The organism is Nonomuraea polychroma (genome assembly GCF_004011505.1).
Taxonomy (GTDB): Bacteria; Actinomycetota; Actinomycetes; order Streptosporangiales; family Streptosporangiaceae; genus Nonomuraea; species Nonomuraea polychroma.
The window spans coordinates 1,944,977-1,999,395 of the sequence record NZ_SAUN01000001.1 but is presented as its reverse complement, the minus strand read 5'-3'; the positions used below and the strand labels follow the sequence as shown (position 1 = coordinate 1,999,395).

The 54,419-nt window shown below is 71.6% G+C and carries 57 protein-coding genes, 1 pseudogene and 1 riboswitch (2 of these 59 running past the window's edge); of the genes and pseudogenes, 26 read left to right on the top strand and 32 right to left on the bottom strand.

Going from position 1 to position 54,419, the window contains the following annotated elements:
- Nucleotides 1-144 carry the 3' portion of a hypothetical protein gene (locus EDD27_RS54035; protein WP_164903542.1) on the top strand. It extends 132 nt beyond the left edge of the window, so only the last 144 of its 276 coding nucleotides appear in the window; the start codon falls outside the window, past its left edge; it ends in the stop codon at nt 142-144.
- On the opposite strand, the gene EDD27_RS08855 is transcribed toward EDD27_RS54035, so the two are convergent.
- Complete coding sequence (locus tag EDD27_RS08855; RefSeq protein WP_127931957.1) at nt 122-991, bottom strand: Rossmann-fold NAD(P)-binding domain-containing protein; 870 nt, start codon at nt 989-991, stop codon at nt 122-124. The two genes, EDD27_RS54035 and EDD27_RS08855, sit on opposite strands and share 23 nt — an antisense overlap.
- A gap of 71 nt (nt 992-1,062) precedes the next feature.
- Between EDD27_RS08855 and EDD27_RS08850 the strand changes: the two genes are divergently transcribed.
- On the top strand, nt 1,063-1,464 hold the full coding sequence (locus EDD27_RS08850) for a winged helix-turn-helix transcriptional regulator (protein ID WP_127940569.1): 402 nt from the start codon (nt 1,063-1,065) through the stop codon (nt 1,462-1,464).
- 1,782 nt (nt 1,465-3,246) lie between these two features.
- Here the strand turns inward: EDD27_RS08850 and EDD27_RS08845 are convergent.
- Nucleotides 3,247-4,050: a L,D-transpeptidase family protein gene (locus EDD27_RS08845; RefSeq protein ID WP_127931956.1), complete on the bottom strand. Its 804-nt coding sequence runs from the start codon at nt 4,048-4,050 to the stop codon at nt 3,247-3,249.
- A 122-nt stretch (nt 4,051-4,172) separates the two neighbouring features.
- Here EDD27_RS08845 and EDD27_RS08840 point away from each other — a divergent pair, with 122 nt between their 5' ends.
- Complete coding sequence (locus EDD27_RS08840) at nt 4,173-4,649, top strand: YbaK/EbsC family protein (RefSeq protein ID WP_127931955.1); 477 nt, start codon at nt 4,173-4,175, stop codon at nt 4,647-4,649.
- 10 nt (nt 4,650-4,659) lie between these two features.
- Complete coding sequence (locus EDD27_RS08835) at nt 4,660-5,232, top strand: GNAT family N-acetyltransferase (RefSeq protein WP_127931954.1); 573 nt, start codon at nt 4,660-4,662, stop codon at nt 5,230-5,232.
- A 288-nt stretch (nt 5,233-5,520) separates the two neighbouring features.
- On the opposite strand, the gene metF is transcribed toward EDD27_RS08835, so the two are convergent.
- Nucleotides 5,521-6,387, bottom strand: a complete 867-nt coding sequence (gene metF / locus EDD27_RS08830) for a methylenetetrahydrofolate reductase [NAD(P)H] (protein WP_241563926.1) — start codon at nt 6,385-6,387, stop codon at nt 5,521-5,523.
- A 157-nt stretch (nt 6,388-6,544) separates the two neighbouring features.
- On the opposite strand from metF, the gene EDD27_RS08825 reads away from it, so the two are divergent.
- Nucleotides 6,545-7,612: a polyprenyl synthetase family protein gene (locus tag EDD27_RS08825; protein ID WP_127931952.1), complete on the top strand. Its 1,068-nt coding sequence runs from the start codon at nt 6,545-6,547 to the stop codon at nt 7,610-7,612.
- Nucleotides 7,613-7,967: 355 nt separating this feature from the next.
- Here the strand turns inward: EDD27_RS08825 and thiE are convergent, their stop codons facing one another.
- Genes thiE through EDD27_RS08810 form a run of 3 tightly spaced genes read right to left on the bottom strand, consistent with a single transcriptional unit; the run spans nt 7,968 to nt 10,161 of the window.
- On the bottom strand, nt 7,968-8,615 hold the full coding sequence (gene thiE, locus EDD27_RS08820) for a thiamine phosphate synthase (protein ID WP_127931951.1): 648 nt from the start codon (nt 8,613-8,615) through the stop codon (nt 7,968-7,970).
- Nucleotides 8,593-8,967 carry an Rv2175c family DNA-binding protein gene (locus EDD27_RS08815; protein ID WP_127931950.1) on the bottom strand — a complete coding sequence of 125 codons (375 nt, stop codon included), beginning with the start codon at nt 8,965-8,967 and terminating at the stop codon, nt 8,593-8,595. The genes thiE and EDD27_RS08815 overlap by 23 nt, the downstream gene beginning before the upstream one ends.
- 30 nt (nt 8,968-8,997) lie before the next feature.
- Entirely contained in the window at nt 8,998-10,161 is a 1,164-nt protein-coding gene (locus EDD27_RS08810) for an NAD(P)/FAD-dependent oxidoreductase (protein ID WP_421914961.1), read from the bottom strand.
- Between the two features lie 59 nt (nt 10,162-10,220).
- A riboswitch (TPP riboswitch) is annotated at nt 10,221-10,337 on the top strand.
- On the opposite strand from EDD27_RS08810, the gene EDD27_RS55410 reads away from it, so the two are divergent.
- The 4 genes from EDD27_RS55410 (at nt 10,327) to pknB (ending at nt 14,794) form a co-directional block, all read left to right on the top strand.
- The gene (locus EDD27_RS55410; RefSeq protein ID WP_127931948.1) at nt 10,327-11,715 is read left to right on the top strand and encodes an FAD-dependent oxidoreductase; all 1,389 of its coding nucleotides are present in this window, start codon (nt 10,327-10,329) and stop codon (nt 11,713-11,715) included. Its footprint overlaps the riboswitch before it by 11 nt.
- Nucleotides 11,712-11,912 carry a sulfur carrier protein ThiS gene (gene thiS, locus EDD27_RS08800; RefSeq protein ID WP_127931947.1) on the top strand — a complete coding sequence of 67 codons (201 nt, stop codon included), beginning with the start codon at nt 11,712-11,714 and terminating at the stop codon, nt 11,910-11,912. Before EDD27_RS55410 ends, thiS begins: the two co-directional genes overlap by 4 nt.
- Nucleotides 11,905-12,660 (top strand): thiazole synthase, encoded by a 756-nt coding sequence (locus EDD27_RS08795; RefSeq protein WP_127931946.1) that lies wholly within the window; start codon nt 11,905-11,907, stop codon nt 12,658-12,660. Before thiS ends, EDD27_RS08795 begins: the two co-directional genes overlap by 8 nt.
- A 199-nt stretch (nt 12,661-12,859) precedes the next feature.
- A complete protein-coding gene (gene pknB / locus EDD27_RS08790; protein ID WP_127931945.1) occupies nt 12,860-14,794 on the top strand; it encodes a Stk1 family PASTA domain-containing Ser/Thr kinase in 1,935 nt (644 codons plus the stop codon).
- A gap of 66 nt (nt 14,795-14,860) precedes the next feature.
- Here pknB and alc read toward each other — a convergent pair whose 3' ends face one another.
- The 4 genes from alc to EDD27_RS08770 form a co-directional block, all read right to left on the bottom strand.
- Nucleotides 14,861-15,817, bottom strand: a complete 957-nt coding sequence (gene alc / locus EDD27_RS08785; RefSeq protein WP_127931944.1) for an allantoicase — start codon at nt 15,815-15,817, stop codon at nt 14,861-14,863.
- Nucleotides 15,818-17,197 carry an allantoinase AllB gene (gene allB / locus EDD27_RS08780; RefSeq protein ID WP_127931943.1) on the bottom strand — a complete coding sequence of 460 codons (1,380 nt, stop codon included), beginning with the start codon at nt 17,195-17,197 and terminating at the stop codon, nt 15,818-15,820.
- A complete protein-coding gene (locus EDD27_RS08775) occupies nt 17,198-18,352 on the bottom strand; it encodes a glycerate kinase (protein ID WP_127931942.1) in 1,155 nt (384 codons plus the stop codon).
- A gap of 88 nt (nt 18,353-18,440) precedes the next feature.
- On the bottom strand, nt 18,441-19,751 hold the full coding sequence (locus EDD27_RS08770; RefSeq protein ID WP_127931941.1) for a nucleobase:cation symporter-2 family protein: 1,311 nt from the start codon (nt 19,749-19,751) through the stop codon (nt 18,441-18,443).
- A 149-nt stretch (nt 19,752-19,900) separates the two neighbouring features.
- On the opposite strand from EDD27_RS08770, the gene EDD27_RS08765 reads away from it, so the two are divergent.
- Nucleotides 19,901-21,052 carry a winged helix DNA-binding domain-containing protein gene (locus EDD27_RS08765; RefSeq protein WP_241563925.1) on the top strand — a complete coding sequence of 384 codons (1,152 nt, stop codon included), beginning with the start codon at nt 19,901-19,903 and terminating at the stop codon, nt 21,050-21,052.
- 46 nt (nt 21,053-21,098) lie between these two features.
- On the opposite strand, the gene EDD27_RS08760 is transcribed toward EDD27_RS08765, so the two are convergent.
- The 7 genes from EDD27_RS08760 to uraD are packed head-to-tail and all read right to left on the bottom strand — an operon-like array spanning nt 21,099 to nt 25,775.
- On the bottom strand, nt 21,099-21,308 hold the full coding sequence (locus tag EDD27_RS08760; protein WP_127931939.1) for an EF-hand domain-containing protein: 210 nt from the start codon (nt 21,306-21,308) through the stop codon (nt 21,099-21,101).
- Nucleotides 21,309-21,347: 39 nt separating this feature from the next.
- Entirely contained in the window at nt 21,348-22,757 is a 1,410-nt protein-coding gene (locus EDD27_RS08755; protein WP_206641317.1) for an 8-oxoguanine deaminase, read from the bottom strand.
- Nucleotides 22,754-23,239: a (2Fe-2S)-binding protein gene (locus EDD27_RS08750; protein WP_127931938.1), complete on the bottom strand. Its 486-nt coding sequence runs from the start codon at nt 23,237-23,239 to the stop codon at nt 22,754-22,756. The genes EDD27_RS08755 and EDD27_RS08750 overlap by 4 nt, the downstream gene beginning before the upstream one ends.
- The gene (locus EDD27_RS08745; protein ID WP_127931937.1) at nt 23,239-24,102 is read right to left on the bottom strand and encodes an FAD binding domain-containing protein; all 864 of its coding nucleotides are present in this window, start codon (nt 24,100-24,102) and stop codon (nt 23,239-23,241) included. The genes EDD27_RS08750 and EDD27_RS08745 overlap by 1 nt, the downstream gene beginning before the upstream one ends.
- A 6-nt stretch (nt 24,103-24,108) precedes the next feature.
- A complete protein-coding gene (gene pucL / locus EDD27_RS08740) occupies nt 24,109-24,969 on the bottom strand; it encodes a factor-independent urate hydroxylase (protein WP_127931936.1) in 861 nt (286 codons plus the stop codon).
- Complete coding sequence (gene uraH, locus EDD27_RS08735) at nt 24,970-25,269, bottom strand: hydroxyisourate hydrolase (protein WP_127931935.1); 300 nt, start codon at nt 25,267-25,269, stop codon at nt 24,970-24,972. It lies immediately after the preceding gene.
- Entirely contained in the window at nt 25,266-25,775 is a 510-nt protein-coding gene (gene uraD / locus EDD27_RS08730) for a 2-oxo-4-hydroxy-4-carboxy-5-ureidoimidazoline decarboxylase (protein WP_127931934.1), read from the bottom strand. Before uraD ends, uraH begins: the two co-directional genes overlap by 4 nt.
- Nucleotides 25,776-25,928: 153 nt before the next feature.
- Here uraD and EDD27_RS08725 point away from each other — a divergent pair, with 153 nt between their 5' ends.
- Entirely contained in the window at nt 25,929-26,768 is an 840-nt protein-coding gene (locus EDD27_RS08725; protein WP_127931933.1) for a deoxyribonuclease IV, read from the top strand.
- Between the two features lie 788 nt (nt 26,769-27,556).
- Here the strand turns inward: EDD27_RS08725 and EDD27_RS08720 are convergent.
- The 3 genes from EDD27_RS08720 to EDD27_RS08710 all read right to left on the bottom strand — a co-directional run bounded on the left by EDD27_RS08720 (nt 27,557) and on the right by EDD27_RS08710 (nt 30,184).
- Complete coding sequence (locus EDD27_RS08720; RefSeq protein WP_127931932.1) at nt 27,557-28,297, bottom strand: LytR/AlgR family response regulator transcription factor; 741 nt, start codon at nt 28,295-28,297, stop codon at nt 27,557-27,559.
- Between the two features lie 66 nt (nt 28,298-28,363).
- The gene (locus tag EDD27_RS08715) at nt 28,364-29,509 is read right to left on the bottom strand and encodes a sensor histidine kinase (protein ID WP_127931931.1); all 1,146 of its coding nucleotides are present in this window, start codon (nt 29,507-29,509) and stop codon (nt 28,364-28,366) included.
- A 54-nt stretch (nt 29,510-29,563) separates the two neighbouring features.
- A complete protein-coding gene (locus EDD27_RS08710) occupies nt 29,564-30,184 on the bottom strand; it encodes a sulfite oxidase-like oxidoreductase (RefSeq protein ID WP_127931930.1) in 621 nt (206 codons plus the stop codon).
- A 209-nt stretch (nt 30,185-30,393) separates the two neighbouring features.
- Between EDD27_RS08710 and aroF the strand changes: the two genes are divergently transcribed.
- On the top strand, nt 30,394-31,425 hold the full coding sequence (aroF, locus tag EDD27_RS08705; RefSeq protein ID WP_127931929.1) for a 3-deoxy-7-phosphoheptulonate synthase: 1,032 nt from the start codon (nt 30,394-30,396) through the stop codon (nt 31,423-31,425).
- Nucleotides 31,426-31,520: 95 nt separating this feature from the next.
- On the top strand, nt 31,521-31,808 hold the full coding sequence (locus EDD27_RS08700; RefSeq protein ID WP_127931928.1) for a YiaA/YiaB family inner membrane protein: 288 nt from the start codon (nt 31,521-31,523) through the stop codon (nt 31,806-31,808).
- Nucleotides 31,809-31,820: 12 nt separating this feature from the next.
- Here EDD27_RS08700 and EDD27_RS08695 read toward each other — a convergent pair whose 3' ends face one another.
- Nucleotides 31,821-32,669 carry a bifunctional helix-turn-helix transcriptional regulator/GNAT family N-acetyltransferase gene (locus EDD27_RS08695; protein ID WP_241563924.1) on the bottom strand — a complete coding sequence of 283 codons (849 nt, stop codon included), beginning with the start codon at nt 32,667-32,669 and terminating at the stop codon, nt 31,821-31,823.
- A gap of 94 nt (nt 32,670-32,763) precedes the next feature.
- Here EDD27_RS08695 and EDD27_RS08690 point away from each other — a divergent pair, with 94 nt between their 5' ends.
- Complete coding sequence (locus tag EDD27_RS08690) at nt 32,764-33,669, top strand: lactonase family protein (RefSeq protein ID WP_164903540.1); 906 nt, start codon at nt 32,764-32,766, stop codon at nt 33,667-33,669.
- Nucleotides 33,670-33,693: 24 nt separating this feature from the next.
- Here EDD27_RS08690 and glpK read toward each other — a convergent pair whose 3' ends face one another.
- The gene (glpK, locus tag EDD27_RS08685; protein ID WP_127931925.1) at nt 33,694-35,151 is read right to left on the bottom strand and encodes a glycerol kinase GlpK; all 1,458 of its coding nucleotides are present in this window, start codon (nt 35,149-35,151) and stop codon (nt 33,694-33,696) included.
- 130 nt (nt 35,152-35,281) lie between these two features.
- Here glpK and EDD27_RS08680 point away from each other — a divergent pair, with 130 nt between their 5' ends.
- Nucleotides 35,282-36,307 (top strand): 6-phosphofructokinase, encoded by a 1,026-nt coding sequence (locus EDD27_RS08680; protein WP_127931924.1) that lies wholly within the window; start codon nt 35,282-35,284, stop codon nt 36,305-36,307.
- A gap of 137 nt (nt 36,308-36,444) precedes the next feature.
- Here the strand turns inward: EDD27_RS08680 and EDD27_RS08675 are convergent, their stop codons facing one another.
- Entirely contained in the window at nt 36,445-37,218 is a 774-nt protein-coding gene (locus EDD27_RS08675) for an MHYT domain-containing protein (RefSeq protein WP_241563923.1), read from the bottom strand.
- A 105-nt stretch (nt 37,219-37,323) separates the two neighbouring features.
- The gene (locus EDD27_RS08670; protein WP_127931922.1) at nt 37,324-38,205 is read right to left on the bottom strand and encodes an MHYT domain-containing protein; all 882 of its coding nucleotides are present in this window, start codon (nt 38,203-38,205) and stop codon (nt 37,324-37,326) included.
- Between the two features lie 113 nt (nt 38,206-38,318).
- Between EDD27_RS08670 and macS the strand changes: the two genes are divergently transcribed.
- The 3 genes from macS to thiI all read left to right on the top strand — a co-directional run bounded on the left by macS (nt 38,319) and on the right by thiI (nt 41,419).
- Nucleotides 38,319-39,416, top strand: coding sequence for a MacS family sensor histidine kinase (macS, locus tag EDD27_RS08665; protein ID WP_127931921.1), 1,098 nt, complete (start codon nt 38,319-38,321; stop codon nt 39,414-39,416).
- A gap of 88 nt (nt 39,417-39,504) precedes the next feature.
- The gene (locus tag EDD27_RS08660; protein ID WP_127931920.1) at nt 39,505-40,158 is read left to right on the top strand and encodes a response regulator; all 654 of its coding nucleotides are present in this window, start codon (nt 39,505-39,507) and stop codon (nt 40,156-40,158) included.
- Nucleotides 40,159-40,222: 64 nt separating this feature from the next.
- Entirely contained in the window at nt 40,223-41,419 is a 1,197-nt protein-coding gene (gene thiI, locus EDD27_RS08655) for a tRNA uracil 4-sulfurtransferase ThiI (RefSeq protein WP_127931919.1), read from the top strand.
- Here the strand turns inward: thiI and EDD27_RS08650 are convergent.
- Nucleotides 41,416-41,826: pseudogene (locus EDD27_RS08650) on the bottom strand (MMPL family transporter); the annotation flags it as partial. The gene thiI and the pseudogene EDD27_RS08650 overlap by 4 nt on opposite strands.
- A gap of 136 nt (nt 41,827-41,962) precedes the next feature.
- On the opposite strand from EDD27_RS08650, the gene EDD27_RS08645 reads away from it, so the two are divergent.
- The gene (locus EDD27_RS08645) at nt 41,963-42,556 is read left to right on the top strand and encodes a TetR/AcrR family transcriptional regulator (RefSeq protein ID WP_241563922.1); all 594 of its coding nucleotides are present in this window, start codon (nt 41,963-41,965) and stop codon (nt 42,554-42,556) included.
- A gap of 66 nt (nt 42,557-42,622) precedes the next feature.
- Here the strand turns inward: EDD27_RS08645 and EDD27_RS08640 are convergent, their stop codons facing one another.
- The 4 genes from EDD27_RS08640 to EDD27_RS08625 all read right to left on the bottom strand — a co-directional run bounded on the left by EDD27_RS08640 (nt 42,623) and on the right by EDD27_RS08625 (nt 45,619).
- Entirely contained in the window at nt 42,623-43,645 is a 1,023-nt protein-coding gene (locus tag EDD27_RS08640) for an alkaline phosphatase PhoX (protein ID WP_127931917.1), read from the bottom strand.
- Between the two features lie 134 nt (nt 43,646-43,779).
- A complete protein-coding gene (locus EDD27_RS08635; RefSeq protein WP_127931916.1) occupies nt 43,780-44,391 on the bottom strand; it encodes a class I SAM-dependent methyltransferase in 612 nt (203 codons plus the stop codon).
- Nucleotides 44,388-45,029, bottom strand: coding sequence for a TIGR04282 family arsenosugar biosynthesis glycosyltransferase (locus EDD27_RS08630; RefSeq protein WP_127931915.1), 642 nt, complete (start codon nt 45,027-45,029; stop codon nt 44,388-44,390). Before EDD27_RS08630 ends, EDD27_RS08635 begins: the two co-directional genes overlap by 4 nt.
- Nucleotides 45,030-45,151: 122 nt before the next feature.
- The gene (locus EDD27_RS08625; protein WP_127931914.1) at nt 45,152-45,619 is read right to left on the bottom strand and encodes a Dps family protein; all 468 of its coding nucleotides are present in this window, start codon (nt 45,617-45,619) and stop codon (nt 45,152-45,154) included.
- Between the two features lie 120 nt (nt 45,620-45,739).
- Here EDD27_RS08625 and EDD27_RS08620 point away from each other — a divergent pair, with 120 nt between their 5' ends.
- The 4 genes from EDD27_RS08620 to mmuM all read left to right on the top strand — a co-directional run bounded on the left by EDD27_RS08620 (nt 45,740) and on the right by mmuM (nt 50,946).
- Nucleotides 45,740-46,582 carry a helix-turn-helix domain-containing protein gene (locus tag EDD27_RS08620; RefSeq protein WP_127931913.1) on the top strand — a complete coding sequence of 281 codons (843 nt, stop codon included), beginning with the start codon at nt 45,740-45,742 and terminating at the stop codon, nt 46,580-46,582.
- Nucleotides 46,579-49,089 carry a VIT domain-containing protein gene (locus tag EDD27_RS08615; RefSeq protein ID WP_127931912.1) on the top strand — a complete coding sequence of 837 codons (2,511 nt, stop codon included), beginning with the start codon at nt 46,579-46,581 and terminating at the stop codon, nt 49,087-49,089. The genes EDD27_RS08620 and EDD27_RS08615 overlap by 4 nt, the downstream gene beginning before the upstream one ends.
- A gap of 160 nt (nt 49,090-49,249) precedes the next feature.
- Entirely contained in the window at nt 49,250-50,083 is an 834-nt protein-coding gene (otsB, locus tag EDD27_RS08610; protein ID WP_206641316.1) for a trehalose-phosphatase, read from the top strand.
- Nucleotides 50,080-50,946: a homocysteine S-methyltransferase gene (mmuM, locus tag EDD27_RS08605; RefSeq protein ID WP_127931911.1), complete on the top strand. Its 867-nt coding sequence runs from the start codon at nt 50,080-50,082 to the stop codon at nt 50,944-50,946. The genes otsB and mmuM overlap by 4 nt, the downstream gene beginning before the upstream one ends.
- 127 nt (nt 50,947-51,073) lie before the next feature.
- Here mmuM and EDD27_RS08600 read toward each other — a convergent pair whose 3' ends face one another.
- On the bottom strand, nt 51,074-51,502 hold the full coding sequence (locus tag EDD27_RS08600; RefSeq protein WP_127931910.1) for a DoxX family protein: 429 nt from the start codon (nt 51,500-51,502) through the stop codon (nt 51,074-51,076).
- Between the two features lie 89 nt (nt 51,503-51,591).
- On the opposite strand from EDD27_RS08600, the gene EDD27_RS08595 reads away from it, so the two are divergent.
- Nucleotides 51,592-52,059 carry a MarR family winged helix-turn-helix transcriptional regulator gene (locus EDD27_RS08595; RefSeq protein ID WP_127931909.1) on the top strand — a complete coding sequence of 156 codons (468 nt, stop codon included), beginning with the start codon at nt 51,592-51,594 and terminating at the stop codon, nt 52,057-52,059.
- 5 nt (nt 52,060-52,064) lie between these two features.
- Here the strand turns inward: EDD27_RS08595 and EDD27_RS08590 are convergent, their stop codons facing one another.
- Nucleotides 52,065-52,769, bottom strand: coding sequence for a lysophospholipid acyltransferase family protein (locus EDD27_RS08590; protein ID WP_127931908.1), 705 nt, complete (start codon nt 52,767-52,769; stop codon nt 52,065-52,067).
- A 176-nt stretch (nt 52,770-52,945) separates the two neighbouring features.
- Here EDD27_RS08590 and EDD27_RS08585 point away from each other — a divergent pair, with 176 nt between their 5' ends.
- Together EDD27_RS08585 and EDD27_RS54020 are read left to right on the top strand one after the other, a co-directional pair.
- Nucleotides 52,946-53,704: an alpha/beta hydrolase gene (locus EDD27_RS08585; protein ID WP_127931907.1), complete on the top strand. Its 759-nt coding sequence runs from the start codon at nt 52,946-52,948 to the stop codon at nt 53,702-53,704.
- 46 nt (nt 53,705-53,750) lie between these two features.
- Entirely contained in the window at nt 53,751-54,206 is a 456-nt protein-coding gene (locus EDD27_RS54020; RefSeq protein ID WP_164903539.1) for a hypothetical protein, read from the top strand.
- Between the two features lie 50 nt (nt 54,207-54,256).
- Here EDD27_RS54020 and EDD27_RS08570 read toward each other — a convergent pair whose 3' ends face one another.
- Nucleotides 54,257-54,419, bottom strand: the 3' end of a protein-coding gene (locus EDD27_RS08570) for a hypothetical protein (RefSeq protein WP_241563921.1). It continues 989 nt past the right edge of the window; the window shows 163 of its 1,152 coding nt (coding positions 990-1,152); the start codon falls outside the window, past its right edge; the stop codon is at nt 54,257-54,259.

Genomic DNA, 54,419 nt, shown 5'->3' with positions numbered 1-54,419 from the left:
GCGTTCCTGCTCCTCGCCGCCGGGCTGGCGCAGGCGGCCGGGCTGGTGCTGGCGGCCGCCGAGGCAGGCGGGCGGCCGCGGGCGCGGCTGGGAAGGAAGACGCGCCCACCGCGCCGTGATGTCAGGCCTCGAGGCCGGCTTTGACCGCCGCCGCGATCACGTCCCGCACCGGGCGCGGCGCCAGGAACGCGGTCAGGTCGCTGTGCCGGGCCTCCAGCAGCCCGGCGTTGATGTTGGAGAACGTCGAGACCGTGTGCCCCGCCCGATACTCCTCCAGCCCGGCCAGCACCGGCCGCACCTCGCCCAGGGGCATGGTCCGGTACTCGACGGGCCGGCCGAGCACCTCGGTCAGCACGTCGGCGAGGTCGTGCCCGCCGACCGCGCTCACCCCTTCCAGCTCGTACGTCCTGCCCGCGTGCCGCCGCTGCGCGCCCGCCGCCAGGTCGGACCAGGCCTCGGCGGCCACGCGCACGGCCACGGCGGCCAGGTCGCCGCGGGCCACCACCGACAGCCGCCCGTCGCCGAGCGGAAGTGCGAAGACCCCGCTCCCGGCCGCCGACGCGGCCCCGGCAAGCGCCATCCCGGCCGCCAGCTCGGCGTACAGGCCGTTGCGCAGGATCGTGACGTCGAACGGGGCCTCGGCCAGCCGCGCCTCCGTCCACCGGTGCGCGAGCGCGATGGTGAGCAGGTCGCCGGAGCCGGCGAGGCTGGTGTAGATCACGTGTTCGACGCCCGCGGCGGCGGCCGCGCGCACCACGGCGCCGTGGCGGGCCAGGACGACGTCGTCCTCGGCGTACCCGGCCGACACGAACACCAGCACGTTCACGTCCGCGAACGCGGTCTCCAGCGTCTCGGGCCGGTCGAAGTCCGCGTGCCGCACCGCGTCGCCGTCGCCGGAGCTGCTCGCGCCGGCGACCTCCAGCCCGCGGGCCACCAGCCCGTCGAGAATCGCACCGCCCAAAGCCCCGGACACGCCCGTAACCAGAATCATCGAACCCCCTAGTGTGTTTCTGCTGCACCAGCATGGGCGGGCGCGGGTGCCCGCGGTAAGGAGGCACTTTCATGTCAGTCGCGCACACGGACGTAACCCCCCAGGTCAGCGGACCGTGCGGGGACGACGACTGCGGGATTCGCGACGTGCTCGACCGGATCGGTGACAAGTGGACGGTGCTGGTGATGGTGGAGCTGGCCAAGGGGGTGCGGCGGTTCAGGGAGCTGCATCGGGCGATTCCCGGCATCTCCCAGCGGATGCTGACGTTGACGACGCGGCGGCTGTGCCGGGACGGGCTGGCCGAGCGCACGGCGTACCCGACGATCCCGCCGCAGGTCGAATACCGGCTGACGCCGATGGGCCGGAGCCTGGCCGAGGCGGTCGAGCGCCTGGCCGGGTGGTCCAGGGAGCACAAGGAGGCCATCGCCGGGGCCCGCGAACGCTGGGACGCCGACCACCCCGGCGACGCGTGATGCGCCGCCGCGGGTGCTGAGCCGCGTGCACCGCGGGTTCGACCAGCTCGTCCAGCCCCGCCGCGGGCCGCCCGCGCCGGTCGCGGTCCAGCCGGCCGGTGGCGGGCCGGCGTCGGGCGGGACGATCGCGGTGCACGCGCCCGCCGGCGGCGTGCGGTCGTAGAACTCCAGCCGGCCCCACCACACCCGGTACGACAGCGGCACCCACACGTTCCACCGCACCCGCCGATCGACGGCCACCCGGCCAGGAGGCGGTGCGGGCAGCCAGTCCCGGCCGTGAGCGGGCGGGGCCGCGGGCGTCAGGTGCACGGTGAACGCGAGGTCGGCCGCCGCCAGCACGCCCACGACCAGCAGGCGCCCCCGGCGGGCCAGGAGCAGGGCCGGGGCGGCCAGACAGCCGAGCAGGACCAGGGCGGAGACCGAGGCGGCCGTCATGTCGAGCGAGTCGCGTACCCCGCTCAGGAACATCACCTCGGGAAAGTCGAACGCGATGAAGGCGTAGCGGTGCAGGCGATCGCCCGCGTACCAGGCGGCCGTGCCGCCCGTCACGGCCAGCAGCCCCGCGGCGGCCAGCGCGTGCCGCGCCACCACGAGCCGCCCGCCGCGGGCCAGCACGATCAGCCCGGCCAGCGTCCAGGCCACCGCGACACAGGCCAGGTATCGCCCGTATGCGTAGTTGCCGACGCGATGTTCGTCCGGCAGCGCGGCCGACGAGGCGTACGCGATGCCGAGCGTGGTGGCCAGCAGCGCGCCCGCCAGCACGCGGTGTGGCAGCGGTGCGGCGCGGCGTACCAGCATGGCCGCCGCGCCGGCGAGGCCGACGCCCGCCAGACCCCACGTGGCGGCGATCAGGTACCACAGTTGCCCGGCCGCCCCCGACAGCGCCCACGCCTGCCCGTCGAGGCTCGTGAGCCTGGCGACCAGCAAGCCGGACAGGTCCCGAGGCCCGCCCGGATAGAGCGCGGCCGCGAGCGCCCCGTTGAGCGCCTGCCCCGCCACCGTCGTCAGGCCCGCACTCCCCAGCGCCGCGACGGCGGCCCCGCGCGGCACCCGCCGCAGCAATGCCACCACGACCAGCGCGCACACCGCCAGCATGACCATCCCGCGCAGGTGCACCGTCGCGGCATAGCCGGCCAACGCTCCGGCCGCCGCCCCGGCCCTGGCCGAGCCGCGGGCGGCCAGGTCGTGCACCGCGACGAGCCAGGCCAGCACGACGACCGGCAGGATCGCGTCGGCCAGCGCCAGCCCGGCGAACACCAGCAACGCCGGCGACAACCCCGCCGTGAACGCCATGACCAGCGCCGCCCGCCGGCCCACGGCCATGCGCCGCAGCAGCAGGTACGCCAGCGGGTACGCGCACGCGGCCGCCATCGACCCGGCCACGACGACCATCCGGTACGCCACCACCGGATCGGCCGTCAGCCAGAAGATCGGGACGAGCAGCACGGCGTACCCGCCCTGGTAGAACGTCGAGCCGCTCAGGTCCGCGCCGGCCCCGCCGGCCAGCCACCGGGCGGCGAGGAGGTACCCGCTCTCGTCGGGATTGGCCACCGGCCCCGCGTGGTAGCGATACAGCCACAGCCGCAGCGCCACGTGCGCCGCCCATCCCGCGGCCAGCGGCAGCCACCACGGCCACGACCGGCCGTTCCAGCGCGCCGCCGGCACGATGTCCGGCATCCGGGCTAAGGACGTCATTGTCATGGATCCCCCTGAAAGTCAGGAGGAGTCCAGCAAGTGATCCATAACCGGCCCGTCACCGATTCCGGTTATGCGGGGGTTATGTCACGGGCGCTTGAATGAGCCCCGCACGTGGACGGGCACGCCCTTGCCGAGCATCCCCGGTAGCACCTGGGCCACGTTCATGGGCAGGCGCACGCACCCGTGCGAGGCCGGGTAGAGCGGCACCGACAGCGCGCCGTGGAAGGCGATCCCGCCGTTGAAGAAGATCGGGTTGTACAGCTGACCCAGGTACGACCTGTGCCAGCCGCTCTTGCGCCACGTCGTGCGGTAGTCGCCGGTCGGGGTGGTCGCGGAGCCGCAGAAACGTTGCTCCTTGCCCTGCCACACGGCGGTCTCGCAGTACGGGACGCCGCTGCCCGACGAGATGTGGGTGATCAGCGTGGCCTCGCCGTCGACGTACAGGACCATGATCTGCTTGGTCAGGTTGACCTCGGCGCGGGTCGGCTTGCCGTTCTTGACCAGCACCTTGGGGGCCTTCGGAGCCTCCAGCGCCTCCCACGTCCGCTTGGCGATCGTGCTGGCCGGCTTGATGCCGTTGACCTTCTGGAACGCCCAGACGGCCGCCAGCGTCGTGCCGCCGTACCGGCCGTCGGCCTTGCCCGGCCGGTAGCCCAGCTCGGTCAGCCGCTTCTGCAGCCAGGTGACGGCCTTGCCCTTGGCGCCCAGCTTGAGCGTCTTGCGGGGCGCGCTGTCGGGGGCCGTGGCGGGAGCGGCGGCGGGCACCGACTGTGCGCCCGCCCCGAGGGGAACGGTATGCGTGACGGCGGGCGAGGTGTGCGTACGTTGCGGCGTCTGGGTCCCGCAGCCCGAGAGCACGACGGCGCCGGCCGTCAGCAGCGCAGCCATCCCGGGCAACCGTCGAGCCCTCACCCGTACCACCTCTCACACCATTTCAGAGCGGATCAAAGGACCTTATACCAATCACCACGAATGGGTAATCAAGCGGTCAACCTGTTTAGAGTGTCTCCATGTCTGAAAAGTTGCCGGCCAACGCCGTCGTCGTGGAGGCCGCGCTGCGTGAGCGGGGGGCGAGCGGCGAGATCGTCGTCCTGCCCGAGAAGGCGCCCACGGCGGCCGCCGCCGCCGCCCAGCTGGGGTGCGAGGTGGGAGCGATCGCCAACAGCCTGATCTTCGACGCCGACGGGGCGCCGCTGCTCGTGCTGACCAGCGGGGCGCACCGCGTGGACGTGGAGCTCATCGCCCGCACGGCGGGCGTCCAGAAGGTACGCCGCGCGACGCCCGAGTTCGTCCGCGCCGCCACCGGCCAGCCCATCGGCGGCGTCGCCCCGGTGGGGCACCCGGCGCCGGTGCGGACCCTGGTGGACAACTGGCTGAGCAAGCACGAGGTGGTGTGGGCGGCCGGCGGGCATCCGTCAACGGTGTTCCCGACCACCTTTGACGAGCTTGTACGCATCACCGGGGGCACTGCGGTGGACGTCGAGTAGTGTGCGACGGGTGATCGAGTTTCGCGGGGCGGGGCCGGCCGCGTTCACCGAGCGGCTGGAGACGGTGATCGGCATTTACACGGCAGCGATGAACCCGCCCCGGGACCAGATCACCGGCCGCAAGTCCATCATGCGAAATCATGCGACATATCCGCATTTTCAATGTTATTTCGCGGAATTGCGCGATTCGTCCCCGTCTGGGGAGGTGCCGGAAACCCGAGTCGTCGGCTTCGCGTACGGCTTCCGCGGCGCGCCCGGGCAGTGGTGGCATGACGTGGTGTTCAGGGCGCTCTCGGAGCAGTCGGGCCGGGAGGTGGCCAACGCCTGGCTCGGGTACGCGTTCGAGCTGGCCGAGATCCATGTGCACCCCGATTACCAGGGCAAAGGCATCGGCCGGGCCATGATCAGGACGCTGTGCGCGGGCCGCCGCGAGCGCACGGCCGTCCTGTCCACCCACGACCAGCCCACTGCCGCCCGCCACCTCTACGCCAGCCTCGGCTTCACGGACCTGCTGACGAGATTCGTCTTCCCGGGCGGCTACGAGGAGTACGCGATCGCCGGCCGTCCTCTGCCCTTCACCTGAGGGTGCCGCTGATGAAGGCGTGACTCATGGGTTTATCGCCGCATACCCAAGGGCATCGTAGTTAACGGAAAGTGACGGATCCTTTACATGCCGTCTACCCCTGTCCCCCCGCCCGTCACCCGCCCGGTCCCCCTGCGGGCGGGTGACGGGCTCACCACTTTCAGGGCCCACGTGACGCCGTAACGGCGCCCGGCCCTGTGCGGGGTCAGACAGCGTCTCCCTGGAGGCCCCCAGCCCTGGTCGGCGGGTGGGTGCCGCTGGGCGACCGTCACGAAGAAGGGGGTTGGATCAGGCGGAGAGGGTTATCGGCGCGATGCGCTGGAACACCTCGCGCGTGGCGCTGGAGCGGTTGAACGTGATGAAGTGGATGCCCGGCGCGCCCTCGTCCAGCAGCCGCTGGCACAGCTCGGCCCCGTGATCGATGCCCAGCCGCCGCACCGCGCCCGGATCGTCCGCGACCTCCTCGAAGCGCGCCGCCACCTCCGGCGGGAACGGCGCCCCCGACAGCTGCTCGGAGCGCGCGATCGTGCTCATCTGCGTCACCGGCATGATGCACGGGATGATCGGCGTGTCGCAGCCCCGGGCCGCCACCCGGTCCCGCAGCCTCAGGTAGTCCTCCGCCTGGAAGAACATCTGCGTGATCGCGTAGTCGGCCCCGGCCTCGCACTTGCGCACGAAGTATTCGGTGTCGGCCTCGATGGACGGCGAGCGGGGGTGCTTGTAGGGGAAGGCGGCCACGCCGACGCAGAAGTCGCCCGCCTGCCTGATCAGCCGCACCAGCTCCTCGGCGTAGAGCACGCCCTCGGGGTGCTGCACCCACTCGGCGGTGGGGTCGCCCGGGGGGTCGCCGCGCACGGCCAGGATGTTGCGCACCCCGGCGTCGGCGAAGCGCCCGATCAGGTGGCGCAGCTCGCGGATCGAGTGGTTGACCGCGGTGAAATGCGCGACAGGCGTGAGCGTGGTGCCGTGGGCGATCCGCTCCACGATGTCGACCGTGCGGTCGCGGGTGGAGCCGCCCGCGCCGTACGTCACCGACACGAAGGTCGGCCGCAGCGACTCCAGCTCCCTGATCGCCCGCCACAGCTGCCGCTCGCCCTCGTCGGTCTTCGGCGGGAAGAACTCGAACGAGAACGTGCGGCCACCGGAAGCGAGCATCTCGCGAACGGTGGGAACACGATCGGGCCGGATTGAGGGTCGACCAAGCGCCATGGCCCAAGGTTACAGGTACCCCGGCCGGAGCGACGGGTACGCCGGACACGCTTGAACGTGAGCCGGGATCGGAGCGCGCTCGCCCGGCCACTAGTCTCAAGACATGACCACTGACGCCGCGCGTATGCAGCACCTGCGCACGCACGTGGAGCGGGCCCTGGGCGAGTTCGTCGAACGGCAACTGCCCGCCCTCGGCGACCCCGATCTGGAGCCGCTGCGCACGGCCGCTGACGACCTGCTGGCCGGCGGCAAGCGGCTGCGTCCCGCGTTCTGCTACTGGGGCTGGCGCGGCGCGGGCGGCACCGACGTGCCCGAGATCTTCACCGCGGCTGCCTCGCTGGAATTACTGCAGGCCAGCGCGCTCGTACACGACGATGTGATGGACAAGAGCGACCTGCGCAGGGGCATGCCGGCCGCGCACCGCCGCTTCCAGGCCATGCACGAGAAGGCCGGCTGGCACGGCTCGGCGGAGCAGTTCGGCGAGGGGGCGGCGATCCTGCTGGGCAACCTGCTGCTGCTCTGGTCGGGTGAGATGTGGCGCACCAGCGGCCTGCCCCGCGCGTCGCTGGAGGCGGCTCAGCCCGTGCACGACCACATGCGTACCGAGCTGATGTGCGGTCAATACCTCGACCTGCTGGAGCAGGCGCACGGGGAGAACACGTTCGACTCGGCTCTGCGGGTGGCGCTGTTCAAGAGCGGCAAGTATTCGGTGGAGCAGCCGCTGAGGCTTGGGCTCGTGCTCGCCGCCCAGGAGCTCGCGCCGTGGATGGACGATCTGTGCACCGGGTACGGCACGCGGGTGGGGATCGCGTTCCAGCTGCGTGACGACATCCTGGGCGTGTTCGGCGACCCGGCGCAGACGGGCAAGCCGGCGGGGGACGACCTGCGCGAGGGCAAGCGCACGATGCTCATCGCCCGTACGCTCGCGGCGGCGTCCCCGGGCCAGGCCGAGACGGTCCGGCGCCTGCTCGGGGATCCGGGGCTGGACGCGGACGGGGTGGCCACGCTGCGGCGGATCATCGAGGGCACGGGGGCGCTGCGGGAGTGCGAGGACCTGATCGGCGACTACCTGGGCGCGGCGCTGACCGCGCTCGACCAGGCCCCGATCACCGCCGAGGCCCGCACCGCGCTGACCGACCTCGCCATCGCCGCCACATCCCGCAAGGCCTGACCTTCCCACCGGTCGCGAACGCGCCACCGGACAGAAACCCCGCTGTCGCACAGCGCCACGCGTCCGAACAGCAGCCGTCCCACCGGGCACGTCTGTGGGCGGGCGCGTCGCTGGAGCGGGCCTGTCAAGCCGGCCAAGCGCCTCGGCGGCGGCGAGCGCCAGTCGGCACCATACGGTAGGCCGGCCGGACTGCAGGCCAGACGGCCGGACGGCAGGGCGGTCTGTCGGGGCGACCGGCCGTCAGTCAGGCGACCGGCCGTCAGTCAGGCGACCGGCCGTCAGTCAGGCGACCGGCCGTCAGTCAGGCGACCGGCCGTCAGTCAGGCGACCGGCCGTGTCAGCAGGCGACCGGCCGTCAGCCGGCCGCGGCTGCCGACAGGCGCTTGGAGAACTCGGCTGCCGCCGCGCCCGGGTCGTCGGCGTCGGTGATGGCGCGTACCACCACCACCCGGCGAACCCCGTATGACATGACCTCGTCCAGGTTGGCGAGGTCGATGCCGCCGATCCCGAACCACGGCCGCGACGTCCCCAGCGACGCCGCGTGCCGCAGCAGCGCGGGCCCGGGGGCCGGGCGGCCGGGCTTGGTCGGTGTGGGCCAGATGGGCCCGCAGCAGAAGTAGTCGACGCCCTCCTCCACCGCCGCCGCGGAAGCCTCGGCGGTGGAGTGGGTGGATCGTCCGATGACGATGTCGTCGCCGAGTATCTCTCGCGCGACCGTCACAGGAAGATCGTCTTGCCCCAGGTGGAGCACGTCGGGCCGGGCGGCGTAGGCGATGTCCGCCCGGTCGTTGACGGCCAGTAGTTTGCCGTGCCGGTCGCAGGCGTCGCGGAAGACTTCGAGGAGGGCGAGTTCGTCGCGTGCCTCCAGGCCCTTCTCCCGCAGCTGGATGATGTCCACGCCGCCGGCCAGCACCGAGTCGAGGAACTCCGCGAGGTCGCCGCGGTCGCGGCGGCCGTCGGTGCAGAGGTAGAGGCGGGCCTCAGAAAGCGAGGGCTTGGGCACGCCGCTTGACCTCCGTGTGACGGCCGGCCTTGATCGCCTCGATGGGCGACCCCGGCAGGGACTCGTCGGGGGTGAAGAGCCAGCGCAGTGCTTCGACGTCGTCGTAGCCGGCGTCCTGCAACACGGTCAGTGTGCCGGGCAGGCCCTTCATCACGTCCTTCCCATCGAGGAACACCGCGGGCACCTGCGGCCCGCCGCTGCCCCGGCGCACGCCGAGGAGCTTGTGGTCCTTCAGGAGCTGCTTGGCCCGCCCTATGGGAAGCTCAAGGCGCTGGGCCACTTCGGGGAGCGTCAGCCACTCGTCCACGAGCTGGTCGGTCTCCCGGTCGATCTGTGCAACAGAAAGCGTCACGAAACCACAACTACCACATGCCGTGCTTGCTCAAACAACACAATCTCGTAGGGATACTTCTGGATCTACCAGGCGTTCCGCGTCGAGACGGTGTCCCGCGCCGATGATTCTGCGTCCCTGTACGAGATCTCGCGGCCGATCCACGGCGAGCACCGCGGCCAGGGCGCCGTCGGCGGCGAGCCAGACGGCCGACCACTTGCCTTCCGGGTCGCCGCGGTAGATGAGCCGCTCCCCCGCCGGGTGGTGCCCGGCGTACTGGACCATGTGCCCGAACTGCTCCGACCAGAAGTACGGCACCGGGTCGTAGACCGCGTCCTCGCCCAGCAGCGTGGCGGCGGCGACCTCGGGGGCGTTGAGCGCGGTGTCCCAGTGCTCGATCCTGAGCCGGGTACGGAAGCGGCGCGACCACCAGGCGGCGCAGTCCCCGACGGCGACCGTGTTCGGCAGGGAGGCCCGCAGGTGCTCGTCGACGACGACGCCGTTGTGCAGGTCGATGTCGGCGTCGGCCAGCCATTCGACGGCGGGCCGCACGCCGATGCCGGTCACGACCACGTGGGCCTCGACGAACTCGCCGTCCACCAGCCGCACGCCGCCCTCGTCCACGGACCGGACCATGGTGTTCAGCCGCAGGTCGATGCCCTCGTACCAGCGCTGGGTACGGGCCCCGATCTCCGTGCCGACGGCGGTCGCGAGCGGGGTGGCGGCCGCCTCGATCACCGTGACCGCGCAGCCGGCGCGGCGGGCGGCGGTGGCCACCTCGGCGCCGATCCAGCCGGCGCCGATGATCGCCACCCGGGCGCCGGGCACGAGCATGGCCCTGAGCTCGTGGGCGTCGTCGAGGGTGCGCAGCACGTGCTGGGGCCCGTCGCCGGGCAGCCTGATCGGCTCGGATCCGGTGGCGATGACCAGGCCGTCGTAGCCGACTTCGCCCTCGGTGGTCTCCACGACGCCCGCGCGCAGCGCCTTGGCGCCCACGCCCGGGCGGAAGGCGACGTCGAGTGCGGTGAGGTCGGTGTCGACGAAGCTGCTGTCGGCCTCGCCGAGGAGCACGCTCTTGGACAGGGGCGGGCGGTCGTAGGGGCGATGCCGCTCCTGCCCGATCAGCGTGATTCTGCCGCCGAACCCTCGCCCACGCAGGGCCTCCACCGTGCGGACGCCCGCCAGGCCCGCTCCCACCACCACGACATTGTCCACGTTCATGACCTTAACGGGGGCCGTTCTTGGACGTCGCACCGAGGCCGTAGGCTGAGGAGGTAAAGACGCGCGGGAGTCCGGCCGTTACCGGGCTGAGAGGAAGGCTGCACCGGGCCTTCGACCGCAAGACACCTGATCCGGATCATGCCGGCGAAGGGAGCGCATGTGGATGTGATCGTAGGCGGCGGGATCGTCGGACTGTCCATCGCGTGGCGGATGGCCCGGGCGGGGCGCGCGGTCACCGTGGTGGATCCGGCTCCGGCCTCGGGGGCCTCCTACGCGGCGGCGGGGATGCTGGCCCCGGTCAGCGAGGTGACGTACACGGAGGCGCCGCTGCTGCGGCTGGGCATGGCGTCACTGCGCCGCTGGCCGTCCTTCGCCGCCGAGCTCGCCCAGGACGCCGGCCTCACCGGGCGCAGCGACGACGCCCTGGCCACGGCGGGCGGCATCTCGGACGGGACGGCCCGGTCCGGCGACGGCGATCCGGGGACGACCGCCGAGGTGGCCGGGCTCGGGGCGTTCGGCGGGCTGGAGATCGGCGACGCGGCTCGGCACGGGCTGGACCTGCGTGCGGACGGGACGCTCGACGTGGCGTTCGGGGCCGACGATCTCGCGGCGCTGGACGAGCTGGCGGCTTTCATGGACAAGCTCGGGCTGCCGGTCGAGCGGCTGACCGGGCGCGAGTGCCGCCGCCTGGAGCCCATGCTGGCCCCGTCGGTGCGCGGCGGGCTGCTGGCTCCCGGCGACGCCTGGGTGGATCCGCGCCGCGTGACGGCGGCCCTGCTCGCGGCCCTGGAGCGGCTGCGGGTGCCGCTGGTGCGGGCGCGTGCCGCGGGCCTCCTGCGCGACGAGGACGGCAGGGTCATCGGGGTACGCCTGGAGCCGCCGACGGGTGCCCCCGGCACGCCGCGAGAGGAATCTGAGCCGCCGTCCGAGCTGCGGGCGGAGCGGGTCGTCCTGGCGGCGGGGGCCTGGAGCGGCGAGCTGGCCGAGGTGCCGGTGCGGCCGGTCAAGGGGCAGATCATGCGGTTGCGTTCCCCGCAGCCGCTGCTCAGCCGGTGCGTACGCGGCACCGTGCACGGCTCGTACGTCTACCTCGTCCCTCGCGGCGACGGCGAGCTGGTCGTCGGGGCCACCCAGGAGGAGCTGGGGTTCGACACCAGGGTGACCGCGGGCGGGCTCTACGAGCTGCTGCGCGACGCCAGAGAGCTGGTGCCGGGCGTGACCGAGCTGGAGATCGCCGACGTGGTGGCCGGGCTGCGGCCGGGCACGCCGGACAACCTGCCGATCATCGGCCCGAGCGGGACGCCGGGGCTCGTCCTGGCCACCGGGCACTACCGGGGCGGTGTGCTGCTCGCGCCGCTCACGGCGGCGCTCGTGCTGGGCGACGCGGGCGATTCGAGCGGCTTGGGCGACTTGGGTGGCTCGGGCGACTTTGGTGGCTTGGGCGACTTGGGTGGGTCAGGCGACTTGGGTGGGTCAGGCGACTTGGGTGGCGAAGAAGGTCGGCTGGCGGCGTTGTGCTCGCCGGGGAGGTTTCAGGAAATCTCATGATTGTGACGATCAACGGGGCCGCGCACGAGGTCGCCGACGGCACGACCGTGGCGCAGGCCGTACGGACCTTGACCACGGCCACCACCGGGGTGGCCGTGGCCGTGAACGACGAGGTGGTCACGCGGAGCGCCTGGGAGACGACGGCGCTCAGCGACCGCGACCGCATGGAGGTGCTGACGGCGGTGCAAGGTGGATGATCTGATCATCGCCGGGGAGAAGTTCTCCTCCCGGCTCATCATGGGGACCGGCGGCGCGCCTTCCCTGGAGGTGCTCGACCACGCGCTGGCCGCGTCCGGCACCGAGCTGACCACGGTCGCCATGCGGCGGCTGGACCCCGGGGCCCGCGGCTCCGTTCTGGACGTGCTGCGCAAGCGGGACATCAAGGTGCTCCCGAACACGGCCGGCTGCTTCACGGCGGGCGAGGCCGTGCTGACGGCGCGGCTGGCCAGGGAGGCGCTCGGCACGAACTGGGTCAAGCTGGAGGTCATCGCCGACGAGCGGACGCTGCTGCCCGACCCGATCGAGACGTTCGACGCGGCCGAGCGGCTGGTGGCGGAGGGCTTCGTGGTGTTGCCGTACATCGGCGACGACCCGGCGCTGGCCCGGCGGCTGGAGCAGGCCGGCTGCGCGGCCGTGATGCCCCTGGGGGCGCCGATCGGCTCGGGGCTGGGCATCCGCAACCCGCACAACATCGAGCTGATCGTGGAGGCCGCCTCGGTGCCCGTGATCCTCGACGCGGGCATCGGCACGGCCAGCGACGCCGCGCTGGCGATGGAGCTGGGCTGCGACGCCGTGCTCCTGGCCACGGCGGTCACCCGGGCGCAGCGGCCCGATCTCATGGCGGCGGCCATGAAGTCGGCGGTGGTGGCCGGGCGGCTGGCGCGGCAGGCGGGCCGCATCCCGCGCCGCCGCTACGCCGAGGCGTCCTCCCCGATGACCCCCTGACACGTCCCGCCGGCACGTGATCACGCCACGCCACGATGCCGCCGTGCCCGCCCCTGGGGCGGGCACGGCGGCGGGGTTGTGACGCAGGTGGGGCTGTGTCCGGTTCGGCGGGCGTGGGCACGTTCCATCGAGCACGGCTCCGCATCGGTTTCGGGCGGTGGGGCCCTGCCAGTGGCAAAACGCCCGTAAACTCTGCTGGGTGGACACGACGACTGCGGACCCCCTGGTCGGGCGGCTCCTCGATGGGCGCTATCGCATCGAGAGCCGGATCGCCCGGGGCGGTATGGCGACCGTCTACCTCGCGCTGGACGTCCGGCTCGACCGCACGGTGGCGCTGAAGGTCATGCACCGCTCGCTCGCCGAGGACCCGGCGTTCGTCAGGAGGTTCATCGGCGAGGCGAAGTCGGTGGCCAGTCTCTCCCACCCCAACGTGGTGCACGTCTTCGACCAGGGCACCGACAACGACGTCGTCTACCTGTCGATGGAATACGTGCCGGGCCGGACGCTGCGCGACATCCTGCGCGATCGCGGCCGGCTGCCCGCCCGCGAGGCGCTCGAGATCATGATCCCGGTGCTCGCCGCCCTGGGCGCGGCCCACCAGGCCGGGCTGGTGCATCGCGACGTGAAGCCGGAAAACGTCCTGATGACCGACGACGGCCGGGTCAAGGTCGTCGACTTCGGCCTGGCCAGGGCCATCGAGGCGACCAACCAGACCCGTACCGGCGTGATGATCGGCACGATCGGCTACATGGCGCCCGAACAGGTCACCACCGGCGCCGCCGACGTGCGCAGCGACGTCTACGCCGCGGGCATCATGCTGTTCGAGCTGGTGACGGGGCAGCAGCCTTACGACGGCGAGACGCCGATGTCGGTGGCCTACCGGCACGTGCACGACACCGTGCCGGCGCCGTCGTCGCTGGTCCCCGAGGTGCCGCCGCTGGTCGACACGCTCGTGGCGAACGCGACGGCCCGTGAGCCCGGGGACCGTCCCGCCGACGCGACCGCCATGCTCGTCGCGGCCGTGGACGCGCACCGGATGTTGCCGCGGACGTCCACTCCGCCGCTGTCGCACTCCCAGCCCCACGGGCTTCACCAGCCGCCCACGCCGTCCCAGCCCAACGCCAGGACGGCCGTTCACGCCGCGCAGTCGGCGCCTCAGGCGGCGCCGGCGCACACGCTGATCCAGCCGCGGGCTGAGATGCCGCAGCGGCGCGGGTTCCGGCCCAACTGGTTCCTGGTGATACTGGCCGGCGTGATGGTCGTCGCCGTCGCGCTGACCGGGTGGTACTTCGCCCAGCCTGAATACGTCGCCGTACCCGAGTTGGTGGGCAAGAGCCTGGCCGTGGCCGAGAAGAACGCCGCCCGGGCCGGGCTCAAGATCAAGACGGTGGACGGCAAACACGACGAGAACGTCGCCGAAGGGCTCGTGCTCCGCACCGACCCGGTGGCCGAGACCGAGGTGGAGCGGGGCGCCACGATCACCTTGGTGCCCTCGCTCGGGCCCAAGCGCGTGGTCGTGCCCGATGTCGCGGGCATGACCGGCAACGACGCCCGCGACAAGATCGCCGCCGCTGGGCTGACCGTGGGGACGGTCACGCGAGTGGCCAACACGGAGGTCGAGCGCGACAAGGTCATCCGCACCTCTCCTCAGAACGGCGAGAAGGTCAAGGAAGGCGCGAAGATCGCCATCTTCGTGAGCGCCGGGCTGGTCATGCCGGACGTCGGCGGCATGCCGAAGGACGAGGCCGCCGCCTACCTCGGCCAGCAGGGCTTCCAGGTGCAGGTCCAGGAGGTGGACGACGACGCCGAGCCGTGCACGGTGATCGCTCAGACGCCCAAGGCCAAGGCCGAGGTGGACCCGGGCGCGCAGGTCATGGTCACGGTGGCGCGGTGCCAGGACTTCCTCAACTGGTTCGGGCGCGGTGACGATGACGACGAGGCTCGTGACGATCAGCAGTTCACCCTGGTGCCCGGGGTGATCGGCAAGGACGTCAAGGACGCCAAGTCGGAGTTGGAGGCGCTCGGGTTCAAGGTGCGGGTGCAGCGGCTCGGGAATCGCGGCGTGGTGCAGTTCCAGCGGCCTCTTCCCAACAGCGAGCGCCCGGCCGGCTCCACGGTCTTCCTCTGGCACTGACGCCCGGCGGTGCGACCGGTCCCGGCCGCACCGTCACGGGTGCGGGATGCTCCTCAGCCGCCGGTGTCAGGTCAGGTGGCCGTGGAGGCGGACTCTGGCCAGGCCGCCGTCAGGGTAGATGTCGACGCGTACATGAGTGACGGGGTCCGTGTGGTCGAGCCTGAAGCGGTGGGAGGTGTCGGGCTGGAGGCGGGTCCGGGGCAGGAGGTCCACGTGGCGCGCGTCCGGGCCTTCACCGTCGAGGCCCGTCAGGGAGACCCAGCCGGGGGCGTTGAAGAGCAGGTTCGTGGTGTCGATCTCGGCGAGCCGGATGATGCCGCGGCCGGCCAGGCGGATCACGAGCCAGTCGTTGCCCTCGTCCCGGCGCCGCGCGGTCTCCCAGCCTTCCGCCTGGTGGCGGGCCAGCCCGGGGAAGATGACGTTGTTGGGCGCCGAGTAGAACTCGTTGGAGCAGGCGGTGACCAGGGCGCCGTTCTGGAGGGCGGCCAGGTCGAGGCTGAGGCCCTCGTGGACGGACAGGTCGGGCCGGGGCTCGCCGTGCACGCGGAGGCGGGCGACGCCCCCGTCGGGGAAGATGTTGAGCCGTACGTGGGTGTAGCGGCCCTCGTCGGTGACGGTGAGGTGATGCTCGGCGTCCCCCTTGAGCTCGGATCTCGGGACGATCTCCACCCAGTCGGCGGCCAGCAGCTCGGCCGGTGACGGATAGCCGACGACGGCCGCGGCCTCGACGGAGGCGTGCGGCGGGTAGTTGCCCTTGAACCAGGCCGTGTCGATCACCACGCCGCGGATCACGCCGGGGATCCCGAGGCGCACCAGCGCCCAGTCGTGGCCGGGCTCGCGGCGGCGGCGGGTCTCCCAGCCGTCGTAGACCTGGCCCTTGTTGCCGAACGTCTCCGCCTGGAAGCCGGGCCGCCCCGGCCGGATCAGGCTCTCCTTCTCGGCGAACGACTCGTCGCTGGCGGCCACGACGGAGCCGCCGAGCGTGCGCAGGGCGAGGTCCGGCAGGGTGATGAAGCGCGACATCTATTTCTCTCCCAAGATCATGTGCTGCTCGGCCGGCTCTCCGGCCATCATGCGCTGCCCGGCAGGCAGGAAGCGTCCGTGCGGCTCGCCGTCCACCGGACGCCCCCGCAGCCACGTGGTCAGGACGGCGCCCTTGAGTACGCGGCCGTGGTACGGGGTGACCGGGTTCTTGTGGTGCAGGCGGGCGGCGTCCACGGGGTTGTCGGCGACGGGATCGAAGGCGACCAGGTCGGCATCATTGCCCGGCTTTATGCCGCCTTTTCCAGAAATTTCGGCCAACGCCGCCGGATTGGCGGACATCCAGCGCACCACATCACCCAGCCCGTACCCCCGGCGGGACGCCTCCGTCCACACGGCGGGCAACCCGAGCTGGAGCGAGGCGATGCCGCCCCAGGCGGCGGCGAAGTCGGGCACCTTCAGGTCGGCAGGGGACGGCGAGTGGTCGGACACGACACAGCTCAGCACACCTCTCGCCAGCCCGTCCCACAGCCGGTCCCGGTTGACCTCGGAGCGGATGGGCGGGCAGCACTTGTACGCCGTGGCCCCCTCCGGCACCTGCTCGGCCGTCAGCGTCAGGTAGTGAGGGCACGTCTCGGCCGTGACCGCCACGCCACCGGCCTGCGCGGCCTCCAGCACGTCCAGGCAGTCGGCGCTGGAGACGTGCAGGATGTGGACCCGGGCGCCGGTCTCCCTGGCCAGCTCGACGACCCGCTCGACGGCGCTGCGCTCCGACGTCCCGGGCCGCGATTCCAGGAATTCCGGATAGGTGGGGCCGGCGGGCTCCCGCAGCAGGGCCGGGTCCTCGGCGTGCACCACCATCAGCCCGCCGCCGCCCGCCGGAGCTCGGAACCCGGCGATCTCCTCCAGCGCCCGCCGCAGGTCGGCGTGCTCCAGAGGCGGGAACTCGTCCACCCCCGACGGCGACATGAAGCACTTGAACCCGTACACGCCGCGCTCGTGCAGCGGCGCGAGCTCCTTGACGTTGCCCGGCACGGCCCCGCCCCAGAACCCGACGTCCACGTGGCACTGCCCGCGCGCGGCCGCGAGCTTCTCCTCCAGAGCCGCCACGCTGACCGTGGGCGGCAGGGAGTTGAGCGGCATGTCGACGATCGTGGTGACGCCGCCCGCGGCCGCCGCCCTGGTGGCCGAGTCGAACCCCTCCCAGTGCGTGCGCCCGGGCTCGTTGACGTGGACGTGCGTGTCGACCAGCCCGGGGAGCAGCGCCAGGTCGCGCAGGTCGATGTCCTCGGCGGCGTCGAGCGGCGCGGCGTAGTCGTACAAGGCGATGATCTTCTCTCCCTGTACGGCCACCGCGGCCGCCCGCTCCCCTTCCGGCGTGACGGTCCGGCGGGACCGGACCACGAGGTCCAGCTGCGTCATTTACTCCCCTTCGAGATGGTCGGCGGCGATCCTGGCGGCGAGTTGCTCCAGCAGGGGCCCGGCCTCCGCCATGCAGCGGGCGAGGTCGGGCTCCAGGTCCGTGAGGGCGTACGCGGCCTGGATGCCGGCGGCCTTCAGCTCCTCGTCGCTGAGCGTACGCCGCCCGCAGACGGCCACCACCGGCACGCCCGCCTTGGCCGCCGCCTGGGCCACGCCGATCGGCGCCTTGCCGCGCAGTGACTGCTCGTCCAGCGACCCCTCACCGGTGACGACCAGCCGCGCGCCCTGGACGTGGGTGCCGAACCCGAGCAGGCCCAGCAGGTAGTCGATGCCGGGCCGGATGTCGGCGTGCAGGAACGCCAGCGCCGCGAACCCGACCCCGCCGGCCGCCCCCGCCCCGGGCGCCCCGGCGACGCCCATGGGACGGGGAGTGTCGTCATGCTCGACCGCCCCGAGCAGCCCGTGGGTCTGTGTGGCCACGGCCGCCAGCCGGGAGAGCGCCGCTTCCAGCGTCGTGACATCCTCAGGTGTGGCGCCCTTCTGGGGTCCGTACACGGCGGCGGCCCCGTGCGGGCCGAGCAGCGGGTTGTCCACATCGCTCGCCACCACGAACTCAACCCCAGAGATATCCATAAATCCGGACATGTCGATGCGATCCAGCCCCTTCAACGCCGCCCCGCCCCGAGGGAGCTCGTTCCCGCCCGCGTCCAGCAGCCGGACCCCGAGCGCCTGTGCCATGCCCGCTCCCCCATCCGTGCACGCGCTGCCGCCCAGCCCCAGCACCACCCGCTTGGCCCCGCGCCGCACGGCGTCCGCGACGAGCTCGCCCGTGCCGTAGCTGGTGGCGGTCAGCGGCTCGCGCTCGCCCGGCAGGCGGCGCAGCCCGGACGCCTCCGCCAGCTCGACCACCGCCGTGCCGTCCCCAGGGTGCCGGCCGTACGAGGCGGGGATGCGCTCCCCCGTCGGCCCGGTCACCTCGATCGTGATCCGTTCGAAGCCGCAGGCCACGGCGGCGTCAACGGTCCCGTCGCCGCCGTCGGCCACCGGGAGCTCCACCGTGGGAACGCCGAGTCCCGCCGACACCCGCCGGGCCACCTCGGCCGCCGTCAGCGATCCCTTGAACTTGTCCGGGGCGACCAGAACATGCTGAACCACTACGAACTCCCACACGATGATGAACAATGGCCGGACACGCCTTCCTGCCCGGTGCGAGCGGGCAGGAAGGCGTGACGCTCATCATCCCTCAGCCCGTCCGCTGGCCGGCGCGCAGGTGGTTGAAGACGAGGTTCAGCACGATCACCAGCAGGCTGCCGGTGCTGATGCCGCTGTTGAGCACGGTCTGGGCCCAGTCGGGGAAGCCGGCGTAGAACTCGGGCGCCCCGACCGGGATGGCGGCCACCCCGATGGACACCGCCACGATGACGAGGTTGTGGTTGCCCTCGAAGCTCACCTTGGTCAGCGTCCGGATGCCGGAGGCGGCCACGGTGCCGAACATGGCGATCCCGGCCCCGCCGAGCACCGGCTGCGGGATGGCCGCGACCACCGCGCCGAGCACGGGGATCAGGCCGAGCACCACGAGGATGCCGCCGGCCGCCGCCACGACCCAGCGGCTGCGTACGCCGGTCAGCCCGACGAGGCCGACGTTCTGGGCGAAGGCGGTGTAGGGGAAGGTGTTGAAGACGCCGCCCAGCGCCGTGGAGAACCCGTCGGCCCGCAGCCCGTCCGCCAGCCGCCGCGGCGTGAGCTCCGACCCGGTCATCTCCGCCACGGCCACGAAGTCGCCGGTGGTCTCGGTCATGGACACGAGCATGACCACGCACATCGAGATGATCGCGGTGACGTGGAAGGTCGGCAGCCCGAACGCGAAGGGCGTGCTGATGCCGAACAACCCGGCCGAGCCGACGTGCGAGAAGTCGGTGAAGCCCAGCGGGATCGCCACCACCGTGCCGGCGACGATGCCCACCAGCACCGCGACCCTGCCGAGGAAGCCCTTCGACAGCCGGTAGACGGCCAGGATGAGCAGCAGCACGGCCGCGGCCATGGCGATGTTGCGCGGCTGCCCGTAGGTGGGGCTGCCGACTCCTCCCGCGGCCCAGTTCGCGGCGACGGGCAGCAGCGACATCCCGATGATCGTGATGATGGTGCCGGTGACGAGCGGCGGGAAGAACCTCACGATCCTCGCGAAGTAGGGTGCGACCGCCACGACGAGCAGCCCGGAGACGATGACGGCGCCGTAGATGGCGGGCAGCCCGCCCTGCGTGGTGCCGATCAGCACCATCGGCGTGACGGCCGCGAACGTACAGCCCTGCATGATCGGCAGCCGCACGCCGAACCGCCACACGCCCACGCACTGGATGAGCGTGGCGATGCCGCTGATGAGGAGGTCGGCGTTGATCAGGTAAGCCAGCTGGTCGGGAGGCAGCTTCAGCGCGCCGCCCACGATGAGCGGCACCGCCACCGCGCCCGCGTACATCGCCAGCACGTGCTGCAGTCCCAGCGTGCCCAGCTGCGCCGCCGGCAGCCGCGCGTCGACCGGATGCACCTCGTTCGCCATGGCTACTCCAAGGGAGTTGGGGGGTGACCTCCAGTGAAACAATGCGGACCCCCGCGAACCTATGCACATGGACATCAACCGCCGCCCCCTCCACCCGTCGCCAGGTGTGTGATCCTCCAACTACGCTCACTCCAGAGAAAGGGGCGATTGTGCGGATTTCGGCGCGGCAGAGGCAGGCGAGGCTCGCCACGAGACACCGGCTCGCGGTCAAGGCGGCCACTCCGGAGGAAGCGGCCGCGTCGGTGGTCGCGCTGCACGGCTCGGACCCGGCCACGGTGTTCCTGTCGGCGGGCGCGCGGCTGGCCGCCCCCGGCCCGGAGCCGGTCGAGCGGGCCCTCTACGCCGACCGCACGCTGGTGCGGATGCACGGGATGCGGCGGACGGTGTTCGTGGTGCCGGCCGAGCTCGTGCCGGTCGTCCACCACTCCTCGAACCTGGCCGTCGCCCGTCGGGAGCGCGCGTCGATGCTGAAGGCCTTCGCCGCGGGCGGCTGGGACGAGGCGGGGTTCAAGGACGTCGAGGCGTCCGTGCTGCGGATCCTGGCGGAGGTGGGAGAGGCGACGACGCAGGAGCTGAGCGCGCTGGAGCCGCGGCTGCGCGAGCAGGTCAGGGTGGCCGTGGGCAAGCCGTACGAGGGGGTCGTCAGCGTGGGGTCGCGGCTGCTGCCGCTGATGGCGATGGACGGCCTGCTGGTACGGTGCGGCCGCTCGTCAGGCACGTGGATCAGCGCCCGGCACCAATGGAGCCTGGCCCCGGAGCTGCCCGAGCTCGCGGTGCCGGACGCGCAGGCGGAGCTGGTACGCCGCTGGCTGGCGGCGTTCGGCCCCGGCACCGAAGCCGACATCAAGTGGTGGACCGGCTGGACGCTCAGGGAGGTGCGCCAGGCCCTGGCCGCGGCCGGAGCGGTCGAGGTGGCGCTGGACGAGGGCGCCGGCTACGTCCTGCCCGGCGATGTGGAGGAGGTCCCCGAGCCGGAACCGCGGGCCGCGCTGTTGCCCGGGCTCGATCCGACCCCGATGGGCTGGCAGGCCCGCGACTGGTATCTGCCGCCCGCGTACCGGGCGCAGCTGTTCGACCGGGCCGGCAACGTGGGACCGACCGTGTGGTGGGACGGCCGGGTGGTGGGCGGCTGGGCGCAGCGGGCGGACGGCGAGGTGGTGTGGCGGCTGCTGGCCGACGTGGGCGCCGAGGCCACGGCCGCCATCGAGGCCGAGGCGGCCGGGCTGGCCGCCTGGCTCGGCGGCGTCACGGTGACCCCGCGCTTCCGCACCCCGCTGGAGCGCGACCTGTCCGCGCTCTAGGAGCCGGGCGCCCGCCCTCCACCGAGCCTCCGGGCCCCGGGAACCACTAGGAGACCGTGCGGATGAACTCCTCGAGCGAGTAACGGCCGTCCTGGTCGGAGTCGGCGGACTCGCTCATCGCCCCCAGCGCCTCGGCGGGGAGGTCGGGGAAGTGCTGCTTCAGCTCGGTCTCGCTGATGTAGCCGTCGCCGTCGGTGTCGATCGACGCGAACGTGCTCTTGAGCTGCGCCAGCCGCTCGTCGGAGAGTTCCGCCACGGGACCGCCTTTCGGGTGCTTATGTCCGGATGTCTCACCTTAATGGTGATGGACTTCCTTGACGGCCCGGAACCCCTGGTCCTCCGCCAGGCGCAGCAACCTTCGCCGCGCCTCGGCCCCGGCACGCCCGGCGGCGTCCTGGGAGACGGTCTTCAGCTCGCCGTCCTCGACCACGGTCCGCCCGCCGACCAGCACCCGGGCCAGCGGCGGCGGAGGCCCGAAGACCAGCGCGCAGACGGGGTCGGCGACCGCCGAGGTGAACGGCCCGTCCATCCGCCACAGGGCGATGTCGGCGAGTTTGCCGGGCTCCAGCGTCCCGATCTCCGCCTCCCGGCCGAGGTTGCGTGCCCCGCCGAGGGTGGCGAGTTCGAGCGCCTGCCTGGCGGTGAGCGCGGCGGGCCCGTACCTGGCGCGCTGGAACAGCAGCGTCTGCCGCATCTCCCCGGCCAGCGGCGTCAGCTCGGAGGAGGCGCTGCCGTCCACGCCGAGCCCGACGTTCGCACCGCGGCGCACCATCTCGGACACGCGGGCGATGCCCGCGCCGAGCCGGCCGTTCGAGGAGGGGCAGTGCGCGGAGCCGGTGCCGGTGGCGGCGAGCTTGCCGATGTCGGCGTCGCTCAGGTGCACGGCGTGCGCGAACCACACGTCCGGCCCCAGCCAGTCCAGTTTCTCCATGTAGTCGACGGGCCGCAGCCCGAACTGGGCCAGGCAGTGCTCGTCCTCGTCGAGGGTCTCGGCCAGGTGCGTGTGCAGGCGCACGCCCTTGGCCCTGGCCAAGGCGGCCGACTCGGTCATCAGCTCGGCGCTGGAGGAGAACGGCGAGCACGGCGCGACGACGACCCGCAGCATCGAGGAGAACGACGGGTCGTGGTAGGTGTCGACGGCCTCCGCCGTGGCGGCGAGGATGTCGTCGAGCTCCTCCACCACGGCGTCCGGAGGCAGCCCGCCGTGCGACTGACCCCTGTCCATGGAGCCGCGTGCCGGGTGGAAGCGGATGCCGATCTCGCGTGCCGCCTCGATCCCGGCCGCGAACAGGTCTCCCCGGCCCTTGGGGAAGATGTAGTGGTGGTCGCTGGAGGTGGTGCAGCCCGACAGCGCCAGCCAGCCGAGCCCCGCCGAGGCGGCCCCCTTGACCACGTCGGCGTCCATGGCGGCCCACACCTGGTAGAGCGCCACCAGCCACTCGAACAGCGTGGCGTCCTGCGCGAGCCCCTGCGAGGCCCACTGGTACAGGTGGTGGTGGGTGTTGACCAGCCCGGGTGTGGCCAGGCATCCGGTGCCGTCGACGCGCACGACGTCCGGATCCCCGGACGCGCGCGCCAGAACGGGAACGCCTGCGGCGCCGGGACCGAGGGCGACGATCCGGTCCCCCTCGATCCAGATGTGTCCGGACTCGATCTCCGGGCCGGCGACCGGCGCGATGGCCACGTTCTCGATCAGCAGGCTCACGCGACGGTCTCCTTCCCTGGCGCCTTCCGCGCCGCCGCCAGCCGTACCGCGTCGAGGATCTTCTCGTACCCCGTGCACCGGCACAGGTTGCCCGCCAGGGCCTCCCTGATCTCGGCGTCGCTGGGCCGTTCGACGCGCTCCAGCAGGTCGTGGGCCTGCACCACGAGCCCGGGCGTGCAGAAGCCGCACTGCACGGCCCCGCACTCCACGAACGCCTCCTGCACCGGGTCGAGCCTGTCCCCCTCGGCCAGGCCCTCGACGGTACGCACCTGGCGGCCCTCGGCCTGGCCGGCGGCGACCAGGCAGGAGCAGACGGGCACGCCGTCGAGGTAAACGGTGCAGGAGCCGCATTCGCCCTGCTCGCAGGCGTTCTTGGAGCCGGGCAGGCCGAGGCGCTCGCGCAGCACGTACAGGAGGCTCTCGCCCTCCCACACGCCCTCGGCGCTCTCTTCGCGGCCGTTGACGGTGAAGGTGACGCGCATCAGGCGGCCCTCCTTCCGAGGTAGTCGTTCCAGGCCCAGGTGAGCGTGCGGCGGGCCATCACGTCGATGGCGTGCACGCGGTACTCGGCGGTGCCGCGCACGTCGTCGATGGGCGCGGCGGCGGCCGCGCAGAGCCGCCCGAACCGCCTGAGCAGCGCCGGGTCGAGTGCCGGCGTGTCCCAGTCGAGCTCTCTGGCCAGCAGGTCCTCGGCCTCCAGCGCCCGGCGCGGGGTGGGCGCGGCGGAACCGATCCCGGTGCGGACCCGCCGCTCCTCCGGGTGCAGCGCGACGGCGAACGAGCACACCGCGATCACCATGGCGTTGCGGGTGCCGACCTTGGAGAAGTATTGGGGCCCGCTCGCGGGCTTGACGTGCACGGCCTTGATCAGCTCGTCCGGCTCCAGCGCGTTGCGCTTGACCCCGAGGTAGAACGCGGCGGCGGGGATCATCCTGACGCCCCTGCCGCGCGACTCCACCTCGATCACGGCGTCCGTGGCCAGCAGCGGCGGATGGCTGTCGCCGGCGGGCGAGGCCGCGCCGAGGTTGCCGCCGACGGTGCCGCGGTTGCGGATCTGCGGCGAGCCGACCGTGCGCGAGGCTTGCGCCAGCCCGGGCAGCATGCCGCCGAGGTCCTCGATGACGGCCGTGTACGGCACCCCGGCCCCGACCCGGCACACGCCGTCCACCAGGTCCCACTCGCGCAGCTCGGCCACCCGGTTGAGATCGAGCAGCGCGACCGGCCTGCGCACGTCGAAGTTGATCTCGACCATCACGTCGGTGCCGCCCTGGATGGGCACGGCCTCCGGCTGGTCCGCCTTGGCGGCCAGCGCCTCTTCCCATGTCGTGGGCCGCAAGAAGTCCATCTCTGCCTACTCCCAGGCGAATCCGGCGTCGGGTGCGTCCTCGCGCAGCACACTGCCCTCGATCAGGCCGTAAGGGCGGTCGGCCGCGTAGAAGACCTCGTTGTCGTTGTCCAGGCCGAACGGCGACAGGTCCACGAGGAAGTGGTGCTTGTTCGGCATCGCGAGCCTGATCTCGCAGATCTCGCCGCAGGTCGTCAAGGCGCGCTCGCCCATGGCGTAGAGGGTCTGCTGCAGCGAGAGGCTGTGCGTGTCCGCGAACGCCTCCAGCAGGCAGCGACGCACCTCCTCGTACGACTTGCCGTAGGACGAGGTGTCCCCGGTGTGCCGCCACCGGGCCTCGACGGCGGTGGCGAGGATGCGGTCGGTGGTGGGGCGCAGCGTCGTGTACGGGTCGACGATGTAGCCGTGGAACTCCGACCCGGTCGTGTTGAGCAGCACCAGGTCCTTCAGCCCGGACACGACGCTCGTGCGGCCGTCCCTGTCGTGGTGGACGACGCACGTGCGCACCTCGCCGCCGTCGCGCACGAAGGAGTGGGGGCCGCCGCGGTTCCACGCGTACTCGTCGATCTCCACCCTGGCGTGGCGGATCGTGGGCTGCGTCTCGACGAAGTGCCTGGCGAGCAGGAGCGCGAACTCCTCGATCTGGCCGACGCCGTGCTTGCGGGCGAACGCGTACACGGTGTTCTTCTGCGAGTCGGTCGGCAGGACGGCGGCGTTGTCGCCGGTCAGGTGCACGGCCTCCATGTCGCCGGAGAGCGCGGTGCTGACGTTGAGGTCCTTGACGTGGTGGACGGGACCGTCCCTGACGACGCGGACGAGCCTGGCCTCCGCCTTGCCGTAGCGGTTGGGTCCGAGCTTGACGGACATCTAACTCCCTCGGTAGGTGGAGTAGGCGTACGGGCTGAGCAGCAGCGGCACGTGGTAGTGCTGCGCGGGGTCGGTCACCGTGAAGGTGATGACCACCTCGGGATAGAACGTCTCCGCCAGGTACGCCCCGGTGTCGAAGACGACACGGTGGACGCCCCTTTCCGGGTTCCACCCCTTGATCCGGCCGTCGTCGTCGGTCCGCCCTTCGGCGACGATCGTGTTCTCGTGCTCCAGCCGCACGCGGACGCCGGCGGCGGGGCGGCCGGTGACCGCGTCGAGCACGTGCGTGGAAAAACTCATCGCTCCCCCTCCATGAGCTTGACCAGCCGCAGCCGGGTGATCTTCGCCAGCTCCTCCCGTACGACCGCCCGCTCCCTCTCCACGTCGTTGCCCAGCCGTTCGCGCAGCCTGGCGAGCATCCGCGCCCCGCTCAGCCCGGTGGCGCAGACCAGGTAGACGTGCCCGAACCGGGCCTCGTAGTCCCGGTTCCCCTCGGCGAGCGCCGCACGCAGGTCGTCCTCGACCCCGGACTGCTCCTGCCGCGACCACGACGCCTCCCGGCCGCCGCCGCCCGCCCGTTCCCCGATCCTGGGGTGCGCGGCGAGCGCCTCCAGCACGTCAGGCCACGCCAGCCCCTTGACCGCGTCCTCGGCGGCCGCGAGGAGCGTCGTGAGGTCGCCGTAGGGCCGCCGGGAGGTCACACCGGTCGCGAACGCACGTGAGGCGCAGCAGGCGAGCAACTCCTCCTCGGCCGCGGCGGACGAGGCGGCGTTGAAGGCGTCGAGCGCGGTCAGCGTGTCGGGCATGTCAGAAGTACACACATGCGCTTGGTGCCCGGTCCATCCGCGAGAACTCCGAACCGGCGGGCCGGTTGGCCACCGGTTTTCGTGTCATGCTCCAAGTCGCGGCGCGGCGCGGCCGGTCGGGATGTCGGAGGGTGGGCCTAAACTTGGCCCATCATGAGCCCAACATCCCTGATCGGCGGACACGTGTCCGTGACGGGCGGCCTGGCGACGGGCGGCCTCAAATCCATGGCCGAGATCGGCGCCGAGATGATCCAGGTGTTCGTCACCAACCCACGCGGCTGGGCGCTCGCCGAGGGCAAGCCGGCAGAGGACGCGAAGCTGGCCGAGTCGGGGGTCGACACGTTCATCCACGTGCCCTATCTCGTCAACTTCGGCTCGCCGAGCCCGGAGACGCTGGCCAACTCGATCGCGGTCGTCCGTCACACGCTGCGGCGCGGCGCGCAGACCGCCGCCAAGGGAGTCGTGGTGCACACCGGCTCGGCGGTGACGCAGTCGCGTGACGACGCGCTGCGCCAGGTGCGCGACAACCTGCTGCCGCTGCTCGACGAGATCCCGGACGGCGGGCCCGACCTGCTGCTGGAGCCGATGGCGGGGCAGGGCGCCATGTTGTGCGCCACCGTCCAGGACCTGGAGCCCTACCTGGCCACGCTGGACTGGCATCCGCGGGCCGGCATCTGCCTCGACACCTGTCACGCCTTCACCGCCGGCCACGACCTCACCGCCGAGGGCGGGGTGGCGGAGACGTTCGACGCGCTGCACGGGATCGCGCCCGGGCGGCTCAAGCTGATCCACGCCAACGACTCCAAGGACCCGTGCGGCTCCAAGAGGGACCGGCACGAGAACATCGGGGCCGGGCACATCGGCACGCAGCCCTTCGCCGACATGATGCGGCATCCGGCGGTGGCCGGGGTGCCGATCTGCATCGAGACGCCGGGCAAGGCCCCCAAGCACGCCGAGGACATCGCCCTGCTGAAGAAGCTGCGCGACGGCTGAGGAGCATCCCGGTGATGATCCGGAAACCGTGACAGGGACGCCCGCTCTCGCGATCCGGCCGCCCCCGAAGGCCGGATCGCGGGCCGAATGTCACGGCCCAGGCGGGCGCCCCTTCACGAACCGGCTTGGCGGGCCCTACCCCCCGGTCAAGGGCCCGACAGCCGTGGCGACCTGCGCGGTCGCCGGTGAAGTCGGCGCATCAGAGCTGTAGTGGGCCTCTTGGCCCTGGTCCCCCCCCGATGCGCCGAGGTGGCTTTCCGATGCCGAAACACTACGGTCGCGATCTTGTGGGCGAAACCCCGTTTATGGGCAGCTCGTTGAACGGTGCGTAGCCATCGATATACGGAGAGTGCCGTTACGATGAGCGGTCGTCCTCAGTCGATGAGCGGTAGTTTCGCGGGCTTGCGCCCCGCTCGTCAGAGGCGTCCCGGCCGCCGTCCACCCCCCGCCATGGGGCATCCACCCGGGCGCGACCAGGGAAATCATGACCATCACCGCGAGCGCGACGGGCACGGCGACCGGTGCGGGGGCGGGAACGCGGCACGCCCATTTTCACGCCCACCGGCCCGCGGCCACGAGCCGCCGCCGTCCCGTCCGCGAGTCCCCGTCCTGCCGCCGGCCAGAGCCCTCCGCAAGCCTCCAGAAGGCGTTCTGACGGGCAGCGGCACGGATTCGCCCACGCGGGGTAACCGCCGGACGCGTGCGCCGCCTCAGAGCTTTCTACAGCCCGCGCCCATGACGCCGACGCCTGCGATCCACCACTGCGAGCGCTCCCGGACAGGCGGGCGTCACGAGATCGCGCCCCGGTGCTGGCGTACGAGCTGCTCGCGCACCTGACGGCTGTGCCGCCTGCTGACCTGGAGTGTCTCCGTGCCGACGGTGACCGTCACCCGCCCGCCCTCGAACCTGAGCTCGCTGACGTGCCTCGCCGACACCAGCGTGCTGCGGTGAATGCGCAGGAAGCCGGCGTCCGACCAGCGCCGCTCCAGCGCGGCCAGCGACATGCGTACCAGATAGCTGCCGTCCACCGTGTGCAGGCGCACGTAGTCGCCCTTGGCCTCGGCGAACCAGACGGCCTGCTGCGGCACGAACCTGGTCCGCCCGCCCAGCTCGACCGGGATCACATCGTCCTGCCCCGGTTCGAGAGCGGGGGCGGCGGCGGCCTCCAGCCGCCGCACAGCCTCGGCCAGCCGCTCCGCCCGCACCGGCTTGAGCAGGTAGTCCACCGCCTCCAGCTCGAACGCCTGCACCGCGCACTCCTCGTGCGCCGTGACGAACACCAGCCGCGGCGGACTGGGGAAGCCGCCCACCAGCCTGGCCAGGTCCAGCCCGTCGAGCCCGGGCATCCGGATGTCGAGGAACACCCCGTCGAGCCGCTCGCCCCCGCCGATCATCTGGACCATGTCCTGCAGCGCCGTGACGCCGTCGGCCGCCGTACTGACGTGCTCGATCCGGTCGTCCTGGCGCAGCAGGTAGGCGAGCTCTTCCAGAGCGGGCAGCTCGTCGTCCACGGCCAGAACTCTCAGCATGGGCACCACGCTGCCGCATGAGAGCAAGGGCCACAAGGGACTGGCCTGCATAGCGTAAAGAAATGACTACAATGAGCTAAATTGCGTCTTGGGGACCCGCAGCCGCACCTTGGTGCCGGCGCCCAGCGCGGTCTCGACGACGAGCCCGTAGCCGTCGCCGTAGATCTGGCGCATCCGCTGGTCCACGTTCGCCAGCCCGATGCCGCTGCCCTCGCGGGCGGGGTTCTCGTCCAGCATGCGCCTGGCGCACTCGGGGTCCATCCCGGCGCCGTCGTCCTCGACCGTGATGTGCGCCTCGGGGCCGGCGTCCCGCACCACGACCCGCACCTCGCCGGTGCCGCGGCGGCCGCGCATGCCGTGCTTGATGGCATTCTCGACCAGCGGCTGCAGGCACAGGAACGGCACGGGAACGGGCAGCACCTCCGGCGCCACCTGCATGCTGAAGCGCAGCTTGTCACCGAAGCGGGCACGCTCCAGCAGCAGGTAATGGTCCACGCAGGTCAGCTCGTCGGCCAGCGTGGTGAAGTCGTGCGCCTGGCGCAGCGCGTAGCGGGCGAAGTCGGCGAAGTCCAGCAGCAGCTCACGGGCGCGCTTGGGGTCCGTGCGCACGAACGAGGCGATCGTCGTCAGCGCGTTGTAGATGAAGTGCGGCGAGATCTGGGCGCGCAGCGCGCGCATCTCGGCCTCGAGCGCCCGCCGCCGCGAGGTGTCCAGCTCGGCCAGTTCCAGCTGGCCGGAGACCCACCGGCCGACCTCGGTCACGGTACGCACGAGCGCGGCGCTGATCTCGTCGCCGAAGGCCGCCAGCGTGCCCACGACCGTGCCGTCCACGGTCAGCGGCACCACGACGGCCGCGTGGGGCTGCCCCGCGAACACCTGCGGCCGCCCGGCGGCCAGCGCGGCGCGGGCATAGGTGACCACGTCGTCCGTGCACGGACCGTCCCAGGCCAGCGCGGCCTCGGTCGAGGTGATCGCGACGGCGCGGGTGCCGAGCAACGCGCGCAGGTGACGTACGGCCTTGCGCGCGGAGTCGCGGTTGAGCCCCGTGCGCAGAGCCGGGGCGGCCATCGCGGCGATGTGCAGCGTGGCGAACGTCGCCTCCTCCCTGCACCGGCCCTCCGGCAGCGGGTCGCGGCGGGTCCGCCTTCGGGCGAGGACGTGGCCGGCGACGAAGGCCAGGCTGGACAGCGCCACGCACGCGGTGGTCAGCATGCGGGAAACCGTAGCCAATGACGCAGCGTGTCCGCGCGGAAACAGCGAGTGAAGTCAGAGTGGCCCGTCGCCGGGTTCTTCCTGGTAGGAGTAGCGCTGCTCACGCCAGGGGTCGGCGATGTTGTGGTAGCCGCGTTCCTCCCAGAAGCCTCGGCGATCTTCGAGGAGATATTCGATGCCGCGTACCCATTTGACGCTCTTCCACGCGTACAGATGGGGGACCACGATCCGCAGGGGGTGGCCGCGGTCCGGGCTGAGCGGCTTCTCGTCCAGTTCCATGGCGAACAGCGTGTCGGGCGCGGTGAAGTCGGACATGCGGAGGTTGGCGCTGTAGCCGTACTCGGCCCAGATCATCACGTGCCGCACGCCGGGGTCGGGCGGGGCTGCCGCCAGGATCGTGGCCGGCGCGACGCCACTCCACTCGTTGGCCATGAGGGAGAACTTGGTGACGCAGTGGAAGTCGGCGATGCGGGTCGTCCGGGGCAGCGCCTCGAACTCGCTCCAGGTGAAGCGGTGCTCCTCCCCCGAGGCGGTGGCGCCGAAGACGCGGAAGTCCCAGCTCTCCGGCTTGAACCGCGGCACCCTGCCGTAGTGGATCACGGGTCGGCCGCGCGGGACGTACTGGCCTGGCGGCAGGCGCGACTCCTCCACGATCACTCCCCTCACCTGTCTCATGTCTTGGGCCATCCTGCCATCGGCCCATCTGTGGCTCGCGCGCGGGTGGCGTGCGCTACTATTACGGGCTATGCGCACCGCGTTCCTGTTTTGGTATGGCGACGGACCCGAGTCCGTTCGCCATCTGACGCTGCGCTAGCAGACAGGCGAACGAAGGCCCCGGGTCCGACAGGACCCGGGGCCTTCTGTGTTTTCCAGGAGGTTTTCAGATGGTGATCGTGATGGGGCCCGAGGCCACGCCGGCGGATCTGGCGTCCATTGTGGAGGTCGTCCAGGCGGCCGGGGTTGAGGCGTTCGTCAGCAAGGGCGTGCGGCGCACGATCGTCGGCCTGGTCGGCGACGTGACACAGCTCGACGAGGCGAGCCTGCGCGGCATGGGGGGCGTGCGCGACGTCATGCGCGTGTCCACGCCGTACAAGCTGGTCAGCAGGGAGAATCATCCGGAACGCTCCACGATCCATGTGGGCGGCGTGCCGATCGGTCCCGACACTGTGACGTTGATCGCGGGGCCGTGCGCCGTGGAGACGCACCAGCAGACCCTGGACGCCGCCAGGATGGCGCAGGCGGCGGGGGCGACGCTGCTGCGCGGCGGGGCGTACAAGCCGCGCACCTCGCCGTACGCCTTCCAGGGGCTGGGTGAGAAGGGCCTGCGCATCCTGGCGGACGTGCGTGAGGAGACCGGGCTGCCGATCGTGACCGAGGTGGTGGACGCCCACGACGTGGAGCTGGTGGCCTCGTACGCGGACATGCTGCAGGTCGGCACCCGCAACATGCAGAACTTCGCGCTGCTGCAGGCGGTCGGCGCGGCCGGGAAGCCGGTGATGCTCAAGCGCGGCATGAGCTCCACGATCGAGGAGTGGCTCATGGCCGCCGAGTACGTCGCCCAGCGCGGCAACCTCGACATCGTGCTGTGCGAGCGGGGCATCAGGACGTTCGAGAAGGCGACCCGCAACACGCTCGACGTGTCGGCCGTGCCGGTGGCGCAGCGTCTGTCCCACCTGCCGGTGATCATCGATCCGTCGCACTCGGGCGGGCGGCGCGACCTGGTGCTGCCGCTGACCCGGGCGGCCATCGCGGTCGGCGCGGACGGTGTGATCATCGACGTGCACCCGCAGCCCGAGCAGGCGCTCTGCGACGGCCCGCAGGCCCTGATCGACTCCGACCTGGGCGAGCTGGCGCAGGTCATGACCGACTTCCCGGCGCTGCTCGGCAAGTCGGCCGCGACCGTGGTCACCGTCTGACTGCGGGCACGGCCGGCCGCCTGGGATGTACTCAGCGGTAACTTGAGTAGTTCGCCCCATGCGCCGGCCCGGCCATGGGACGGACGATGGGCCGCATGACGAAGCCCATCCAGCCCACGCAGACCACCGCGTTCTACATCCAGGCGATCCTGTCGTTCGCCGTCTCGCTGACCTCCGTGGTGATCGCCCTGGTCTACCTGCCCGTCGAGGGGTGGATCAGGGCGTTCCTGGGGCTCGGCCTCCTCTACGTGGTCACCTCCACGGTCACGCTGTGCAAGGTGGTCCGCGACCGCCAGGAGCTGGCCGAGGTCAGCAAGCGCGTCGACCAGGCCAGGCTCGACAAGCTGCTGACCGAGCACGACCCGTTCAAGGTCGACGCCTGATCCCCGCGGCTCTCAGAGGTCGCGTGTCCACCACTGCTCGGTGACCTCGATCCCGTTCTCCACCCCCTTCTCCTCCTTCTCCAGCCGGAATCCGGTCGCCTGGTAGATGTGCCGCGCGCTCGCCAGGCAGTCGCGGGTCCACAGCGTGATGCGCTCGCAGCCCTCCGCCTTGGCATGCCGCAGGCACTCCTCCACCAGCCGCCGGCCGATGCCCATCCCGCGCGCGGAGGGCTCGACCAGCAACATCCGCAGCTTGGCCGTCGTGTCGTCCTGGCGCACGTAGAACACGCACCCGGCGCGCTCCCCGCCCACTTCGGCGATCCACCCGGCGTCCCTGGAGAAGTCGAGCTCGCCGACGATCTTCGCGACGGTCTGCTCGAACGCGGTGCCCCAGCCGTACTCGCGGCTGTAGAGCTCGCCGTGCCGGTAGACGACCCAGCCGAGGTCGCCGGTGCGCGGCGGCCTGATCACGCACGGCTTCCGCCCGCCCTCCGGGGCCAGCAGGCCCCTGATCGTCGCCATGCCGGCGACCAGCCGCTCCTGGTCCTCCTCCGGCAGCCCGGACAGCAGCCGCTCGATCTCCTCGGCCGAGCGCTGGTCGAGCCCGGCGAAGGTGGCCGCGCCCGCGGGCGTGAGCCCTACGAGCTGCTTGCGCGCGTCCGCGGCGGAGCGCTCGCGCTCGACCAGCCCGTCGTTCTCGAAACGGGTCAGGATCCTGCTGAGGTAGCCCGCGTCCAGGTCGAGCAGGGTGCGCAGCTCGCCGGTCTCCATCCGCTCGGCGTGCGCGAGCTCGAACAGCACCCTCACCTCGGTCAACGAGTACGGCGAGTCGAGCATCCCCGACTGCAGAACGCCGATCACCTTCGTATAGAACCGGTTGAAGGCTCGGACCTCAGAAACCCTTGCCTCTGTCAACGAACTCATTGCCCCAGTCAACCATGAGAGGATCGCCGCTGTGAAGACCTTGCGCATAGGCGGATACGGCCCAGGAATCGTCACTGTCGGCCGCGGCCTCACCCCAGCGGCGTCGCCGTCGTTCCTGGCCGCCCATCCCGCCCTGCCCGTGGTCTATGCGGTGGGCGAGCTCGACCACGGCCGGCTGACCGCCTTTGACGCGCGCGGCGACCTCCAGCCGCTGCAGGAGCGGCCCAGCGAGGGCTCGCTGCCCTGTCACGTCGCCGTCGATCCCACGGGGAGCCTGCTCGCGGTGGCCAACTACGGCGACGGCACGGCGATCATCTGCCGGCTCGACTCCGGCGGGGCGTTCGACGGCGACCCGATCGTGCTGCGTCACAAGGGCTCCGGCCCCAACGCCGAGCGTCAGGAGGGGCCGCATGCCCACCAGTCCGTCTTCCACGACGGCCTGCTGCACATCTCCGACCTCGGCACGGACGAGATCCGCCGCTACCGCTACGACGGCACCCCGGTGGAGCCGATCGTCCTGCACCCGGGCACGGGCCCGCGCCACTTCGCCTTCGCCGGCTCGCGCCTGTACGTGGCCGGCGAGCTGGACGGCGCCGTCACCCTCATCGACGGCGACTGGCGCACGGTCGCGCCCGCCTCCCGCCACGAGGGCGAGGAGAACTACCCGTCACATCTGCAGCTGGAGGGCGACCTGGTCTACGTGGCCAACCGCGGCCCCAACACGATCGCGGTGCTGCGTGCCGACGACCTGTCCCTGGTGGCCGAGGTGCCCACGGGCGGCGACTGGCCCCGGCACTTCGCCATCGACGGCGACCGCATGTACGTGGCCAACCAGCGCTCCAACGCCGTCACCGTCTTCACGCTGCGCGACGGCGTGCCGGAGCCGACCGGCGAGGCGTACGAGGCCGAGAGCCCGGCCTGCGTGCTGATCACGTAGCCACCCCGGCGCACGGACCCCCGCTCAGGTGGCCGACGCGAGCCGTACGGCCGCCCGCCACCGCTCGTAGGCCGTGTCGTCGCGCTCGCCCGGTTCGAAGCGGCGGTCGAGCTGCCAGGTCTTGCGCAGCTCGGCCCGCGACCCCCACACGCCGGCCCCCAGCCCGGCCAGGAACGCCGCCCCCAGGGCGGTCGTCTCCTGGATCACCGGCCGCTCCACGGGCGCGCCGAGCTGGTCGGCCTGGAACTGCATGAGCAGGTCGTTCGCGCTGGCGCCGCCGTCGGCCTTGAGCACCGGGACCGTGCCGCCGGTCATCACCTCGACCACGTCCCGCACCTCGAACGCGATCGCCTCCAGCGTGGCCCTGACCAGGTGCGCCCGCGTCGTGCCGCGGGTGATGCCGGAGATCAGCCCGCGCGCACCCGGATCCCAGTACGGCGCCCCGAGCCCGGTCAGCGCGGGCACGAACACCACGCCGCCGCTGTCGGGCACGGTCCGCGCCACGGCTTCCGACTCCGGCGCCGTCCCGATCAGCCCGAGCCCGTCGCGCAGCCACTGCACGGCCGCGCCGGTCACGAAGATCGACCCTTCCAGGGCGAACGTGCGCGCCCCGGACGGCTCCTGCCAGGCCACCGTGGTCAGCAGCCCTGACTGCGAGCGCACGATCTCGCCGCCGGTGTTGGTCAGCACGAACGAGCCCGTGCCGTAGGTGCACTTCACGTCGCCCACGTCGAAGCAGGTCTGCCCGAACAACGCCGCCTGCTGGTCGCCTGCCACGCCGCTGATCGGCAGCTGCAGCCCGAGGAACGCCGCCGGATCCGTACGGCCGAGCGGCCCGTGGTTGGGCACGATCTCCGGCAGCGCCTGCGCCGGCACCCCGAACAACGCGCACAACTCCGGCTCCCAGCCGCCGGACTGCAGGCCGTACAGCAGGGTCCGGGAGGCGTTGGACGGGTCGGTCACGTGCCGCGCGCCCGCGGTGAGCCTGGCGATCAGGTAGGAATCCACCGTCCCGACCGCCACATTTCCGGACTCGACCCCCGCCCACACCCCTGGGTCGTGCTCGGCCAGCCAGGTCAGCTTCGTGGCCGTGAAGTAAGGGTCGAGGCGCAGCCCGGTCAGCTCGGACACTCTCGGCTCGTGACCGGCCGAGCGCAGCCGCTCGCACACTCCCGCGGTGCGGCGGTCCTGCCAGACGATCGCCCGGCGCGGCGCGGCCAGCGTGCGCCGGTCCCACAGCACCGCGGTCTCGCGCTGGTTGGTGATCCCGACGCAGGACGGCGGGTCGTCGCTCCCGCGCAGCGCGGCCGCGCACGCCGACAACGTGGCCTGCCAGATGTCCTCGGGATTGTGCTCCACCCAGCCGGGTTCGGGGAAATGTTGCGCGAATTCCTCGTAGCCCTTCGATGATATTTGCCCGGTTTCGGTGACAACGAGCGCAGTCACCCCTGTCGTCCCGGCGTCGATGGCCAACACGCTCACGAAATTTCCTCCGTGCGATGTTTGCGTTACAGACCTGGCGTTTGGTCTAGACCACTGCCCGCATGGGCGGGCAGAATGCCAGTCTGAATACTGAGGTTCGGTTCGTGAACCCCATCGGGAGGAACCCGCCATGCGTATTGGAGTGCTCACAGGGGGCGGCGACTGCCCCGGGCTCAACGCCGTGATCAGGGCAGTGGTCCGAAAGGGGGTGAGCGTCTATGGCCACGAGTTCGTCGGCTTCCGCGACGGCTGGCGTGGCCCTCTGGAAGGCGACACGATGCCGCTGGACATCCAGGCCGTGCGGGGCATCCTGCCCCGCGGCGGGACCATCCTGGGCTCCTCCCGGACGAATCCCATCAAGATCGAGGGCGGGGTCGACCGGATCAAGGAAAACCTTGCCGCCACCGGCGTGGACGCGCTGATCGCCATCGGCGGTGAAGACACCCTCGGCGTCGCCAAGCAGCTCTACGACCGCGGCGTCCATGTCGTGGGCGTGCCCAAGACCATCGACAACGACCTGTCGGGCACCGACTACACCTTCGGCTTCGACACCGCGGTCAACATCGCGACCGAGGCCATCGACCGCCTCCACACCACCGCGGAGTCCCACCACCGCGCGCTCATCTGCGAGGTCATGGGCCGGCACGCCGGCTGGATCGCGCTGCACGCGGGCATGGCGGGCGGCGCCAATGTCATCCTCATCCCGGAGAAACCGTTCGACATCGACCGGGTCTGCGAATACGTCGAGTCCCGCTTCCGCACCCGCTACTCGCCGATCATCGTGGTCGCGGAGGGCGCGCACCCGATCGAGGGCCAGATGGCGCTGCAGGCGGGTGAGCTCGACGCCTTCGGCCACGTCCGGCTGGGCGGCATCGGCGAGCTGCTGGCCAAGGAGATCGAGAAGCGCACCGGCAAGGAGGCCCGCACCACGGTGCTCGGCCACATCCAGCGCGGCGGCACCCCGACGGCCTACGACCGGGTGCTGGCCACCAGGTTCGGGCTGCAGGCCATCGACGCGGCCCACGAGGGCGACTACGGCAAGATGGTCGCCCTGCGCGGCACCGACATCGTCCGGGTCGGCCTCGACGAGGCCACGGCCGAGCTGAAGACCGTGCCGGTGGAGCGCTACTCCGAGGCCGAGGTGTTCTTCGGCTAGCTGAAAGCGGCTTGCAAGCGGCGCCCGTACCTTTGAGTCAGCGGGGTTTCCGCTACAACCCGCTCAAAGGTACGGCTTGCGGCGCGGCGAGTCGGCGGCCCACCACGCGTCGCAAGCCGTACCTTCTGGCATAGCGTTCACCGGCGGGGCGTGCCGAAGAGATCCACTTCAGGCGCGCCCTCGTCGCGGTCACGCAGCCGGTCCCTGAACTCCGCCTCGCCGCGCAACTCCTTCTCCGAGGGCGACAGGATCACGGTGAGCAGCAGCCCCACGGTGATCACACTGATGCCCACGATCAGCGGCAGCAGGAAGTCGATGGCCTTGGCACCCGGCACCGGCACCGTCTCGCCGTGCGTCTGGACCGACATGGAGTACATCCCGGTGTAGTGCATGCCCGCCACGGCCACGCCCATGACCAGCGCCGCCGCGCCGATCTTGAGCGCGCCGCTGACCCGCAGGGTGAACCACAGCGCCACCGTCGCCGCCGCGATCGCGATCAGGACCGACAACGACACCACGACGGGGTCGTACGAGATGTGGCCTGACATGTTCATGGCGGCCATGCCGAGATAATGCATGCCCGCCACGCCGGATCCGGTCAGGATTCCCCCGCCGAGCAGAAAAAGCAGGCGCTCGCCGCCGTATGAGGCGAGAAACAGCCCCATGCCGACGACCACGACGGCGATGACCGCGGAAGCGGCGGTGAGCGGCACATCATAGCGGACGACCGAGCCGGTCACCGAGAAACCGAGCATCGCGATGAAATGCATGGTCCAAATGCCCGTGCCGCCGATCGCGAACGCCGCCCCGACCAGCCATAACCTGCCCTCGCGCCCGCCGATGAGGCGGGCCCGCGAGGTGAGCATGAGGCCCAGCATCGAGCCGACGCTGGACATGATGTACGCGAGCACGGGCGTTGACAGCCCAAATGAGAAATGGTCAACCGGCGACATACCCCCACCCATCCCCTTACGCACCGATAAGGGAGTATGAACAGGGTGTCGTCGCCCGCGCAACTACCTTCTGCGCCCCTGCATCGGCGATATGTGCGGCATTTGCTGTATTGGCTGCTGACGCGGCATGGGCGGCGCCGGATAAGCCAGATGTTGCTGCTGGGCGGTACGCCGGCGCAATTCGAGTTTGGCGACGAGTTCGGCGTCCTCGTGCAGTTCCTCCTCCGACGGGGACAGGATCACCATGAGCAGCATGGTCAGCGTGATCAGGCTGATCACCGTCATGAGCGGGACGAGGAAGTCGAGCGCGTCGGCTCCGGCGACCACGCCAGGCTCGGTGTCGACCGTGACGTTCATCGCGTACATGCCGGTGTAGTGCATGCCCGCCACGGCCACGCCCATGACGAGCGCGGCGGCGGTGATCCAGATGGTCTTCTTGACACGGAGCGTGAACCAGAGCGCCACCGTCGCGGCGACCACCGCGATGCCCACCGAGATCGCCACGACGACGCGGTCGTAGGAGACGTGGGCGGACATGTTCATGGCGTACATGCCCAGATAGTGCATGGAGGCCACGCCGAGACCGGTGAGCAGGCCGCCGCCGAGCAGCGCCGGGAGCCGTCCGCGGCCGTACGAGACGAGGAACAGGCCGGTGCCCACGACCACGATCGCCACCAGCGCCGAGGCGACGGTGAGCGGCACGTCGTACTTGATCTGGGTGCCCTCCACGTCGAAGCCCATCATGGCGATGAAGTGCATGACCCAGATTCCGGTGCCCCCGATGGACACCGCCGCGCCGAGCAACCAGCGCGCCCGGGAGCCGCCCCGGGAGGCGTGCGCCTGGGCGGTGAGCCGCAGGCCGAGCATCGACCCCATGCAGGACATCACGTAGGCGAGCACCGGTGTCAGCAGGCCATGGGTGAAATGATTTACAGCGGAGGTCATAGAGGGAGATTCCTTGAGTTAGGGGTTCCCGGATTGTGCCATCCGGATCGTCCGTTTCGCATAGATACCCGAACTATCTGTCAACCTGGCAGTCGGAAACATGAGAAGGACTCATGGCTATCGAGGGCCCGTTCTGGCGGGCGATCGCGGTCTACCGCGTGGCGTCGCTGGTGTACGCCGCCGTGCTCATGGCGCAGCAGCGCGGGTACGAACAGCCGGTCGCGGGCTGGCTGGTCATCGGCGTGATGGCGCTGTGGACGGCGGGCGCGACGTACGCCTATGCGGTCCCGGTGTTGCGGCGCTGGCCGCTGCTGGCCATGGACCTGCTGGTGACGATGGCGTGCCTGCTGGCGTCCCCGTACGTGCAGGGCTCCTTACAAGGCGCTGCCGGCACGATGCCGGTCCCCGCGACCTGGGTGGCCGCACCCGTGCTCGCCTGGGCCGTGTACGGCGGGCGGCGCACGGGCGCGGCGGCGGCCGCCGTGGTCGCGGCCGGCGACCTGTGGCTCGTCCGCACGCCCGGCGAGTCCGTGGTGATCAATGGGGCGGTCCTGCTGTTCCTCGCGGGGGTCGTGGTCGGGCACGTGGCCCGGCTGGCCAAGCAGGCCGAGGAGCGGATGCAGCGGGCCGCCGAGATGGAGGCCGCGCAGCGCGAGCGCGAGCGTCTGGCGCGCGACATCCACGACTCCGTCCTGCAGGTCCTGGCGCTGGTCCAGCGGCGCGGGCGGCAGATCGGCGGGGAGGCCGCCGAGCTGGGCCGCCTGGCCGGCGAGCAGGAGGCCGCGCTGCGCGAGCTCATCGCCTCCCGGCCGGCCACCCCGCAGGGCGCGACCGACCTGCGCTCGCTGCTCCTGCGGTACGGCTCGCCCGAGGTGACGGTCTCCACCCCGGCCACCCCTCTCCTGTTGCCCGCCGAGACGGCCAGAGGCGCGGCCGCGGCCGTCAAGGCCGCCCTTGACAACGTGCGCGCGCACTGCGGGCCGCAGGCGCGCGCCTGGGTGCTGGCCGAGTCCGGGGAGGGCACGGTGACGGTCAGCATCCGGGACGACGGCCCCGGCATCCCGGACGGCCGGCTCGACGAGGCCCGCGCCGACGGCCGCCTGGGGGTGGCCGAATCCATCCGCGGCCGGGTGGCGGACCTGGGCGGCCACGTCTCGATCGTCAGCGTTCCCGGTCAGGGAACGGAGGTCGAGATCACCCTCCCGTCCTGACCCGCCCCATGTGCGTTCCCGCCCTCAGGCCGCGGCGGGGTGGGCGGGGACGGGGCTGGGGGCGAGGGGGGCGGTTTAGAGTTGCGGCATGGTGCGGGTCATGGTGGTGGACGACCATCCCATGTGGCGTGACGGGGTCGCCAGAGACCTCGCCGAGGCCGGTTATGAGGTCGTCGCCACCGTTGGGGAGGGCCGGCAGGCGGTGCGCGTGGCCGGGGCGGTGCGGCCCGACGTCGTCGTGCTCGACCTGCGGCTGCCCGACCTGCCGGGCGCGGTGGTGGCGGCCCGGCTGGCCGAGGTGGAGCCGGCGCCCCGGGTGCTGGTGTTGTCGGCCAGTGCCGAGCAGGACGACGTGCTGGCGGCGGTGAAGGCGGGGGCGTCCGGATATCTGGTGAAGTCGGCCGGCAGGGAGGAGTTCGTCGACGCGGTACGCCGTACCGCCGAGGGGGACGCGGTCTTCACCCCCGGCCTCGCCGGCCTCGTCCTCGGCGAATACCGGCGGCTGGCCGCGCAGGACGTCCAGAGCGACGGCCCGGGCGACGGCCCACGCCTCACCGACCGGGAGACGGAGGTACTGAGGCTGGTCGCCAAGGGGCTGTCGTACAAGCAGATCGCCGACCGCCTGGTGCTCTCCCACCGCACCGTGCAGAACCACGTGCAGAACACTCTCCGTAAGCTCCAGCTCCACAACCGCGTGGAGCTGGTGCGATATGCGATCGAGCAGGGACTGGACGCGGACTAAACTCAAGAGGGCTCGGCGTTGCCAACATGGCGTGCCCATTCCCCGTCTTCCCGGAGGTTCCACCATGACGATGTCCGCCCTGGGCGAGCCGTGCGTTCTGCTCAAGCTGGGCGAGATCGTCCTCAAGGGCAAGAACCGCGAGGTGTTCGAACGCCGCCTGATCGCCAACATCCGCGACGCGCTCCAGAGCATCGACATCAAGGTCGACGTGCGCAAGCGGCACGGCGTCATCGCGATCTTCATGCCCCAGGGCGCCACCGCCGAGCAGGCCGACGCCGTGGCCCAGCGGGTCGCCGACGTGCCCGGCCTGGTCTGGATCCACCGTGCCTGGCGGGTCGCCAAGGATCCCGACACCGTGCTCAAGGCCGGCCTGGAGCTGGTCGGCGAGAGCGAGGAGGCGCGGCGCGGCGCCCGCTTCGCGGTCCGCTCCCGCCGCCGCGACAAGCGCTTCCCCCTGCGCTCCAACGAGCTCGACCGGCTCGTCGGCGGCGCGATCAACGACGAGTACGGCCTGCCGGTGGATCTGAAGAACCCCGAGCTGACGATCTCCATCGAGGTCGACAGGGACGAGGTGTTCATCTTCACCGGCGGCATCCCCGGCCAGGGCGGCCTGCCGGTCGGCAGCAGCGGCAGGGCGCTGGTGCTCATGTCGGGCGGCATCGACTCGCCGGTGGCGGCCTACCGGATGATGCGGCGCGGCCTGCACGTCGACTTCCTGCACTTCTCCGGCATCCCGTTCACCACGTCGGAGTCGATTTACAAGGCGTACGCGCTGGTCAGGAAGCTCGACAGGTTCCAGGGCAAGTCGCGGCTGTGGGTGGTGCCGTTCGGCAAGGCGCAGCAGTCGATCCGCACCTCGGGCCAGGACCGGCTGGCCGTGATCGCGCAGCGGCGGCTCATGCTCAAGACGGCGGAGGAGGTCGCGCACCGCATCAAGGCCGCCGCGCTGATCACCGGCGACGCGCTCGGCCAGGTCTCCTCGCAGACCCTGGCCAACATCACCGCTCAGGACAACGCGGTGGACCTGCCGATCCTGCGGCCGCTGGTGGGCTGGGACAAGACCGAGATCATGGCCGAGGCCCGGCGCATCGGCACGCTGGAGATCTCCGAGCTGCCCGACGAGGACTGCTGCTCCTTGCTGGCTCCCAAGCGTGCCGAGACGCGGGCCAAGATCGAGGACCTGAAGCAGATCGAGAAGCGGCTCGACGCCGAGGAGCTGTGCGTGCAACTCGCCGACTCGATCCAGGAGTACACGCTCTAGGGCCACCAGTTGAGCGGCCCGGCCAGGCGCATGAGGCTCGGCACGAGCACCGCCCTGATCACGGTCGCGTCCACCCGCACGGCCACGGCCATGCCGACGCCCAGCATCTGCACGAACGTCACCTCCGCGGTGGCGTACGCGGCGAAGGTGAGCGCCAGGATGCCGCCGGCCGCCGTGATCAGCGGCGCGCCCCGCTGCAGGCCGGCGGCCACGGCCTCCTCGGTGTCGCCGGTCCTGTCGTATTCCTCCTTGATGCGCGACAGCAGGAACACCTAGTAGTCCATCGACAGGCCGTAGGCCACGCAGAGCATGAGGACGGGGATGCTGGGGTCGAGCGTGCCCGTGGGGGTGAAGCCGAGCAGGCCTGACAGGTTGCCGAAGATCCAGACGATGGCGCCGAACATGACGCGGTCTCCACGCGGGCGGGCCCGACGCGCGTGTTCACCGTCATGGCACTCCGATCAAAACTCGGTAAACTACTCGTGTTTGTGGTTCCGGACCAGAAATGCAAGTAAATGCTCGCATTTGTCGACGAGGTGCCAGATGGCTGAACGCACGGTGCGCCGGCAGGCACGCGGCCTGAAGCGCATGGAGGAGATCCTCGACGCCGCCGAACTGGTGATCGCCGAGGTCGGCTACCCGGACATGACGACGAACCAGGTCGCCGCGCGGGCGGGGATGTCGCCGGGGTCGTTGTATCAGTTCTTCCGCAACAAGGAGGAGATCCTGGACGGGCTGGTGTCCCGCTACACCGACGACCGCCAGGAGTTCTGGGCCGCCCGGCTGGCCGAGGTCACGCCCGACGTCCCGCTGGAGGTGCTGGTGGGGCAGCTCGTGGACGAGAGCGTGCGGTTCAAGAGCAGCTCACCGGCATACTGGTCGCTGCTGCACGGCTCCGCGACGGGCGACAGGTTCGCCGCGGCCTCGCAGCGGCTGCACGAGGACATCGCCCGGCGGATCGCGGGCATGCTGCGCCTGCTCCGTCCCGAACTGACCGAGAACCGGGCCCTGCTCATGGGCACCATGACGTTGTCGGTGGTCAAGGCGGTGATGCCGATGATCACTACGGCGGCGCCGGAGCGGAGCGCCCAGCTCGTGGACGAGCTCAAGCTCGTGCTCCTCCGCTACCTGAGCTAGTCCCTCACCCCTCACGAGGTGAAGGAGCCTGGGCCGCCGGTCACGGTGACGTGCGGGGACGGCGGGCTAGCCGCGGAAGGGGCCGGTCACCTCGAACGTGTGTCCCTCGGTGCGGCCGCGCCTGGCGGAGAAGTAGAGCCGGTCGCCACGCGGCGAGAACGCCAGCCCGGTCAGCTCGGCCCCCTCGTGCCCCTCCAGCCTGAGGAACGGCGTGACCGCCCGGTCCGGCGCGATGACGTCGATCTGCGTCGTCTCCCTGGCCACGTAGAGATCGCCGGACGGCGCGGCCGTGATGGCGCGCACGCCCTCGCACAGCCGGTCCAGCGTGGACGTCTGCGCGTCGTAGGCCCACAGGCCCGTGTCACTCTTGGTGGTGAAGTAGCAGACGCCGCCCGCGTAGTGGCAGCCGTCGCCGCCGTCGAAGTGGCGGGCGTCCTCGACCTGGTGGCGGGTCTCCTGCAGCAGTGCCGCCGGCGACGGCACCACCCGCCAGCCACCGGAGGAGCACAGCACCTCCAGCGTGCCCTCGGTCAGGTCGCCCCAGTCGCCCGGCCTGAACCGATAGAAGCAGCCGTCGGGCTCGTCCTCGGTCATGTAGACCACGCCGCGCTCGGGGTCGCAGGCCGCCGCCTCGTGTTTGAAGCGGCCCATGGCCAGGCGCGGGCGGGCGGCGCGGGCACCGTAGGGGTCGCACTCGAAGACGCGGCCGCGGTGGCCGAGCTCGCACGACAACCAGGTGTGCCAGGGCGTGGCGCCGCCTGCGCAGTTGAGGTCGGTGCCCGACAGGATGCGGTAGGCGTCGCCGACGCTGCCGTCGCCGCGGAACCGCAGCGCGGACGCGCCGCCGAGCAGGGGGAGCTCGGAATTGGACACGTAGATCCAGCCGTCGCCGTCAGGGAAGCAGGCGCCGCCGTCGGGCGCCGCGTGCCAGGTGAGGCCGGCGACCTTGTGACCCGAACGGGCCACGACCCGGCCGGTGAACCCCGAGGGCAGCGCGAGACCGACGGCGCCCGGCAGGCCGAGCGGCCCGTATGGGCTGACGCCGCCCGGCAAGAGCGGGCCCGTGCGGAGGAGAGTCTTGTGGGACATCGTGGGGCCTCCCTCTAGGTGCCACGCTAGTCGACCGCACCGACATGAATGGCAGGGACTCGCGACATCAAACTCTGCGCAAACCCCGGGAGCCTGGCCCGCGATCATCACGTGGCGGTGACGTTGCGTACGAGCTAGCGGAGATACGCGAACCAGCGTCCGGCCTCCTCGTGACGGTCGGTGACCGTGAAGCCGCTCCCGCGGGCCAGCGCCGGCACGTCGGAGACGGAGACGCCGGCCCAGCGGAACCAGGGGCCGGTGACGGCACCGTGACGCAGCCGCACCCGTTCGACCGTGCTCGGCATGTCCGGCGGGGCCACTTCCGCGATCACCTCGCCGCCGGGGCGCACCAGCTCGCGCATCCTGCGCAGCAGGGCGGCCGGATCGCCGCCGATGCCGATGTTGCCGTCCGCCAGCAACGCCGTCGCCCACCGGCCCACGCCCGGCACTCGCCCGAACACGTCACGGCACAGGGCCAGGCCGCCGGCCCGCCGGGTCAGCCGTACCGCGTGCGGGGTGACGTCGATGCCGAGCGCGGCCACGCCCCGCCTGGCCAGCTCGACCGTCAGCCGTCCCGGGCCGGAGCCGACGTCCAGGGTCGGGCCGGCGCAGCGCGACAGCATGGCCTCGTCCCCGTCGATGGGATCCAGCCAGCGCATGGCGTCGAGGGGGCGGCGGCGGCCGTCCTCGCCCTCGATGTCGATCTCGGCTCCGTTCAGGGAATGCGCGTAGAGCCGTCCGATCACCTCGCCGCTCCGGCGCCGAGGCGGGCCAGGGTGGCGGCGAAGCGGGTGTGCGGCGCCCGCTCGGCGACCGCGCGAGCGGCGGCGGCGTCGTCCACGTCGGTGAGCAGCGGCATCGTGGCCACCGACCGGCCGCGCAGCCGGCGCAACTGTTCGGCGCCCGTGTCCGGCCTGGACATGGGAACGCCGAGGAGCAGGCCGGGGTCCGGCCGGCGCAGCCCCAGCAGCCAGAATCCGCCGTCGGCGGCCGGGCCGAACACGGCGTCGTGCTCCTGGAGCGCGGTCGCGGCCCGAGTCAGCAGCGTGCCGGTGATCTGCGGGGTGTCCATGCCGACGAGCAGGACAGGGAGGCGGCGGCGGGCATAGACGTCCTCGAAGGCCCAGGCCAGGCGCTCGTCCAGGCCGTCGCCGCGTTGCGCGATCACCTCGAACCCGTCCGGTGCCGCGCCCGGCCCCGGGTCGTCGGTCACCAGCACGCGGGCCGCCGCGGGGGTGGCCGCGACGGCGTCCAGGGTGTCGCGGAGCGCCTCCGCGGCCAGCTCGGCCGCCTCCTCCGGCGTGTACGGCGGCGTCAGGCGGGTCTTCACGTGGCCGGGGCGCGGCCGCTTGGCGAGCACGACGATCTGCGGGCGACTGTCCATATCCCGGCACGCTAGATCGACAAGAGATGATCACTTCTTACGTGCCGCTTACGGCAGACGAGAGCCCGGGGCCGCCGCCGCGGCTCCCGGGCTCCCCCGGTCTCTGGGCCCTGGCGCTCTGCTCAGCTCATGGCCTGGAACATCCAGTGCTGCTTGTCGATGTCCTGCGCCACGGAGATGAGCAGGTCCTGGCTGACCGGGTCCGCCTCGTCGGTGGCCCGGACGCGTTCGTGCATGCGCCTGCTGATGCCGTCCAGGATGTCGATGATCGTCGCAAGGACCTTGCCGTCCTCCACCCAGCCGCTGTCGAACTGCGCGAGCCTGCTCGACTTGGCGATCGTGGCGGCGCGGCCGTCCGGATTGGCCCCGAGCGCGACCGCGCGCTCGGCGATCGTGTCCATGTGCGTCCGCGCCAGGTCCGTGACCTTGTCGAGCTGGAGGTGGACCGAGCGGAAGTGGGAGCCGATGAGGTTCCAGTGTGCCTGCTTGGCGACCAGCGACAGATCTATGAGATCGACCAGGGCGCCCTGCAGGGCCTCCGCGACCGTGTTCTTGGCGTCTCCCGAGAGTGGACCGGTGATCGTGGCCATGTCGTAGTTCCTCCCCGTTTTATACGACTTATCCGCTTATTTCCGTACCACCATCCCCGTGCCCAATCCTCCGAGTCGCTAACGTTGACAGTGTAATAATGACAGTGTCATTGTGGAGGTATGAGCGACACCTGGACGATCGGCGAGCTGGCCGAGCACGCGGCCCAGGCGCTGCGCGCCGGCAGCGCGCAGGCCAACGGCCGGGTACGCGACGTGCCTGGAGAGCGGCTGATCAGGTGGTATACGACGATCGGCCTCGTCGACCCGCCCCTGACCCGGCGCGGCAGGATCGCCCAGTACGGGCGGCGGCACCTGCTGCAACTGGTGGCCATCAAGCGGCTGCAGGCGGCGGGCCACTCGATCGCGGAGATCCAGACGGCTTTGGCGGGGGCCACGGATCGGATGCTGGAGGACGCGGCGGGCATCACGGGACCGGTGACGGGCGCCGCCGCGGCGCTGGAGGAAGCGGCGGCCCTGGCGGGGCTCACGGACACGTCTCCCCCACAGGACGACCGCCGCACGACAGGCGCGGGCGGCTCGGCCGGTGCCGGCGGCTCGGCCGGTGCCGGCGGCTCAGGCGGCGGTGTCGAGACCGGCGAGCGCGGACTTGCGGACATGCGGGCCGACGCTGGAGCACGAGGCGGCGACGAGGCGGTCAGGGGCCGGTTCTGGGCCGAGCGGCCCGGCATGGACGGCGCGCATCGCGCCGCGTCCGGCAGCGGGACGGCCGACGGGCTGCGGACCGAGCGGGAAAAGCGGGACGAACGCGACGAAGCAGCCAGGCCGCTTCGCGTGCCGGTAGGGGACGGGAGTGCCGGGGCTCTGGTCGTCGGAGTCAGATTGGGTGATGGGGTGAGGCTGGTGCTGGACGTCGGGCGCATCCCGTCCGAGGAGGACGTACAGGCGGTGCTGGCGGCGGCGGGACCGCTGCTCGCGGTGCTCGAAGAGAGGGAGCTGCTATGAAGATCACTTCGCTGGAGCCCGCACGGTGCCTGCCGGTGCCGGACGCCGGGTTCGGCGCGCTGCTGACCGAGCGCGGCAACCTGCCGCTGGAGAGCGTGGACGTGACGGCGGACATCTCGGGCCTCATCGCCGGCGTCGAGGTCACGCAGGGGTTCAGGAACCCGTTCGACGTCACGCTGGAGGCCACGTACGTCTTCCCGCTGCCCGACCGGGCGGCCGTGACCGGGTTCCGGATGGAGGCCGACGACCGGGTGGTCGAGGGCGTGCTGAAGGAGCGGGGCCAGGCCAGAGCGGACTACGACAAGGCGCTGCGGGAGGGCAGGCGGGCCGCGATCGCCGAGGAGGACCGGCCCGACGTGTTCACGATCAGGGTGGGCAACATCCTGCCCGGCGAGCACGTCTCGGTGCGGCTGACGATGAGCCAGCCGCTGCCGTACGAGGACGGAGCGGCCACGTTCCGCTTCCCGCTGGTGGTGGCACCGCGCTACATCCCCGGCACCCCGATCGACGGCCCGCCCGCGGGTGACGGCGTCGTGCCCGACACCGACGCCGTGCCGGACGCGTCCAGGATCAGCCCGCCCGTGCTGCTGCCCGGCTTCCCCAACCCGGTGCGCCTGTCGCTCGCCGCGACCGTCGACGCCGCCGGGCTGGAGTTGCGCGAGCTGGCCTCCAGCCTGCACGTGGTCGAGGAGGAGGGCCGCACGCTGCGGTTGCGTCCGGGCGAGCGGCTGGATCGGGACTTCATCCTGCGGATGTCGTTCGACGCGTCCACGTCGCTGCAGCTTCACGGCCCGGCCGATCAAGGCGGAACGTTCGCCCTCACCGTCGTGCCACCGCCGCTGGAGTCCACGCGCACGCCGCGCGACCTGGTGCTGCTGCTCGACCGCTCGGGCAGCATGGCCGGCTGGAAGATGGTGGCCGCGCGCCGGGCCGCGGCGCGGATCGTGGACACGCTGACGCCGCAGGACCGGTTCGCGGTGCTGACCTTCGACTCAGTGGTGGAGCGGGCGTTCGAAGGGCTGATGGAGGCGTCGGACCGCAACCGGTACCGCGCCGTCGAGCACCTCGCGCGCGTCGATGCCCGGGGCGGCACCGAATTGCTGGAGCCGCTGCGCCAGGCCGTCGCCCTGCTGGGCGCCCAGGCCGAACGGGAGCGGGTCGTGGTGCTGGTCACCGACGGCCAGGTGGGCAACGATGACCAGATCCTGGAGCAGGCGGGCGGCGCGTTGTCGGCCATGCGCGTGCACACGGTCGGCATCGACCGGGCCGTGAACGCCGGCTTCCTCGGCCGGCTCGCCGGGCTCGGCGCGGGCCGGTGCGAGCTGGTGGAGTCGGAGGACCGGCTCGACGCCGCCATGGACCACATCCACCGCAGGATCGGCGCTCCCCTGGTGACCGGCCTGTCCCTCAAGGGGCTGGAGGTGGAGCCGGGCACGGTCACGCATCTCGGGTCGATCTTCCCGGGCGTGCCGCTGCGCGTGTACGGCCGCTACCGCGAGGGCTCGTCGGTGACCGTACGCGGGATGGCCGCCGGGGGGCCGTGGGAGGAGCAGGTCGAGGGGGTCAGGGTGGACAATCCGGCCATCCGCGCCGTCTGGGCCCGCGCCCACCTGCGGGAGCTGGAGGACCGGTACGCCATGGGCGAGCACGACCTCGAGTCGCGCATCGTCCAGACGTCGCTCGAGCACGGCGTGCTCTGCCGCTTCACCGCGTACGTGGCGATCGACACCAGGCAGGTGGCCGACGGCGGGCCCGAGCACCGCGTCATCCAGCCGGTCGAGCCGCCGAGCGGCTGGGAGCTGCCGCAGGCCGCGCCGATGATGGGGGGCGGCTTGACGGCGCACACCGCGATGATGGCCATGCCCGCGGCCGCGCCGAGGATGCGGCCGGCCCAGCCCGGGTTCGGCGCCGCCGAGCTGGCCGGTGGCGGGGCGCCGGATCTCACCGGGCGGCAGCCGCCGATGCCCGCGCCCGGTGCCCCTCCCTCCGGCGAGCCCGATGAGGGCATCCGCTGGCGGCGTCGCGGCGGCGTGCCCAAGCCCGGTCCCCGGCCCGGTTCCGGGGGGCGGCTCGGGGGGCCGAGATTCGCTCCGGGGCCGCGTCCCGCGGGCCGGCTTGAATCGGTCCGGCCGCAGCTCGAGGCCGAGCTGGATCGGCTCACAGCGCTGCCCGCGCCCGATCTGCTGTACCTGGCCGACCTGGGGTCGCGGCTGGCGGCGCTCGCGGAGTACCTGGGCGGCGAGGAGGAGCTGACCAGGCTGGCTCGCGAGCTCGAAGCGGCCGAACAACCGGGCGCGGACGCCCAGGCGCTGCACGGCCACGCCATCGCGGTCCTCAGGGCCCTGATCGCCGGCACCGTACCGCCGCCACGGCCCAAGCCGCGCCCCGGACCCCTCGGCGACCCTTCCGGCGGCGGGCAGCCGGGCGGCGACCCCTCCGGTGGCGGGCAGCCGGGCGGCCCGCAGCCCGGCGGCGGCCCTCGCCCGCCGTTCTGGAAGCGCCCCTGACGTCTCGCCAGAGGCCCCACCGGACGTGTGGCACGCCCCGTCCCTGCCCATGGCGGCAGGGGCGGGGCACGCCGTGGCCGGCGTGGCCGCGGTCTGAACCACGGCCGAATATCGGATGAGCGCCTATCCGGGCCGATCAGGCTGTTCTATCGTCACGACCATGGCGACCCCTCGCGCCCCGCTCCGCTTCGTCGAAGCAGTGTCGGCCACCGTTGCCGAGAGCCGGAAATCGGGTTTCTTCTTCGACTTCGACGGCACGATCGCGCCGATCATGCGAGATCCCGGCGCCGTGCGCCCCGTTCCGGGGGCGGTGGAGCGGTTGCAGGCGCTGACGAGCCTGGTGGGCAGGGTCGCCGTGGTCTCGGCCCGTCCGGCCGCCTTCCTGTGCGAGCGGTTCTCGCGCGCGCCGCAGGTGGCCCTGTTCGGCCTGTACGGCATGCAGACCGTCGTCGACGGCCGGGTGCGTACCGACACCGAAGCCGAGCCGTGGGCCCCGGTCATGCGCCGGCTGGCCGCGGACGCCGCCCGGGATCTGCCGGGCGAGATCCTGATCGAGGACAAGGCGCTGATGGTGTCGCTGCACTACCGCTCCGTGCCCGCGCTGCGTGGCGCGGTGGAGCGGTGGGCGTCGGCCAAGGCGGCGGAGCTGGGCCTGCGCGAGCAGCACGGCCGCATGGTGGTGGAGCTGCGGCCGCCGGTGGAGCGCGACAAGGGCACGGTCGTCGCCCGGGAGGCCGAGACGCTGACCCGCGCCTGGTATTTCGGCGACGACATCTCCGACGGCCGCGCGTTCGACGCGTTGCGCTGCCAGGAGGAACGGGATCCCGGGTTCATGGGCGTGCGGGTCGCGGTGGCCAACGGGGAGACGGGTGACGAGCTGGCGCGCCGGGCGGACTTCACGGTGGACTCGCCCGAGGACACGCCGGTCCTGCTCGACCAGGTGATCAGCGCCTTCCCCGCCCACCCTCCGGCGCCTCTTACCCTGGATGGGTGACCACACTTGTGCTGGACGGGGGCCTGTCCACCCACCTCGAACGGCTCGGCGCCGACCTCAGCGACGATCTCTGGTCGGCGCGGCTGCTGCTGGAGCGGCCGGAGCTGATCCGGCAGGCGCACGCCGACTACTTCGCGGCGGGGGCCGACGTGGCCATCACCGCGAGCTATCAGGCCACGATCGAGGGTTTCATGCGGCGGGGCCTGGGCGCGGCGCAGGCGGAGTCGCTGATCAGGATGTCGGTCGTGCTGGCCGGGCAGGCCCGCGACCAGGCCGGCCGCGGGCTGGTGGCGGCCTCGGTCGGTCCGTACGGCGCGTTCCTGGCCAACGGCTCCGAGTACACCGGTGACTACGACCTCGACGAGGAGGGCCTGTACACGTGGCATCTGCCGCGCTGGGAGATCCTCGCCTCGGCCGGGGCCGACCTGCTGGCCTGCGAGACGGTTCCGTCCTATCCGGAGGCGCGGGCGCTGGCCAGGTTGCTGGAGCACACGCCCGAGGTCAAGGCATGGGTCAGCTTCTCCTGCCGGGACGGCGAGCGGCTCAACGACGGCACGCCGATCGGCGAGGCGGCCGCGTTGTTCAGTGGGAATCCGCGGGTGGTGGCCGTCGGCGCCAACTGCACGGCGCCCCGCCACATCCCCGGGCTGATCGCGTGCCTGTCCGGCGGACTGCCCGTCGTGGTCTACCCGAACTCGGGCGAGACCTGGGACGCGGGGCACCGGCGCTGGCTGGGCCTGGCCGATCCGATGGAGTTCGGGCAGGCCGCCAAGGAATGGCAGCAGGCGGGCGCCTCGCTGATCGGCGGCTGCTGCCGGACGACTCCCGAGCACATCACCCAGATCCGCGCCCACCTGTCGTGATCACCGGGGCGGAATGACCGACCCCGCGCACGCCTGGCTGCAAGAGCCGGGGTACGCGGGGTCCTCGCGCTTCGGCGTGCGTCCGTAACCGGGAATCAGACGGAGTCCGACGTGCGTCCGGAAGGAGTCAGACGGAGACCGTGTCGGCGGTGCGGCGCCGGCCGAGCACGCGGTCGAGCGCCAGCGCGCCACCGCCGCTGAAGCCGATGGCCAGGCTCGCCGCGGCCAGCGTCAGGACGAACTCGTAGCCGCCTTCCGCGGCGCCGAAGCCGTTGGCGGCGTGGACGAAGACGATCGCGCCGATCATGTCGATGGCCAGCAGCGTGCCGGCGACCGGCAGCGCGGCGCCGACGATCAGGGCCAGGCCTCCGGCGACCTCCAGCACCGCGACGGCCGGAGCGGCCACGCCCGCCAGCGGGATGCCGACGGACTCGAAGAACTTGGTCGTGCCCGCGATGCCCATGGTCGCGAACTTCTGGTAGCCGTGCACGAGGAAGATCGCCCCAACGGCGATTCTCGCGAGCAGCAGGACGATGGGACGCGCCTGGTCGACCATGCGACCTCCTTGGAAGAGTCGTTCAGTTTTGAACAAGAGCACTCTAGCAGTGAAAGTTAAAATCTGAACAAACGCGGTAGACTGTGCCGGTGACGGAACCCCGATGGCTGGACTCCACGGAGATGGCGGCCTGGCGCGCCTTCCTGACGACCTCCCACCTGCTCGACCGGCGCATCGAAGAGCAGCTCAAGGCCGCCGCGGGGCTCACGCACCCGCAGTTCGAGATCCTGGTGCGGCTCTCCGAGGCCCCCGGCCGTCAGGAGCGCATGACGGAGCTGGCCAGGGGTGTCGTGGTGTCGAAGAGCGCGCTGACGTACCAGATCACCCAGCTGGAGAAGGCGGGCCTGGTCGAGCGTGCCACCTGCCCGTCGGACGAGCGCGGTGTGCTGGCGATGATCACCGAGGCGGGCCTGCGGTGCCTGGAGCGCGTGGCGCCCGGACACCTGGAGGTCGTGCGGGCCTACCTGATCGACCGGCTCAGCCGCGAGGAACTGCGCACGATGACAACGGCCATGCAGAAGACGGAGCAGGCACTACGCACCCCGGACGGCCGTTAGTCCCGTCAGCTCTTGGCGGCGGCGCGCGCGGCGCGCTCCATCTCGACGCGGGCGCTGGCGGCGTACTTGTCGACGTATTCCTGCCCGGACAGCTCCATCAGCGCGTACATGATCTCGTCGGTCACCGCGCGCAGCACCAGCCGGTCGTCCTCCATCCCGTAGTAACGGGAGAAGTCGAGCGGCTTGCCGAACCTGACGCCGGGGCGGATGCCCAGTTTGGGGAGGGGATGCCCGGGCGGCATCATCTCGAAGGTGTTGACCATCGCCCACGGGATGACCGGTGCCCGCGACTCCAGCGCCAGCCGCGCCACCCCGGTCTTGCCCTTGTAGAGCCGGCCGTCGGGCGAGCGGGTGCCCTCGGGGTAGATGCCCAGCACGTTGCCCTCGCGCAAGATGCGCAGGCCGGTGCGGAGCGCCGCCTCACTGGCCTTGCCCCCCGAGCGGTCGATCGGCACGGTCCCCACGCCGCTGAAGAACAGGCGGGTGAAGAACCCCTTGATGCCGCGCCCGGTGAAGTAGTCGGACTTGCCGAGCGAGATGACCTTGCGCTTGAGGTGCAGCGGGCCGAAGAAGTGGTCGGCGAACGACAGATGGTTGCCGGCCAGGATCGCAGGCCCCTCACGGGGGACGTTTTCCACGCCCTCCGCCCACGGCCTGAACACAAGGTGGAGGAACGGCCCCAAGATGGCCTTGACCACCCAGTAGAACACCCTGGCACCTCTTCCCCAGCACGTTGTCGGCAGGCAAAGTCATCTTCCCATCTCGACGGCCATGCTCCTACACCAGCGCTCGCACAATCACCCCCGAACGTGCGACGATCGGGCCGTTCCTGGATGAACCCCCCAGTATTCGACCCCCCGGAATGAAATCGCATGGAGGAGCTGTTATGCCGCTCATGCCAGGCGCGGAGCCCTACCACCACGACGCAGGCGAGGTCGGCGTGCTGCTCTGCCATGGGTTCACCGGCACCCCGCAGTCCTTACGGCCGTGGGGTGAGTTCCTGGCCGGGCACGGGGTGAGTGTTTCGCTCCCCCGCCAGCCGGGGCACGGCACCAGGTGGCAGGAGATGAACCGCACGCGCTGGGAGGACTGGTACGCCGAGGTGGAGAAGGCCTTCGCGGACCTGCAGGGCCGCTGCGCCGACGTGTTCGTGGCGGGGTTGTCGCTGGGCGGCTGCCTGGCGCTGCGGCTGGCCGAGGTGCACGGCCCGGCGATCAGGGGCGTGGTGCTGGTCAACCCGTCCATCGCCAACGACGTGCCGCTGCTGAAGCTGGCCCCGCTGCTGAAGTGGTTCGTGCCGTCCGTTCCCGGTGTCGCCAATGACGTCAAGAAGCCCGGCGTGACCGAGCTGGCCTACTCCCGCACCCCGGTGAAGGCGGCCGCGTCGCTGCCGGGACTGTGGTCCCTGGTGCAGGCCGATCTGGCGCAGGTGACGCAGCCGCTGCTGGTCTTCCACAGCGTGGACGACCACGTGGTGAAGCCGACGAGTGTGGCGATCATTCGCCAGAAGATCCCGCAGGCCACGATCGAGGAGCTTACCGATAGCTACCATGTTGCGACGCTCGACAATGATGCCGACAGGATCTTTGCCGGTAGCCTCGACTTCATCCGGACACATGCCTCGGTACCCTTGCAGAGGGACTGATCGCACCCAGGGGGAAGTCGCGATCGCTGCGGAGAGGCCCATCTAGGTGACGCCCCAGAGTGACGAGGACGAGGTCTGGCGGCAGATCGTCGCGTCCTTCAACGACACAGCCGAACGTGACTCGGCCGACCAGCCGTGGCCGGACAGCGAAAACGTGCCCGCCGAGCCCACCCGGCGAGTGGTCAAACCCTCGGAGGAGTTCGAGGAGGATCTCGACGATCCCGAGGACAAGCAGGACGACGACGAGGAGGACGAGGGCCACTTCGTGCCGCCGCCGCCCCCGCCGTTGCCCAAGCTCGACCTGCCGTCCAAGCTGGCGTGGGTGGCGTTGTTCGGCGGCCCCGCCTACCTCCTGGTCGCCGCGGTGTTGAGCTGGCGCATGGAGGGGTGGGCGCTGTTCACGGCGGTGGCGGCGTTCATCGGCGGCTTCGTGGCGCTGGTGGTGCGCATGGGCGACGGCCCGCCCAACGACTCCGGCTGGGACGACGGCGCTGTCCTCTAGGCCCCTGTGGCGGGACCCGGGTGAGCCTTCGGACCATGATCCGGCGGTCTCTAGGACTTGGCCTCCGCCGGCTTGGGGCCGAACGACTCCACGACATCGGTGTAGCGGTCGCGAGTGTCGACCGCGTGCCCGACGGCCCACACCGTGCTCTTTCCCGCGAGGTAGGCCACGGCCTGCAGGCGCACGGTGCTCCTGCCCTGCTCGGCCTCGCCG

What these genes read in the sequence shown, in the direction of transcription:
- EDD27_RS08855 (WP_127931957.1), bottom strand. Translation starts at nt 991, where the DNA reads ATGATTCTGGTTACGGGCGTGTCCGGGGCTTTGGGCGGTGCGATTCTC.
- EDD27_RS08850 (WP_127940569.1), top strand. Translation starts at nt 1,063, where the DNA reads ATGTCAGTCGCGCACACGGACGTAACCCCCCAGGTCAGCGGACCGTGC.
- EDD27_RS08845 (WP_127931956.1), bottom strand. Translation starts at nt 4,050, where the DNA reads ATGGCTGCGCTGCTGACGGCCGGCGCCGTCGTGCTCTCGGGCTGCGGG.
- EDD27_RS08840 (WP_127931955.1), top strand. Translation starts at nt 4,173, where the DNA reads ATGTCTGAAAAGTTGCCGGCCAACGCCGTCGTCGTGGAGGCCGCGCTG.
- metF (WP_241563926.1), bottom strand. Translation starts at nt 6,387, where the DNA reads ATGCTCGCTTCCGGTGGCCGCACGTTCTCGTTCGAGTTCTTCCCGCCG.
- EDD27_RS08825 (WP_127931952.1), top strand. Translation starts at nt 6,545, where the DNA reads ATGACCACTGACGCCGCGCGTATGCAGCACCTGCGCACGCACGTGGAG.
- thiS (WP_127931947.1), top strand. Translation starts at nt 11,712, where the DNA reads ATGATTGTGACGATCAACGGGGCCGCGCACGAGGTCGCCGACGGCACG.
- alc (WP_127931944.1), bottom strand. Translation starts at nt 15,817, where the DNA reads ATGTCGCGCTTCATCACCCTGCCGGACCTCGCCCTGCGCACGCTCGGC.
- allB (WP_127931943.1), bottom strand. Translation starts at nt 17,197, where the DNA reads ATGACGCAGCTGGACCTCGTGGTCCGGTCCCGCCGGACCGTCACGCCG.
- EDD27_RS08770 (WP_127931941.1), bottom strand. Translation starts at nt 19,751, where the DNA reads ATGGCGAACGAGGTGCATCCGGTCGACGCGCGGCTGCCGGCGGCGCAG.
- EDD27_RS08750 (WP_127931938.1), bottom strand. Translation starts at nt 23,239, where the DNA reads ATGCGCGTCACCTTCACCGTCAACGGCCGCGAAGAGAGCGCCGAGGGC.
- EDD27_RS08745 (WP_127931937.1), bottom strand. Translation starts at nt 24,102, where the DNA reads ATGGACTTCTTGCGGCCCACGACATGGGAAGAGGCGCTGGCCGCCAAG.
- pucL (WP_127931936.1), bottom strand. Translation starts at nt 24,969, where the DNA reads ATGTCCGTCAAGCTCGGACCCAACCGCTACGGCAAGGCGGAGGCCAGG.
- uraH (WP_127931935.1), bottom strand. Translation starts at nt 25,269, where the DNA reads ATGAGTTTTTCCACGCACGTGCTCGACGCGGTCACCGGCCGCCCCGCC.
- uraD (WP_127931934.1), bottom strand. Translation starts at nt 25,775, where the DNA reads ATGCCCGACACGCTGACCGCGCTCGACGCCTTCAACGCCGCCTCGTCC.
- EDD27_RS08725 (WP_127931933.1), top strand. Translation starts at nt 25,929, where the DNA reads ATGAGCCCAACATCCCTGATCGGCGGACACGTGTCCGTGACGGGCGGC.
- EDD27_RS08720 (WP_127931932.1), bottom strand. Translation starts at nt 28,297, where the DNA reads ATGCTGAGAGTTCTGGCCGTGGACGACGAGCTGCCCGCTCTGGAAGAG.
- EDD27_RS08715 (WP_127931931.1), bottom strand. Translation starts at nt 29,509, where the DNA reads ATGCTGACCACCGCGTGCGTGGCGCTGTCCAGCCTGGCCTTCGTCGCC.
- EDD27_RS08710 (WP_127931930.1), bottom strand. Translation starts at nt 30,184, where the DNA reads ATGAGACAGGTGAGGGGAGTGATCGTGGAGGAGTCGCGCCTGCCGCCA.
- aroF (WP_127931929.1), top strand. Translation starts at nt 30,394, where the DNA reads ATGGTGATCGTGATGGGGCCCGAGGCCACGCCGGCGGATCTGGCGTCC.
- EDD27_RS08700 (WP_127931928.1), top strand. Translation starts at nt 31,521, where the DNA reads ATGACGAAGCCCATCCAGCCCACGCAGACCACCGCGTTCTACATCCAG.
- EDD27_RS08680 (WP_127931924.1), top strand. Translation starts at nt 35,282, where the DNA reads ATGCGTATTGGAGTGCTCACAGGGGGCGGCGACTGCCCCGGGCTCAAC.
- EDD27_RS08670 (WP_127931922.1), bottom strand. Translation starts at nt 38,205, where the DNA reads ATGACCTCCGCTGTAAATCATTTCACCCATGGCCTGCTGACACCGGTG.
- macS (WP_127931921.1), top strand. Translation starts at nt 38,319, where the DNA reads ATGGCTATCGAGGGCCCGTTCTGGCGGGCGATCGCGGTCTACCGCGTG.
- EDD27_RS08660 (WP_127931920.1), top strand. Translation starts at nt 39,505, where the DNA reads ATGGTGCGGGTCATGGTGGTGGACGACCATCCCATGTGGCGTGACGGG.
- thiI (WP_127931919.1), top strand. Translation starts at nt 40,223, where the DNA reads ATGACGATGTCCGCCCTGGGCGAGCCGTGCGTTCTGCTCAAGCTGGGC.
- EDD27_RS08645 (WP_241563922.1), top strand. Translation starts at nt 41,963, where the DNA reads ATGGCTGAACGCACGGTGCGCCGGCAGGCACGCGGCCTGAAGCGCATG.
- EDD27_RS08640 (WP_127931917.1), bottom strand. Translation starts at nt 43,645, where the DNA reads ATGTCCCACAAGACTCTCCTCCGCACGGGCCCGCTCTTGCCGGGCGGC.
- EDD27_RS08630 (WP_127931915.1), bottom strand. Translation starts at nt 45,029, where the DNA reads ATGGACAGTCGCCCGCAGATCGTCGTGCTCGCCAAGCGGCCGCGCCCC.
- EDD27_RS08625 (WP_127931914.1), bottom strand. Translation starts at nt 45,619, where the DNA reads ATGGCCACGATCACCGGTCCACTCTCGGGAGACGCCAAGAACACGGTC.
- EDD27_RS08620 (WP_127931913.1), top strand. Translation starts at nt 45,740, where the DNA reads ATGAGCGACACCTGGACGATCGGCGAGCTGGCCGAGCACGCGGCCCAG.
- EDD27_RS08615 (WP_127931912.1), top strand. Translation starts at nt 46,579, where the DNA reads ATGAAGATCACTTCGCTGGAGCCCGCACGGTGCCTGCCGGTGCCGGAC.
- otsB (WP_206641316.1), top strand. Translation starts at nt 49,250, where the DNA reads ATGGCGACCCCTCGCGCCCCGCTCCGCTTCGTCGAAGCAGTGTCGGCC.
- EDD27_RS08600 (WP_127931910.1), bottom strand. Translation starts at nt 51,502, where the DNA reads ATGGTCGACCAGGCGCGTCCCATCGTCCTGCTGCTCGCGAGAATCGCC.
- EDD27_RS08585 (WP_127931907.1), top strand. Translation starts at nt 52,946, where the DNA reads ATGCCGCTCATGCCAGGCGCGGAGCCCTACCACCACGACGCAGGCGAG.